Consider the following 56,403-nt stretch of genomic DNA (forward strand, 5'->3'; position numbering starts at 1 on the left):
TAAAAACAATGCCAGTCAGTCTTAACTGACTGGCATTAGTGGCGACACGGCCCTTTTTTGTTATCCTCTGCGCCCCCCGTTTTGATGGAGGCCAAGGTGAATCGCTTTGCCCTTGCCCGCCGGGAAGCCCTGCTCTGCCTCGGACTGGCCCTGCTCTATTTCGTCGCCTGGTACGCCAGCGCCTACGCCGTGCCCGAAGCCATCGAGCTGTGGGGCATCCCGCTCTGGTTTCTGCTCAGCTGCATCCTGATGCCCCTGCTGTTTATCGCCCTGTGCGCGCTCATGGTCGATCGCCTCTTCGTCGAGGTGGAGCTCAACGACGGGGAGTCCGGTCATGAACCCTGAGTTGCTGCTGCCCCTGCTGGTCTATCTGCTGCTGGTGCTGGCGGTGGGCTTCTGGGCCAGTCGCCACCGCAGCGGTGGCAACTTCATGAGCGAGTACTTCATCGGCAACCGCAGCATGGGGGGCCTGGTGCTCGCCATGACCCTGGTGGCCACCTATACCTCGGCCTCGTCGTTTATCGGGGGGCCGGGTGCCGCCTACAAGGTGGGGCTCGGCTGGGTGCTGCTGGCGATGATCCAGCTGCCCACCGTCTGGCTCACCCTGGGGGTGCTTGGCAAGAAGTTCGCCATCATCGCCCGCCGGGTCAATGCGGTGACCATCAACGACATGCTGTGGGCCCGCTACCACTCCCGCGCCGTGGTGATCGTCGGCTCGCTCACCATCGTCCTCGCCTTTATCGCCACCATGGTGGTGCAGTTTATCGGCGGGGCGCGCCTGCTGGAGACCGCCACCGGCCTCTCCTACCAGCAGGGACTGCTGCTGTTTGCCGGCTGTGTGCTGCTCTATACGGTGATCGGCGGCTTTCGGGCCGTGGTGATGACCGACGCCCTGCAGGGGCTCATCATGGTGATCGGCACCGCCGCCCTGCTCGGGGGCATCCTGGTGGCGGGGGACGGCCTACCCAATCTGGTGCACCGACTGAAGGAGATCGATCCCAAGCTGGTGAGCCCCTCCGGGGCAGGCGATCTGCTGACCCAGCCCTTCATGCTGAGCTTCTGGGTGCTGGTCTGCCTCGGGGTGATCGGCCTGCCCCACTCGGCCCTGCGCTGCTTTGGCTATCGGGACAGCAAGGCGCTGCACCGGGGCATCCTCATCGGCACCCTGGTGAGCGCGTTTCTGATGTTCGGCATGCACCTGGCCGGCGCCCTGGGGCGCGCCATCCTGCCGGGCATGGAGAGCCCCGACAAGATCATGCCCTCGCTGATGATGGAGGTGCTGCCCCCCTGGCTCGCCGGGGTCTTCCTCGCCGCCCCCATGGCGGCCATCATGTCGACCATCGACTCCCAGCTGATTCAGGCCTCGGCCACCCTGGTCAAGGATCTCTGGGTCAACTATATGCGCCCGAGCGAGGAGCGGATGAGGGTCCAGGTGCCGCGCCTCTCCCTGCTGTGCACCCTGATCCTCGGCGCCCTGGTGCTGGTGGCCGCGCTCGAGCCCCCCGAGATGATCATCTGGCTCAACCTGCTCGCCTTCGGCGGCCTGCAGGCGGTCTTCCTCTGGCCCCTGGTGCTCGGCCTCTACTGGTCACGCGCCAACGGCGCCGGGGCGCTTGCCAGCATGCTGACCGGCGCCACCGGCTATGGTCTGCTCACCCAGTTGGCCATCAAGCCCTGGGGGCTGCACCCCATAGTGCCGAGCCTGCTGCTGGCCCTGGCCGCCTTCCTGGTAGCCACCTGGCTGACCCCGCCGCCGCGGGCGGAGGTGCGGGCGCTGTTCGAGGCATCCTGACACCCGAGCCGAAAACGCTATCCCCAAATGGGGATGATTAGGGTAAACTGTGCGCCGTATCACATTTCAGATCCTCGGCATGCACCTGACTCGTCCCCTGACCAAGACCCTGCAGCGACTCGGCTACGCCCTGATGCTGCCGGTCTCTCTGCTGCCCCTGGCGGCCCTGCTGATCCGCCTCGGTGATCTGCAGCTCCCCGCCTTGAGCCTCACCGGCCAGGCCCTCTTTAGCCAGATGCCCCTCATCTACGCCATCGCCATCGCCTTTGGTCTGAGCGAGCGGGGCCACGGAGGACAGGCGCTGACCGGAGCCGTAGGCTATCTGCTGCTCTCCAGCGCCATGGACAGCCTGCTCCCCCATCTGCACGCGGACATGATGTGTGGCCTGCTGGCGGGCCTGACGGTGGCCCTCTGCTGGCCCTGGGCCATGACGGTGCGGCTCCCCAGGGCCCTGCACCCTCTGCAGGGAGAGCCCCTGGCCATGCTGCTCTCGGCCCTCGCCTGCCTGCTGCTGGTGCTGCCGCTGGCCGGTCTCTGGCCGGCCTTCGAGCAGGGGGTGGTGCTGCTCGCCCAGCGCCTGCTCGACACACCGCTCGGGGCCTTCTGCTACGGGGTGCTCAACCGGTTGCTGATCCCCTTCGGCCTGCATCAGGTGCTGGGTAGCCTGGTCGGGATCGGCACCGGCGATCTGGATGCCCTGGCCCAGGCCCTGCCTCCCCACTCCGAGTTTGTGGCCGGCCTCTATCCCATCATCATGTTTGGCCTGCCGGGGGCGACCCTGGCCATCTGGCTACACCGGCTGCGCCAGCGCAAGGAGGCCCAGGGCGGCATGCTGCTGACCCTGGCCCTCACCTCGGCCCTGCTCGGCATCACTGAGCCCATCGAGTTTCTGTTTGCCTTCACGGCACCGCGCCTGTTTCTGGCCCACGCCCTGCTCACCGGCCTCTCCCTGGCCCTGTGCAAGATGATCGGCATCGAGGTGGGCAGTTACTTCTCGGCCGGACTGCTCGATCTGCTGCTGTGCGCCCCGAGCGGGGTAAACGCCTTCTGGCTCATCCCCATCGGCATCCTCTTCTTCGTGATCTACGCCCTCACCTTCTGGCTGCTGCTGGACGGCGAGAAGCTCAGTCGCCTCACTCCCCTGGGCCACGCCACCGCGGCCTGCGCCCCCTCGGGGGATCCCCAGATGCTGGCGATCCAGTATCTCAAGGCCCTGGGCGGGCTCGATAACCTGCAAGCCATCAGCGTCTGCCTGACCCGTCTCAGCCTGAGGGTCGAGAGCATGGGGCGGGTGGATCAGAGCCGGCTCCCCCAGCTCGGCTGCCTCTCCTGGATGATCATCAACGACCATCAGCTGGTGCTGGTGCTGGGCCCCAATGCCGGGCCCGTCGAGTCCCAGATCCGCATGCTGGCCGAACGACAATCGGTTCCCCTCGGCAACCACCCGGTTCACCCCGCTCAGGAGTAGGCGGGGGCAAAGGGGAGTCGCTGCTGCACCCACTCCATCAGGACGATCAGGGCGGGAGCCAGATACTCCCGGCTCGGGTAGACGAAGTAGAAGGGGTTATCGGGGATCGCCAGATCGGGCAACACCCGGCACAACCGCTCTTCACCCAAGGCGTCGCCACAGAGATGGAGGGGTAGCAGGGCGATGCCGGCCCCCCCCAACGCCATCTGGTGCAAGGCCAGCAGGCTGTTGCTCTGGGTGCGGGAGGGTGGCGTGAAGGGGCGCTCCCCCAGAGGCCACAGGGGCAGGGAGTGGTGCACCAGGCACTCGTGCTGACTGAGCTCGGCCAGGGTATGGGGCTCCCCTCGCCGCGCCAGATAGGCGGGTGAGGCCACCAGGTGGCGGGGTACCGCCCCCACCTTGCGACAGATGAGGCTCGAATCCTTGAGGGGCGCCGCCCGCATCGCCAGATCGAATCCCTCCCCTATCAGATCCCGCTGCTCGTCGGAGAGCACCAGCTCGATGCTGACCCCGGGATAGGCCTGCTGAAACCCGGCCAGCCAACCACCGAGCAAGAGGATACCGGTCGCCTCCGGCGCCGTGATCCGCAGCCGTCCGCTCGCCGTCTCCTGCAACAGACTCATCTCTCTGGCGGCCTGACTCGCCCGCTCCCGTATTGCCCGGCAGTGCTGATAGTAGGCCTCCCCCTGGGGAGTGAGGTGCAGACGCCGGGTGGTACGCTGCAGCAGCCGCACCCCGAGATGCGCCTCCAGGCGGGCCAGCTTCTGGCTCACCGAAGACTTGGGCATGCCGAGCAGCTCGGCGGCGGCGGTAAAACTCCCCTGCTCCACCAATACGGCAAACAGACCCATGAGGTCGAGTGGCTGATTGTTCATTTATACGAACACTCTTTCTTAATTACCCATCTTAATCTGGATAATAGCAGGCGCTAGAGTGGCGACCAATCCTGATACATGCCACGGAGCCAACACATGAAAGCCATTGCCCTGACCCACTATCTGCCAAGCGATCATCCGGAGTGCTTCCTCGAGGTCGATCTGCAAGCCCCCGAGCCCGGCCCCCGTGATCTGCTGGTGCGGGTCAATGCCGTCTCGGTCAACCCGGTCGACGTCAAGGTGCGCGCCCCCAAGGCCAAGGTCGAGCCGGCCCCGCGAGTGCTGGGCTGGGATGCGGTGGGTGAGGTGATCGCCATCGGCAGCGACGTGACCGGCTTCAAGCCCGGCGATCGGGTCTGGTACGCCGGCGACATCAGCCGCCCCGGCAGCAATGCCGCACTGCAGACCGTGGATGAGCGCCTCGTCGCCCTCGCCCCCCGCAGCCTCAGCGATGTAGAGGCGGCCGCCCTGCCCCTGACCACCATCACCGCCTGGGAGACCCTGTTCGAGCGTCTGGGCCTCAGTGGCGAGAGCCGGGGCCGCCTGCTCATCATCGGCGGCGCCGGTGGGGTCGCCTCTATCACCATCCAGCTGGCGCGCCGCCTGCTGCCTAACGTGGAGGTGATCGCCACCGCCTCGCGCCCTGAAAGCCACGACTGGGTCTCTGGCCTGGGCGCACACAAGGTGGTCAACCATCACAACCTCACCGCCGCACTGGCCGACGAGGGGATCGACCGGGTCGACTATATCTTCTGCACCAACGCGACCGAGCAACACTGGCAGAGCATGGCGGATCTCATCGCGCCTCTGGGCCAGATCTGCACCATCGCCGAGTCGGATGAGCCCTGGGATCTCTCCCTGCTCAAGGCCAAGAGCGTCACCTTCAGCCAGGAGTTCATGTTCACCCGATCCCTGTTCAAGACCGCAGATATGCAGCGCCAGGGGGATCTGCTCGCCGACGTGGCCCGCATGGTGGACGAGGGCTCGGTGCGCACCACCCTGACACGCGCCCTGGACCGACTCACCCCGGCCACCCTGGCCGAGGCCCATCGCATCGTGGAGGGGGGCAAGATGATAGGTAAATTGGCCATCGACAGCCGTAACCTGCACAACTAGGACGCAAAGGCGCCCCATCTTGGGGCGCCAGCAAACACACCCTCACACGCATATAAAAAAAACGGACTGGCCGACCGGCCAGTCCAATACCTGAAATGAACACACACATCCTGCGGGCAGGACCCTGAAGGGTTAGCAGCTCCCGTGCCAATATCGCCATACTCACCTGCCACCGGAAAAAATGGCCGCCCGAGGGCAGCCAAACCATGACGGAAGGCGAATCGAGTCGCCAAGAGCAAGGGGGAGTGCCCCCACAGCCCAGAACCACATCAAAATACGTGCCATGACATCGTGACGGCGTCGCCATACACTTGAGTTTTTCTGTCAGGGGCGCAGAATGCTTAGCCCAACCGAGCGACTTCTGCCTTGATACCATGACACCAGCCTATGTCGGGCGCTTTGCCCCCTCCCCCTCCGGCCCTCTTCACTTCGGCTCCCTGGTCGCGGCCCTTGGCAGCTATCTGCAGGCGCGGGCCCGGGGGGGACGCTGGCTGGTGCGCATCGAGGACATAGACCCGCCACGGGAGATGGCGGGCGCGAGCGATCTGATCCTGCGCACCCTGGAGCGCTACGGCCTGACCTGGGATGGGGAGGTGATGTTTCAGAGCCGGCGTCATGGGCGTTACGACGAGATCATCGAGCGCCTCTACCAGAGCGGCGATCTCTACTGGTGTCGCTGCACCCGGCGCGAGATAGCCGCGGCCGGTGGCCTCTATCCCGGCAGCTGCCGGGAGCTGGGGCTCCATCCGGCGGGTTGCGCCGCCCGGCTGCGCCAACGCCACCCGGTTTATCACTTCGACGATGCCCTGCAGGGACGCATCGCAGTGGCGCCGGCCCTGGCCGAAGAGGATTTCATCGTGCGCCGGCGCGACGGCCTCTATGCCTACAACCTGGCCGTGGTGGTCGATGACATGGACAGCGGCATCACCGAGGTGGTGCGCGGGGCCGACTTGCTCGAGCCCACGGTGCGCCAGATAGCCCTCTACCAGCGCCTGGGGGCGACCGTCCCCGCCTGGGTTCATCTGCCGCTGGCGGTGCAGCCCGATGGCAGCAAGCTCTCCAAGCAGAACCATGCCCGCGCCCTGCCGGAGGACCCCGCCGCCCCCCTGCTGGCGGCCCTGGCCTTTCTCGGTCATCCGGCCCCCGGCGATCTGCACGGCGCCCCCCCGGAGCCACTGCTCGAATGGGCCATTGCCCACTGGCAACCGGCACGGGTGCCGCATCAGATCAGCCTGCCCTCGCCGGTAGCGGGCTAGATGGTTTTTCATTTGGTCGGGCCTGAGCTATCATAGGCCGCTATTTTTTGGCCTCCCGTCAAACAGAGTTATCGAGGTGTACCATTTTTTCCCAGATCGCAAACTTTTGCCGCAAGGTGCTAGGCAAGGAAGAGGACGGCATGCAGATGGAATCCGAACAGCACGCCCCCGTCATCCATGAACGCCGCATCCTCTCCCGCGACGAGCATTCCATCTCGCGCAAGGAGATCAGCGAGAATGCGCTCAAGGTGCTCTACCGCCTGAACAAGGCCGGCTACGAGGCCTATCTGGTGGGGGGTGGTGTCCGTGACCTGCTGCTCGGGAAGACCCCCAAGGACTTCGACATCGCCACCGAGGCAACCCCGGAGCAGATCAAGGCCCTGTTCGGCAACTGCCGGCTCATCGGCCGTCGCTTCCGCCTGGCGCATATCGTCTTCGGTCGCGACGTGATCGAGGTGGCCACCTTCCGCGGTCACCACCATCAGGTCAACAACAGCCGCCACATCTCGGCCCAGAGCGAAGAGGGGATGCTGCTGCGCGACAACGTCTACGGCACCATCGAAGAGGATGCCGAGCGCCGCGACTTCACCGTTAACGCCCTCTACTACAGCGCCAGAGACTTCACCCTGCACGACTTCGCCGGTGGTCTGGAGGATCTGCAGGCCCGTCGCCTCGAGCTCATCGGTGACCCCGAGACCCGCTACCGGGAAGACCCGGTACGGATGCTGCGCGCCGTGCGCTTCGCCGCCAAGCTCGACATGCAGATTAGCCCGCGCACCGCGGCCCCGATCCGCGAGCTGGCCCCCCTGCTGCAAGATATTCCGGCGGCCCGCCTGTTCGAGGAGACCCTCAAGCTGTTCCTGGCCGGTCACGCCCTGGAGACCTATCGCCAGCTGCGCGACTACAACCTGTTCCAGCAGCTCTTCCCGCAGCTGACCCCGCTGCTGACCCCGAACGGGGACTCGGTCTGCGAGCGCTTCATCGAGTTGGCGCTGATCGATACCGACAAGCGGGTGCAGGATGACAAGCGCGTCACCCCCGCCTTCCTCTATGCCGCCCTGTTGTGGGGTGCGGTCGAGAGTCGTGCCCGGGTACTGGAGAACGAGAGCGGCCTGCCCTGGCACGACGCCTTCATGATGGCGGTCAACGAGGTGCTGGATAGCCAGACCCGGGTCATCGCCGTGCCACGCCGCTTCACCACCGACATCCGCGACATCTGGGCCCTGCAGACCCGTCTGACCCGCCGTCAGGGACGCCACCCGGAGCGTGCCATGGAGCATCCCAAGTTCCGCGCCGCCTACGACTTCCTGCTGCTGCGCAACCGGGTCGAGCGGGGCATCGGCGAGCTGGCCAGCTGGTGGGAGCGCTATGTGGAGTCGGCCCCCGAGTCCCGTCAACAGCTGCAGCGAGATGCCAGCCGTGACGAGCCGCGCGGTGAGAAGAAGCGCAACAACCGTCGGCGCCGTCCGCGCCGCCGCAAGCCGGCCGCCGAGTAATGACCCTCGCCTTCGTCGCCATCGGCTCCAACCTGGACGCCCCCCTCGAGCAGGCGCAGCGCGCCGTCGATGCCCTGCGCGGGGTGCCACAGAGCCGACTGGTGCTGGCGTCATCTTTCTATGCCAGCCGCCCCATGGGGCCCCGGGATCAACCCGACTACGTCAACGCCGTGGTCGGTCTGGAGACTGACCTCGCCCCCCTGGCGCTGCTGGATGCATTGCAACGTATCGAACTGGAACAGGGACGTGTTCGCAAGGAAGAGCGCTGGGGACCTCGCACCCTGGATCTCGATCTGCTGCTCTATGGTGACGCCACCCTGGAGCACGAGCGTCTCACCGTGCCCCACTACGGCATGAAGGTGCGGGAGTTTGTGCTACTCCCCCTGCACGAGATCGCCCCTCACCTGCACCTGCCCTGTGGCTCGCCCCTGTCCGACCTGGTTGCCCAGTGCCCGCGTAACGGCCTGATGGCCGTGGCGCCGGCCCCTGCCGTGTAGGAGCCTTTAATGAGCAAGATCACCACCGCCTCCCTGCTGAAGATGAAGCAGGAGGGGCAGAAGTTCACCGCCATCACCGCCTATGACGCCACCTTCGCCAGACTGTTCGACGACGAAGGTGCCCATGTGCTGCTCATCGGCGACTCCCTCGGCATGGTGCTGCAGGGGGGGAGCGACACCCTCGCCGTCACCATGGACGAGATGGCCTACCACACCCGCTGCGTGGCCAAGGGGGCTGACCAGGCCCTGGTCATCGCCGACATGCCGTTCATGAGCTATGCCACCCCCGAGCAGACCTACCAGAACGCCGCCCGCCTGATGGCCGCCGGTGCGCGCATGGTCAAGATGGAGGGGGGGGAGTGGCTGTGTGACGCCATTCGCCACCTGACCCGTAACGGGGTGCCGGTGTGCGGCCATTTGGGGCTGACCCCCCAGTCGGTGCACGTCTTCGGCGGCTTCAAGGTGCAGGGGCGCGACGAGTTCCAGGCCCAGGAGATCTACCGTCAGGCCCTGGCCCTGCAGGAGGCCGGCATCCAGCTGCTGGTGCTCGAGTGCGTGCCGGTGGCGCTGGCCGAGCGCATCACCAAGGCCCTGCGCATCCCGGTGATCGGCATCGGTGCCGGCCCGGTCACCGATGGCCAGATCCTGGTGATGCACGACGCCTTCGGCGTCACCTCCGGCTATGTGCCCAAATTTACCAAGAACTTCCTGGCCGAGACCGGCGACCTGCGGGGCGCGGTTCGCCTCTATATCAAGGAAGTGGCCGAGGGAACCTTCCCCGGGCCGGAGCACTGCTTCAACTGATGTCAGGGGGCCACAGGCCCCCTTAGCTTAGGAGTTCATCTCATGCTGGTTGTCTCACAGATCGCCGATCTTCGTTCCACCCTGAGCGCCTGGCGCCGCGCCGGCGAGCGCATCGCCTTCGTGCCCACCATGGGCAACCTGCACCAGGGGCACCTGACCCTGGTGGCCGAGGCCCGCGCCCGCGCCGAGCGCGTGGTGGTGAGCATCTTCGTCAACCCGATGCAGTTCGACCGGGCCGAGGATCTGGCCAACTACCCGCGTACCCTGGAGCAGGACTGCGACGCCCTGCGCGCCGCCGACGCCGATCTGGTGTTCACCCCGACCCCGGAAGTCATGTATCCCAAGGGGCTGGCCAACCAGACCTTCGTCGAGGTACCGGGTCTGTCTGCCCTGCTGGAAGGCGCCCTGCGCCCGGGCCATTTCCGCGGGGTCAGCACGGTCGTCACCAAGCTCTTCAATCTGGTACAGCCCGATGTGGCCTGCTTCGGTCAGAAAGACTTCCAGCAGCTGGCGCTCATTCGCCAGATGGTCGAGGACATGGCCATGCCCATCGAGATCGTCGGCGTGCCCACGGTGCGGGCCGACGATGGCCTGGCCCTGTCGTCACGCAACGGCTACCTCACTGCCGCCGAACGCGCCATCGCCCCCACCCTGGCCCGGGTGATGCACACCCTGGCCGATCGCCTGGCCGGCGGCGAGCGCGACCTCGAGGCCCTGGTTCGCGACGGGGCCCGCGCCCTGGACGAGGCCGGCTTCAAGACCGATGCCATCGACATCGTCGACGCCCACACCCTGCTCCCGCTGAACGAGCAGAGCCGGGAGGCGGTGATCCTGATGGCCGCCTTCCTCGGCAAGGCGCGTCTCATCGACAATCGGAGCCTTGCCCTCTGACTCCCCCGGGCCCGGCACTCGCCGGGCCTCACTCATGCCCCCTTGATTAACATCACAAAAGTGCACTTTATTGACACTTTTGCCATTGCTCACACCTGTTACTTTGATATCGGTCAATAAGCCTCGGTCTCACATGAGGAAAATCACTCATCCATAAATTAGTGATTTTTCAGCATAAAAAACCAAGGAAACCGAATGTCATCTCAGGAAACCACCAAAGAGAGGCGCAGCATAGGGAGCTACCTCGCCCTGGCCTTTGCCGTCGTCTTCTTCTCGGGCCTGCTGCAGTCCAAGCAGTGGTTCGGCGTCTTCGACTTCACCACCCTCAACGGCTCCTTTGGTACCGTCGTCCAGTCGGTCAGCCAGGGCAGCGAGGGGGTCACCACCGCCATGAGCGATCTGCGTGGCAAGGGGGGCAGCGGTGCCCGTGACGGCTTTCTGTTTGCCCTCACCCTGATCCCCACCGTCATGTTTGCCCTCGGCATGATCAATGTGCTCGAGCACTACGGTGCCCTGCGCGCCGCCCGCCAACTGCTGAGCCCGCTGCTCAAGCCCCTGATGGGGATCCCGGGCAGCTCGGGGCTCGCCCTCATCGCCTCTTTGCAGAGCACGGATGCAGGGGCCGCCATGACCCGCCAGCTCAAGGATGAAGGACACCTGACCCAGCGCGAGACCGATGTCTTCACCATGTTCCAGTTCTCCGCCGGGGCCACCATAGTGAACTTCTTCTCCTCCGGAGCCGTCCTCTTCACCCTGACCCTGGCCGACGGCTCTCTGGCCGTGGGCTCCTCCATCGGTCTCGCGGTGGCGGTGATGTTCATCTTCAAGATTGTCGGGGCCAACCTGTTTCGCCTCTACCTCAACCTGACCGATGGCCGGGAAGAGACCTCGCAACCCCAGAAGGAGGCCGCATAAATGAGCCAGAGCCAGATCAAGAAGCCCATGGTGACCGACATCTTCGTCGAGGGGGCCCGCAAAGGATGGACCATCGCCACCACCTCCACCGTACCCAACGTGCTGATGGCCTTCGTCATCATCAAGGTGCTGCAACTCACCGGCGCCCTGGATGCCATGGGCACGATCTTCTCTCCGGTGATGGGGTTGTTCGGCCTGCCCGGTGAGGCCGCTGCCGTACTGATCGGCGCCTGGATGTCCATGGGCGGTGCGGTCGGAGTGGTCATCTCCCTGTTCGATCAGGGGATCCTGACCGGTGGACAGATCGCCATCCTGGCCCCGGCCATCTACCTGATGGGCTCCCAGATCCAGTATCTGGGCCGCATCCTGGGCCCTATCGGCACCGAAGGTCGCCACATCCCGGTGATGATCGCCATCTCTGTCATCAACGCCTTCGGCGCCATGGCGCTGATGAACCTGCTCGTCTGAGGCCCCTATGCACTTCTCATTGAATGACTACCTGGCCGCTCTGCGCCCCCTGGTCAATGTCGATTGCGGCACCCTGAATCGGGAGGGGAACCGCACCGTGGTCGAGCTGATGAAGGGCCACTTCGCCCCCCTGACCGGCTGGCAACTGACCGAAGTGGATTGCGGCGCGGCCGGCGTCGGCCTCGAGATCCGCAACCGACCGGCCGGCGAGCCCATCGATGTGCTGATGATCGGCCATCTCGATACCGTCTTCCCGGTCGGCACCGCCGCCACACGCCCCCTGCGAGTGGAGGGGAGCCGTGCCTTCGGCCCCGGTGTCTCCGACATGAAGTCGGGGCTGCTCAACATCCTCTGGGCAGTACGGGGGCTCGACCCGGCCCTGCTCGCGCGCCTCTCCCTGTGCATCTGCATGAACCCGGACGAGGAGATAGGCTCGCTCCACTCCGAGGACTGGCTCAAGTCGGTCGCCAAAGATGCCCGCCATGTGCTGGTGGCCGAGGCGGCCCGGGCCGATGGCTCACTCGTGAAGGCCCGCAAGGGGATGGCCCGCTATCGCATCGAGGCCCATGGCAAGGCGGCCCACGCGGGTAACGATCCCCGCGCCGGGCGCAGCGCCATCCGCGAGCTGGCCCACTGGACCCTGGCCCTGGACGCGCTCAATGACATCGAGAACGGCACCACCCTCAACCTGGGCGTCATCCAGGGAGGGGCCGTCGCCAACATAGTCCCCGATCAGGCCTGCGCCTGGGTGGATGTGCGCTTCTGGAGCAACCAGGCGTTTCAGACCCTGGAGGATAGCCTGCACACCATGGCCGAGCGCCCCTTCGGTGACGGGATCCGGATCACCCTGACCCGGGAGGCCTACAAGCCCTCCATGACCCCCTCCCCCGAGACCGAGCGACTGATGGCGCTGGTGGAGCGCTGCGGCGAGCAGATCGGACTCCCCATCACCTGGCAGGCGGTGGGCGGAGGCTCGGATGCCAACCTGACCGCGGTCATGGGGATCCCGACCCTGGACGGGCTGGGCCCCGTCGGTGCCGGCTTTCACAGCGATGAGGAGTATCTGGATCTGGACTCCGTCGAGCCACGGATCCGCCTGTTGCAGAGGGTGCTCGCCGAGCTGGCGCCTTGATAACGAAGAGACCCGCCACATGGCGGGTCTCTTGTCTCAGTCGGAGGCGAGGGGATAACCGGCCCCCTTCCACGCGAAGATGCCGCCCGGCACCCGGTAGACCTGGCGATATCCCTGCTGCACCGCCCAGGCGGCGGCGTTATGGCTGCGACCGCACTGCACGAAGCCGCAGTAGATCACCAGGGGGCGCTCCTTGTCCTCACCCAGCAGGGCCAGCAGCTGCGCCTCGCTCCCCTCCCCTTCCACGATGTCGCTCCAGACCGGCGAGCCCTTGGCCTCCTTGACGAAGACGAAGTTCTTGGCCCCCGGGATGTGCCCCTTCTTGTAGGAAGCCTCGAGCGGCATGGTATCGAGGATGACCATCTCCTCCCCCTTGTCCATACGCCCCTTGAGCTCGGCCACCGTCATCAGCCGGTAGTGGCCCTGCGCCGTCTCGTTGGCCAGTTGCACGGCGCTCTGCTCCAGCTTGACCTCCTGCTCGAACTGATTGTCACCGCAACCGCCCAGCATCAGGGAGGCTGCCACCAGCGAGGCGAGCAGGGAGAGGGAACGGGTTTTCATCATGACACTTCCTTGGTTGGGAGAGAGAGGGAAGGCGCGGGCACCAGCAGCGCGGCCACCATGGCCAGCATCAGCAGATCCCGCCCTATGGCCTGGGGCAACGAACCCAGATCGGCCTTGCCCAGGCACCCGCAAGCGATGTCGAGATCGATGGCCACCCCGTAACCGAGCACGGCGATAAACAGCAGCAGCAGCGCCATCATCAACCAGAGACCCCGGCGCCACCCCATCAGCACGGCCCCTCCCGCCACCAGCTCCAGCAGGATGAGTCCCCAGGCCACCAGGGGTTGCAGCGGTGGCCACACCAGACCGAAGGCATCGATCTGTTGCACGAAGAGAGCGGGAGAGAGGCTCTTGATGCCACCCGAGAGGAGAAAAAAGCCCCCCAGAAGCAGACGAGCCAGCAGGCGCCAGACCATAAAACACCTCTTATTAGGTAGTCGCCTAGTCTAGCAATTTATCGTCGTTTGACAATCCTTCCCGCAGGGGGAATCTAGGCGCGCAGGGTATGGGCCAGAGAGACACGCGGCGCCTCGACCCGATCCCGGCGATGGGCCAGCAGATCGTCGGCCAGTTCGAGAGCTCGCTCCAGCAGCGAGGCAAGCCCCTCTACCGTGAGGTGATCGAGCCACTCACGACACCAGAGCAGGGTGCTCCCTTCGGAGCGTCCCAACTGAAACACGGGATAGTTGTCGAGATCCCAGAGCAGGGGTGCGTTGGGCATGCCGTGGTCGGGCAGCAACACATAGAGCACCAGTTGCCCCTCATCCTCGGCCAGGGTTACCACCCGTTCATCGTCGATGGCAAAAGAGGTAACGCTCTGATCAATAGCCGGAGCGGGGAGGCCCAATTGTTCGCACAGGCCGGCGATAAGGGTGTGGTACATAAGCGGTTCCGTCGCAGAGAGGATGACGGAGCACACGCTATGCCTCCGGCGTCGGGACGGGTATCAAAATCGGCCAGATTTTTTTAGACAAGCGACACACCGCAGCAAAAGTGTGATGGTGGCGACAAATTGAGCGGGTTCGCTCAAATCCTTAAATGGCACGACCACGGCTGATAAAAAGGGGGCTGAATGGGGCGTAATCTGCAGCCATAACAAAACAAAAAGGCACAGCATATGAAGGTAAGCACACAGAGCAATGTCCCCAGCACCCCGCTCATCGAGAATCAGGTCACGACGCCGGCACAGCCGCGGCTGCGCCTGCTCGACGCCGGTAATCGGGAGTTTGACCGCCAGATCCGCCGGGGTCTGGGTCATCGTCAGAGCCAGGAGCTCAAGAGCCTGCGCAAGGCGATCAATCACTACCAGGCCAACCAGACCCCCTCCCTGGCTTGCCTGGAGAAGGTCGAGAAGGCCCTCGACTTCTGGCTCGCCTCCGGCAAGAACCGCTCCCGCCAGCAAGACCCCGTGGTCGCGCGCCTGCGCAGCGACATCGCCTCCCGTCGTCAGCACCTGGCCCAGGGCGGCAAGGAGAGCGACTTTCAGCTCTCCTGGCTCTGCAACGACCAGGGCCGCGTCAATCAACCCATCGCCAGCAACATGCAGATCAAGGAGTGGATGAGCCGGCTGGAAGGGCTGCGCAAGGAGGGGGCGCACGATCTGTTCCAACACGAGCTGCAATCAGCCCTCGACCAGGTGTTTGGCCTGAGTGAAGGGATGACGGCCCTGCGCCTGGGGCGAGCCCCCAACCGGGAAGAGGTGATAGAGAGTCATGAGTGGCACCTCTTTACCGCGACCCTGCGCAGTCGCTTCCCCGACCTGGTCGAGCTCAAGCCCCAGCCGACCGCCGAGGAGCACGCCCGGGACACCCTGCTGACCCACAGCCAACTCATCGAGCTGCAACACCTCAAGGAGGTGCTCGACGTCAGCCTCAAGGATAAGGTCGACAAGCAGGGAGAGATTGGCCTGCTGCGTACCGAGCTGCTGACCGCGCTGGTGGACGGGCTCGATGAGCCTTTCCTTCAACGGGAGAGCGACGAGCAGGCCCTGTGGCAAAAACCGGGCGCCTCTCCCCTCTATCAGACCGGGATCCGGCGCGAGCTCAAGCACCCTCTGGAAACCACCAGCCGCGAGAGGAACAACGGCGACCCGCTGGCCCGCAAGGAGTTCAAGGAGCTGGGATTGATCAACGCCAGCGCCCTGGTCGAAGCCTTCGCCAAGATCGAGATCGGCAAGTGGGAGGGAAAGAAAGAGGGCGCCTTTGGAGAGCTGGCCGCCAAGGTCACCCTGAGCCAGGAGAACAAGGCCACCCTCAAGGCAGAAGCCGTGGTCGGCAAGGCGGAGGGTTCCCTGCAGTTTAATCCGCCCCCCAAGCCGATACAGGAGACCCACGGTGAGCGCTACAAGCCGGGCCCCCATGATTTCACCCTGCTGCGGGTCGGCGCCAGTGCCGAACTGGTGAGCAAGCTGGGTCTGAGCGCCGAAGGGAGCTGGACCATCGGTCAGCTGCTCAGGGCCAAGGTGGCGGGCAAGGCGGAGGCCGGCGTCACCGTCAAGGCCGAGGCGGGGGCCGCCCTCATTGCCACTCCCCAGGGACCGCTCGCCAGCGTGACCGCCAACGCCTCAGCCTTCGCCGGTCTCAAGGCCGAGGGAAGCGCCGAGCTCAATCTGCTCAAGAGCCAGTATGCCGATGCCTATGCCCTCTCGGCCAAGGTGAAGGCGTCGGCCAACCTGGGGGTGGGCGCCAGCGCCGGCGCCACGGCGGCCATCGGCCCGCAGGGAGCCAAATTCCACACCACGGCGGGAGTGACCCTGGGCATCGGCACGGAGGCAAGCTGGGAGGGGGGAGTCAATGCCATGGCTACCCGGGCCTATGCCCTCGAGCTGGCCGCCCGCGCCGCTCGCAACTTCGACCAGAGCAGGGCCGACAGCCTGGATGCCAGGGCGATGCAGGCCGGTACCGAAAACCGCCTCTACGAGCTATCCGAGCGCCTCAACAGCCGGATCCAGACCCTGGAGGGGCAACTTGAGGCACTGCAACTGGCGCCGGAGCAGAACCGGATCCGCAAGCAGGAGAGCCTGATCGAACCCGAGCTGGAGAGAGGGCGCCAGGCGATGGCTCAAGCCATCGATGATGCCATCGGACCGGATCGCCGGGATGCCCAGGGGGAGATAGAGCCCGTCCAACGCGCCCGGGAGCGCAATGACAAGCTGGACCTGACCGCTCGCCTGCTCAAGGATCACAAGATCCAGGCGTAACCAGACCGCCAAGAAGGACGCCAACAGAGAACAGCTATTGACGCCGACGGGGCGGTGAACGATGCCCCCCGTCGGCCCTCAATGGCGCCGATCTCACGTCCGCAGAGGAGTGTCCAAACGATTCGAGTGTTTCGCCGAGGGGAAGCCTTCTTCCGTCCGCGGCTATGCCGGAGCGGTAAACCCGTCAATGAACAAAGGCGCCGAGGCGCCTTTTTCATGGACGGCTGCATCAGTGACGCAGGCCGATTCCGCGCGAGACCAGCCACCAGGCCAGGGTATAGAGGGCCAGGATAAAGCCCCCTATGATGAGGTAGGCGGTGGTCAGGGGCACGTCCGAGATGCCGAGAAAGCCGTAACGGAAGGCGTTGACCATGTAGATGATGGGGTTCACCTGGGAGACCCCCTGCCAAAACGCCGGCAACAGGGAGATGGAGTAGAAGACCCCGCCCAGATAGGTCAGTGGCGTCAAGACGAAGGTGGGGATGATGCTGATGTCATCGAAACTCTTGGCGAACACCGCATTGATAAGCCCCCCCAGGGAGAAGACGATGGAGGTGAGCAATACGGTGACACAGACGCTGAAGAGGTGATGGATCTGCAGCGGCACGAAGAAGAGCGACACCAGGGTCACGATAAACCCGACGCAGAGCCCACGTGCCACCCCGCCACCGACGAAGCCGGCGATGATGATGTAGTTGGGCACCGGGGCCACCAGCAGCTCCTCCACGTTGCGTTGAAACTTGGCGCTGTAGAAGGAAGAAGCGACATTGGAGTAGGAGTTGGTGATGACCGACATCATGATGAGGCCGGGCACGATAAACTCCATATAGCTAAAGCCCCCCATCTCGCCGATGCGCGACCCTATGAGGTTGCCGAAGATGACGAAATAGAGGCTCATGGTGATGGCCGGCGGCACCAGAGTCTGCACCCAGATGCGGGTAAAACGGGTGATCTCCTTGGCCAGTATGCTCTGAAAGGCGATCCAGTAGGCCTGCGAACTCATGCTTTTCTCCCCTCTTCCACCAGATGGACAAACAGCTCCTCGAGCCGGTTGGCCTTGTTACGCATGCTCTGCACCCCTATCCCCAGCTCGCTCAGGGCGGCGAAGAGGCCGTTGAGGGTCTGGCTCTTGTCGAGCTCTACCTCCAGGGTACGGGCATCGACACAGCGGCAGTGGTAACCGGGCAACTCGAGGCTGGCCGGGCACTCAGCGGTCAGATCGAGCAGGAAGGTCTCGCGCCCCAGCTTGCCAAGCAGGCTCTTCATGCTGGTGTTCTCGATGAGGCGCCCCTTGTCGATGATGCCGATGTTGCGGCACAGCATCTCGGCCTCTTCCAGATAGTGGGTGGTGAGTATGATGGTCACCCCCTGGCGGTTGAGGTCGCGCAAGAATTGCCACATGGAGCGACGGATCTCGATGTCGACACCGGCGGTCGGCTCATCGAGGATGAGCAGTTTCGGCTCGTGCATCAGGGCACGGGCTATCATCAGGCGCCGTTTCATGCCCCCGGAGAGAGTACGCGCCTGCATATCCCGCTTCTCCCACAGGTCGAGCTGGCGCAGGTACTTCTCGGCACGGATCTTCGCCTCATGACGGGGCACACCGTAGAAGCCCGCCTGGTTGGTGACTATCTGTCCCACCTTCTCAAACTGGCTGAAGTTGAACTCCTGGGGCACCAGACCGAGCTGGGCCTTGGCCTTCTCGAGATCCCGGTCGATGTCATGGCCAAACACCTTCACCTGACCGGCGCTCTTGTTCACGAGCGAGCTGATGATGCCGATGGTGGTCGACTTGCCGGCACCATTGGGGCCGAGCAGGGCGAAGAAGTCCCCCTCCTCGACGCAGAGATCGATCCCCTTGAGCGCCTCGACGCCACCGGGGTAGGTTTTTCTCAGTGCTGTGATTTCCAGTGCTTTCATCATGTCCTCTGCTCACGCATGGCAATCTTGTCGTTGCTTCATACAAAAGAGGCGGCACTGGGCCACCTCTGCTGCAGGGCGTCAGGCGCCTTGGTCTCGCTTACTCCTGGGGGACCACCTTGCCGATGTAGGGCAGGTTGCGATAACGCTGGGCATAATCGATGCCGCAGCCGACCACAAACTCATCGGGGATGGCGAAGCCGACCCATTCGACCGGCACCTGTACCTCACGACGGGAGGGCTTGTCGAGCAGGGTGCTGATGGTCAGCGACTTGGGCTCGCGCAGGGAGAGGATCTCGCGCACCTTGCTCAGGGTATAACCGGTGTCGATGATGTCCTCGACGATCAGCACATCCTTGCCCTTGATGTCGTCATCCAGGTCTTTGAGGATGCGTACATCCCGGCTGCTGTGCATGCTGGAGCCATAGCTGGAGGCGGTCATAAAGTCGAGACTCACCGGCAGTTCGATATGGCGGCAGAGATCGGCCAAAAAGACGCAGGAGCCGCGCAGCAGACCCACCAGCACCAGCTCGTCGGTATCCTGATAGTGTTCGGTGATGGCCTTGCCCAGCTCGACGATACGGGCCTGGACTTCGCTCTCGGGGATCATCACCTCAACGGTATGTTTCATGTTTCACTCCAACCGTGTCATGTCCCTGACATGACGCTTCACGACTCGAAAGTGGGCAATTGTAACATCTGTCGCCAGTCTCGTCAGGCACATCACTCTTTAACCGGATTAATTTAGTTGGTAAAGTGCTCAGTGATCACAGGCTGAGTCGGCAACGACAGATTCACACAACCATAAGTCCAATAAAAGAAACGACAATATGATGGAACCACGCGCAGAAATCAGACGGCGCACCCGGCTTTCGCCGGAGGCTCGCCGTTCCCAACTCATGGAATGTGCCATTGAAGTGTTCTCCCGCCGCGGGATCGGTCGGGCCGGACACGCCGAGATAGCCGAAGAGGCCAAGGTGTCAGTGGCAACCGTCTTTAACTACTTCAATACCCGCGAAGAGCTGGTTGACGAGGTACTCGGCGAGGTCGAGGCCTTCATTCGTCAACTCATGACCGAAGCCTATGGCGACCACCACCCCATCTGCGACAGCATACGTCGCCATGTGGAGCTGTTTGTCAACGTGGCTTACGAGCGTCCCGACCACGCCAACATCTGGCTGGAGTGGAGCTCCTCCGTCCGCGACGAGGTGTGGCCGCGCTATGTCAAGCTGCTGGACGAGATCCTCGAACACATTACTCCCCGTCTGCAGAAGGCCCTCGATCGCGGTGAGATCGAGAGTGAGCTCAGTGCGCTGGCCCTGGCCCGCATCCTGACCAGCTTTGGCTACCTGATGATGCAGATGGTCAACGCCCCCGAGCGCCCCCTGCGCAGTGAGGTCGTTGAAACCGTTTACCAATATGTCACTGCCCCCCTGAAACAGGGAGCAGCCCAGGCCCTTGCCCTGGCCTGAATAAAGCGGTGAATCGCAGGTGATCGGAGTGAAGGCGACCCATGGTCGCCTTCACTCTTTCTGGCCAGACTCACTCCTGCTGAGTCGGCAGTTGATGGGCAATCCCGGCATGGCAGTCAATGCAGGACTCGCCACGCTCCGCCATCCCCTGGTGGCGCCTGGCTGCCGATCGGGATTGATTGGCCAGATCCATGCGAGCGGGATCGTGGCAATAGCGGCAGTTGCGCGAGTCGCTCTCCCGAAACTCTGCCGTCGAGATGGCCGCCAACCTGGCCCTGTGCTCCCGCTCGAAGTTGTCCGGGGTGATCTCTCCCCTGAGCCGGAGATAGATGTCCTTGGTAGCACGGATCTTGAGCCACAACTTGGGTAACAGCTCACGCGGCACATGACAGTCACTACAGGTGGCGGCCACCACCCCCTTGGTATTGTGGAAGTGGGGCGAGGCCTGATACTCCGCCACTATGCTATCCATCCCCTGGTGGCAGCGATAACAAAACCCGTTGCTGTTGGTGTAACCCAACACACCGTGAAACCCCGCCAGGGCCGCCCCCCCCAGAACAAACGCCAGCACACCGCCGAGCGGGATGCCCAGGCACCAACGGGCAGCGGGCGTGGCCCACAGACGACGCCACAGGGTCGGTTTGTCGCTCACCACCACCTCCTCATTGCAAGCTGGCGTAGTATTCGGCCAGCGCCTCCAGATCGGCCTCGCTCATGGCGGCGAGCGCCTTGTTCATGCTCTTGTCCACATCGCGCTTGCCCTGTCGGAACTCGTGGAGGGAGTAGAGCATGTACCCCTTCATCTGCCCCCCCAACAGGGAAGACTCATCGGCCGGATTACGCCCTCCTCCCGTGTGGCACTTCTCACATTTGGCCTGATGCAGAGCCTTGCCCACCGCCGCCCTGGCACTATCGAAGGGCTGCTTGGCCGGCATGAAGGGGAGCGCGGCATAATAATCTGCCAGGGCGTCGATCTGTGCCTCGGAGAGGCCCTTCATCACCTCGGTCATATCGCCGCTCTTGCCCGTCTCTCCCGACACATGATTGACCCGCTTGGCCGGCCGCCCCTCCAGATAGGTGCGCATCTGATCGCCGAGGTTAACGGCGGGCAGCCCGGCAATGGTCGGGATTTCCTGGGAGAGGCTCACCCCTTTGGGGCCATGACAGGCATCGCATCCCTTGGCCACATCCTCCACCGAGGCCTGCGCCACGCCCCCGCCTATCGCACCGAGCAATAACACCATTCCAATTGCCTCTTTCATCTGTCGTCACTCCCCAAGAACCGTTTACCCGCTCACAAAATCAGCTTTATTGACATCATTGTGAGCATAGCCGAGCGCAAATCACCTACCTTTCTAATGGGTAAGGTCGTGAGATGGCGCACAGTTAACCGCCATTAAAGAAGCAAGAAAAAAACACTTTTGAGCAGTTTCATAAGGAATGGAGCCGGACTGATACCGGACCTGCATCAAAGGAAAATAATATGAGACTCTGGAATGCAGTGATGGCCACCCTGTTGGTCATGGGAGTGGTGGCGTGCGGTGGTGGCGGTGATAGCGACAAGAATACGCCTCCCCCCACAGGCAAGCCCGGTGTCACTATCTCTTCCCCTCGTTACGATGCCCAAAGCCGCAGCCTGACGGTTGAATTCACCGTCATGGACAGCCAGGGACGCCCCATCACAGGGCTCACCCCCTCCTTCACCCTGGCCCAGCTTATCGAGGAGGAGCAGGGACGCGCCGGCACCATCAGTCGCTGGCAGAGCCTGCTGAACCGGAGCCGCAACCGCCCGGCCGACAGCGCCTCCAGCATCCCCTCGGTGATCCAGCCCACCACCAACCCGGCCGCCAACGGGACTCTGACCGACCACGGTGACGGTCGCTACAGCTACCTCATCAAGCAGGTCCCCTACGGCACCGACACCGATCCGGTCAATGGTCAGCCCCTGCAGTTTGTCACCAGTCGTACCACCCGACTCGGGATCCAGCTCGCCGCCACCGACAGTTCCGATATCAGCAATCCCACCTACGACTGGGTGCCTGACGGTGGCCCCCTGAGCAACCGCACCATGGTTGAGACCAAGACCTGCAACAACTGCCACGACAAGCTGGCCCTGCACGGCGGCGGCCGGGTCGAAGTCTCCTTCTGCGTCACCTGCCACAATCAGGGCAACACCGGCTATGGCCGCAGCTTCGTCAACAAGGTTGAGCAAAACGAGCTGAGCCTCGATTTTCGGGTCATGCTGCACAAGATCCACCGGGGCAAGGATCTCCCCCAGGTCGAGGCCACCGACGGCGGCCAGTACATGGTCTATGGTTTTCGAGACCGCAAGCACCTCTATGCCGCCAATGATGGCGGCACCCTCTCCGGGGTGCATTTCCCGCAAGATCTGCGCAACTGCTCCACCTGTCATGACGACAGCAACAGCAAAACCCCCGAAGCCAACCACTGGTTCAGCGTCCCCAGCACCCAGACATGTGGCTCCTGTCATGAGGATCACAGCGCCAACCACTTCAGCTCCACCGAGTTTTACTGCGCCAACTGTCACGGCCCCAACCCGATCTTGCGCCAGGCCTCGGTGAAGGTGATGCACGAGGGACGACTGGCCTCACTGCAAGCGGGTAGGGATACCCTGCAGATGACCATGGAGAGCGCTCGCTACCAGGCACCGAATGTGCTGGTCGAGGTACGCCTGCGCCGGGATGGGGTGGGCGTCAACAGCCTGGGCGAATTGTTGCCCTATCTGAACACAGGCAAGGCCTATGTGCTGGTCAACTGGGACAATGGCCAGGGAGATGCCATCAGCTACTCCGAGAACCGTATCGACATGGCCAGTGGCTGTGTCGCCCAGGGCGATGGCCTCTTCCTGTGTCAAAAGAGCATGACCCAGGTGCCGGCAGACAATGCCGTGCTGGTGGTGGCCAATGCCGAGATGGCCCTGTGCGCCGATCGCAAGGCGCTGGAAAATGGCAAGCCGGCCAGCCTGGCCCAGTGCAGCTCCCTGGTGGATCGCTCAGGCAATCCGGAAGATGCCGACCTGCACACCATCGCCGCCAACGTGGCCCATGGGGCCTTCGATCTCGGGGGCAGCCCGGTCTCGTATCAGGAGCCGGTCGGAGTCAACCGTGCCAATTGCAACAGCTGTCACAAGGATCTGACGGTGCACGAGCGCAATCATAACGCCAAAGATTTCGTGCAGTGTACCAGCTGCCACAACGCCACCCGGGCCGCCTTCTATGCCGGCTTCCCGGCCGACCTCAAGTACCACGTCCACTCCTTCCACGCCATGGGCTCGCACAGGGATGGGGAGTCCCGCTTCCCCGGTGTCATCAACAACTGTGAGAACTGCCACACCCAGGCCCAATACAACCTGCCCAACCAGCAAAACCCCAGACCCTCGCTGGCGACGACCACGGCAGACAACAAGAACCCCAAATACTTCAGTCCCACCCTGGTGGTCTGTGCCAGCTGTCACCTCAAGTCCCCCCTCGGCCTGGTCAATCCGACCACTCCGGCCAGTGGCGATGAGTGGGCGTCGCACATGCGCAGCAACGGTGCCGTATTTGGTGCCGACAGCGCGGTCGCAGCCAGCGGCACCGAGCAGTGTGCCAGCTGCCATGCGGTCGGCCAGGAGCAGGGGGTCGACAAGGTTCACAAGGTATACGACTACCGCGCTAACTAAAGGCCGTGGCGGGGAACCCCGCCCGGTACATTGAGGGAGTCACGAGATGAGAAGGACGACGAGATGGAGCTTGGCCCTCTGTCTGCTGCTCGGAGCGATGGCGGCGGTGCAGGCGGCCGACCCCAGGGAAGAGGTTGAGGCGGTGCTCGACAAGAAGTTCGACGAGGGACACTACTCGACCAAGGGAGCCGATACCTGCCTGCGCTGCCACGATGCCGACTCGGACAAGCCAGCCACCGGTATCTTTCACACGGTACACGGCAATCCGGCCAATGCCCGTGGACCCATGGGGGATCGTCAGTGCGAGGCGTGTCACGGACCGGTCGGCAATCACGCCCGCAATCCTCGCAAGGGTGAGCGCAGAGAGCCGATGATCACCTTCGGGCCCGACTCTCCCATTCCGGCCGAGAAGCAAAACAGCGTCTGCCTCTCCTGCCACACCGACACCCGGCGCATGGGATGGCACGCCAGCAGCCACGCCAGTGAGGATCTCACCTGCACCAGTTGCCACCGGGTACACCAGACCAGGGATCCCATGAGCGAGAGCACCAGCCAGACCGCCATCTGCACCGGGTGTCACGCCAAGGAGAAGGCCGATCTGCACAAGCGGTCCAGCCATCCCCTGCAAAACGGGGCCATGGCGTGTGCCAGTTGTCATAACCCGCACCAATCCATCAACCCGGCCGATCTCAAACAGCCCTCACTCAACGAGACCTGCTATGAGTGCCACGCCGAGAAGCGTGGCCCCTTCCTCTGGGAGCACCAGCCGGTCAACGAGGATTGCGCCCTCTGCCACGAGCCTCATGGGGCCATCCAGAGCGCCCTGCTCAAGAAACGGCTGCCACAACTCTGCCAGGAGTGCCACAGCGAGCCCCACGCCAACGTGGCGATCCCGGAGGGGGATCTCAAGGTGCGGGGCGGCAGTTGCCTCAACTGCCATGGACAAGTCCACGGCACCAATCACCCCAACGGCCAGAGCCTGAGACGCTGAGGAGGAGCCATGCGCCACTACACTCTCTGCCTGCCCCTGCTGACGGCCTTCGCCAGTCAGGCTGCCGATGACTACGACCTGCAACGGGCCCGGGCCACCGATACCGAACGCTGGCGCTGCAACGCATGCGAGCCCTATCAGGGCTGGCACGGCGACGTCGGGCTCGGCGTCGGCTACATGAATGATGACGGCGCCAGCCGCTTTCGCAACTGGGTTCCTACCAACTATGACCAGGGGATACTCGGCACCCTCAACACCGACCTCGACTATCGGGGAGAGGGGAGTGAATACGGCCATATAGAGGCGACCGATCTTGGGCTGAAGCGCTTTTCCGTCGCCACCGAAGCGGGCCGCTACGACGGGCTGAGGGGGCGCTTCGAGTATCGCGAGAGCCCCTACTACTGGAACCGGGGGGTGAGCGTCTATCAGGGAGAGGAAGGGGTTCTCTCGGCCGGCCCCCTCACCCCGTTTGACAAGGAGACGCTGCGAAAACAGGTCTCCCTCGGCCTGAAATTCACCCCCAAGAGCCCCTGGCAACCCCACGCCAGCCTGCGTCATGAGACCCGGCGCAGTACCCTCACCGGCTATACCAGCACCCTGCCCGGGATGGGCCCCATGCCAGGCTGGCTGCCCATCCCCCAGGATCAGAAGACGACCCTGATGGATGCGGGGGTGAGTTATCTCGCCGAGGGGTGGCTGGTCGATCTCAGTTACTACGGCACCCTCTACACCAACGAACACCAGGCCCTCTACTACGGCAGCCAGGCCAACCCCTATCTCAATGATCGCGCCTATGAGCCCGACAACGACTACCACCGCGTCACCCTCTCCGGCAGGCGCAGTTGGGATCGCCAGAGCCTCACCGGACGGGTCATGATGAGTCAGGCCACCTCCAGCGGCGGACTCAACCCCTTCGCCAACACACCGGTGACGCAGGATAACTTCAACGGGCGGGTAGAGACCTGGCAGGCCGATGCGCGCTGGCTCAACCGGCTATCGCGCTCGCTCACCCTCAAGGCCAGCGCCGAGCACCATGACAGGCAGGACAAGTCGGATCGCCAGGTGGTGATCGGCAAGCTGCGCCCCCCGACCGATCGCAGCCACACCAAGGGGGATCTGGGCGCCACCTACCGTCTCTCCCGCGCCATCAAGCTGGAAGGGGGTTACCTCTACCGGGGGGACCGGCGGGAAGAGGCCGATCGGCGCGAAACGGATCTGCACACCCTCTATGTGCGTGGCCGCTACCAACCCGTCGGCCCCTGGAGTGCCGGCACCAGGCTGAGCCTCAGCCGCCGCACCGGCTCCGAGTGGCTGGGGGATAGCGGCGGCACTCCGACCCTGCGCCAATATTATCTGGCCGACAGAGACAGGGCCGAGCTCAGGGGGGATCTCACCTGGCAGGTGAACGATCCCCTGACCCTCACGGCAGAGGCCTGGTGGGCCGAGGACAGTTACCCCGAACCCGATATCGGGCGCAGTCAGGACAGGGACTACGGGGTCGACCTCTCAGCCAGCTGGTCGCTGCCCGAGCAGCTCGATCTCAACCTCTTCCTCAATCAGCAGTGGATAGGATCGGATCAGCAACACGCCTACGCCTATGCCCCCGACTGGGCCCCCTACCAGACCCGGGTGCGCGATGAGATCTCCACCTTAGGGCTCGGACTCACCAAGAGGAAGGCGCTGGAGCGGGATCTCACCCTGGGGCTCGACTACAGCTACAGCTATGGACGGGGGCGCAATGAGGCCAGCGCCGGCTACGACTATCCGGACCTCACCAGCACCCTGCACCGGCTCAGCGGCTATGCCCTCTACCAGCTGGACGAGCGCCAGGCCCTGAGAGTGGATCTGCGCTATGAGCGGGTGAGCGACGAGGACTACCTCTATCTGGGGGAAGAGGCCAATCTGGGCGAATGGAACCAGCACTACGGGGGGTATTTCGGCGGGGTCTCCTGGCTCTATCACTTCTGAACACAAACGAAGGGGACCAAACGGTCCCCTTCTCTTGTGGCGTCACTCATCCCGGGAGGGGGCGTAACCCCAGCGCTGGCACAGGGTGTGCGCAACCCCCAGGTGATCGAGGATGCGTGCCACCATGAAGTCCACCAGATCGTCGATGCTGCGCGGCTCATGATAAAAACCCGGCGCGGCCGGCATGATGGTCACCCCGAGGCGCGCCAGACTCAGCATGTTTTCCAGGTGAATGGCCGAAAAGGGCGTCTCGCGCGGCACCAAAATAAGCTGGCCGCGCTCCTTGATGACCACATCCGCCGCCCGCTCGATAAGATTCTCCGACGCCCCGTGGGCGATGGCCGAGACGGTGCCCATGGAGCAGGGGCAGACCACCATCTGTTTCGGCGCCGCCGAGCCGGAGGCCACCGGGGAGAACCACTCCTCCTTGCCGCAGGCGACAATCTGCCCCGCACGGGCACCGAAGTCGGCGCACAGTTGGGCCGAAAGGGCCTGGGGCGAAGCGGGCCAGTCGAGCCCCTGCTCGGTCTTGAGCACCACCCGGGCGGCGCTGCTGGCCAGCAGGTAGACCCTATAGTCGGCCTGCACCAGACACTCGAGCAGGCGCAGGGCATAGGGGGCGCCTGAGGCCCCGGTCAGGGCGAGGGTGATCGCGTTCATGCCAGACCGTGATACTCCTTGAGACGGGTGAGCAGCTTGTCATGAATGCCACCAAAGCCGCCGTTACTCATGATGAGAATATGGTCCCCGTCGCGGCACTCGGCCACCAGACGGTTGACCAGGGTTTCCAGCTCGTTAAACACCTTGCCCGGTTTGGCCATGTGGCTGGTCACCTCCCCCAGATCCCAGCCGATGTTGGGAGGCTGGAAGAAGAACACCTCGTCGGCATCCCCAAAGCAGCCGGCCAGCTCCTCCTTGTGCACCCCGAGCTTCATGGTGTTGGAGCGCGGCTCCAGCACCGCCAGGATGCGCTCGTCGCCGACCCGGGCGCGCAGGCCGCCGAGGGTGGTGGCGATCGCGGTGGGATGATGGGCAAAGTCGTCATAGACCCGGATGCCGGCCACCTCGCCCTTGAGCTCCATGCGCCGCTTGGGGGAGTGGAACTCACACAGACCGTTGATCGCATGCTCCACCATGACCCCGGCGTGACGGGCTGCGGCGATGGCCATCAGACCGTTGTTGACGTTGTGCTCGCCGATGCAGGACCAGTGCACCTCGCCCTGCTTCTGTCCGTCCAGCCACACCTCGAAGGCGGAGCCGTCGGCCTTGAGCTTGACCGCGCGCCAGGTGGCGTCGTCGCCCACCAGCTCGAGCTCGCTCCAGCAGCCCATCTTGTGCACGGCGGCCAGGTTCTCGTCGGCCTTGGGATAGAAGACCCGTCCGGTGCCCGGCACGATGCGCAGCAGGTGGTGGAACTGACGCTGGATGGCGGCGAGATCCGGGAAGATGTCGGCGTGGTCAAACTCCAGGTTGTTCATGATGAGGGTGCGCGGACGGTAGTGAACGAACTTGGAGCGCTTGTCGAAGAAGGCGCAGTCGTACTCGTCGGCCTCAATCACGAAGAAGGGGGCGGCGCCGAGCCGTGCCGACACCGGGAAGTTGCCCGGCACGCCACCGATGAGAAAGCCGGGCTCCAGCTTGGCGTATTCGAGCACCCAGGCCAGCATGCTGGCGGTAGTGGTCTTGCCATGGGTGCCGGCGACGGCCAGCACCCAGCGATCTTTGAGCACATGCTCGAGCAGCCACTGGGGGCCGGAGACGTAGGGCAGGTTGCGGTTGAGCACATATTCCACACAGGGGTTGCCGCGGCTCATGGCGTTGCCGACCACCACCAGATCCGGCGCCGGGTCGAGCTGGGCGGGGTCATAACCTTCGATGAGTTCGATCCCCTGCTGCTCCAGCTGGGTGCTCATGGGGGGGTAGACGTTGGCGTCCGACCCGGTGACCCGGTATCCAAGCTGCTTGGCCAGCACGGCCAGGCCACCCATGAAGGTGCCGCAGATCCCGAGGATGTGAATGTGCATACCGCTTCCTTTTCGTGTCAGGTAGGGCGCCATTCTAGCAATCAGCACCCCGTTTTGGCACGGGAAGGATGGCGTGAGGCGCCTGATATGGTCATTTGAAGCGAGCTCGCTATAATGTGCGTCTGCACTTTATTTCCGCCTCAACCGTTTTAAGGAAACGTCATGAGCCTGAACCTGGTACCGGCTGGCAAGAGCCTGCCCGAAGACATCTATGTCGTCATCGAAATCCCGCAAAACGCCGACCCGATCAAGTACGAAGTCGACAAAGAGAGCGGCGCCATCTTCGTTGACCGCTTCATGGCTACCCCCATGTTCTACCCGTGCAACTACGGCTACGTAAACGGCACCCTCTCCCTGGACGGTGACCCGGTTGACGTGCTGGTGCCGACCCCCTACCCCCTGCTGGCCGGCTCCGTCATTCGCTGCCGCCCGGTTGGCGTGCTGAAGATGACCGACGAATCCGGTCAGGATGCCAAGGTCGTTGCCGTTCCCCACTCCAAGCTGACCAAGCAGTACGACCACATCCAGGATGTGAACGATCTGCCTGAGCTGCTCAAGGCCCAGATCCAGCACTTCTTCGAGCGCTACAAAGAGCTGGAAGCCGGCAAGTGGGTCAAGGTTGACGGTTGGGGCGACAAGGCCGAAGCCGAGGCCGAGATCCTCTCCTCCGTCGAGCGTTACACCAAGTAATCGCTCCCCGGACAATCACAAGGCGCCTGCAGGCGCCTTGTTGCATTGAGGCGTCAGTGCGCCGGGGGGGCGGCGGGCCGGGGCGATGACGAGCCAGGCTCACCGCGGATATAGAGCTCCTTGCCCTCCTGCTTATACTCCCGATACCACTCCCCGCCGCAGCGATAGCTGCCGTCAGCCTTGCTCACCAACTCACAGTTGACCGGCAACACCTCGAGCCACTTGAGGGCCTCCTGATGGCGCAGCCACTCCTGCCACTCGTGCTCCCGGGCCAGTTGATCGCGCAGGGCAAAGGCGTCGACCTTCTCACTCCCCTTGGTCACGGTCACGCTGCCCGCCATGGCCGGCGCCACCACGGCCAACAGCAAGACCCCATATCCCCAGGTTCCCATCTTTCCTCCCGAGCCTCATCTTTTGCGAAAAAAAAGAACAGCCATTTCATCGGCTTGCATATTTTACCGACAGATTGTGTCCCATGGCCGTGCGGATTCACCTAGTAGTTAACTTATTCCCCTTGTGCATGACGTCAAGGGGTCACTACGGAGTGAACAGCCATGAAGTGGTTCCCTGTCCTGTTGACCATGACCCTTGCCCCCCTCGCCCCGGCCGAGCCCCTGACCCTGCAGTGGCAGTGGCACTCCCAGGATGGGAATCGTCATCACATCACCTTCTCCGCCGACGAGGGTGCCCTCGATGCCAGTCGCCGGGAGATGGTCACCCTGGATCGGGCCCTCAACTTTCCCCTCGAGACCCTGTTTGCCCAGATGGGAGAGAAGCTGCAGGGGACCCTGGCCGAGATCAACCGCCTCAGCCCTGAGGGTGCCGTCAAGTTTGACAATCTGGAGCAGGCCTTCGCCCTGCGCGATCAGAGCCCCCAATCGGTCATGTTCTGGCAGGCCTACCACCAATATCAGGAAGATGCCTTCTATGCCCTGCGCATCACCCCCTGCATCCACCCCACCGATCGCCGCCTGCCCTGCGTGCGCCCCAACTACTCCCAACTCTTCTATCAGCTCAAGCATGCGTTGCAGCCCCTGGCCAGGCAGTTTGCGCAATCTGACACCGCCAAGACAGTGGCCCTGTTGCAGGAGTGGCTAGACTCCATCCCCAGCCCCAACGAACAGGTGGATCACTTCGCCCCGCCCCTGCAGGCGCTGCAGCAAAACCGTGCCGACAGCGACGAGAAGGCGCTGTTGATGGCGGCTCTGCTGGCCGAGCTGCTCCCCGACTATGCCCTCTCCATCATCTATCCCGACATCAGCGTCGGCAGCGTCTCCCCCGCCTGGCTTGCCATCACGGCCGACAGCGGCCTTCAGGGGGAGACGGTACAGATCAACAGCCAGCCTCACGTGCTGCTTACCGGCTCACCCGTGCTGGTGCAACAGATGATGCTGTCGAAGATCCCCCTGGTGAGCGAGCCCCTCTACTAACCAAGAGATCCTACCACTCTCGGGGAGCTGGCATTTACCGCTCCCCGTGGCATGCTGCGCCCCTTGCGTCTCACCGGCACCACTTAACACTTTTTAAACAGGTCGGATCAGATTAGGATACATTCGGCCCATTTCCTCGGTGCCAAAACTGTTATAACATAACAAAAGGAGTGTCATCAGGATGAAATACCTGGCTCTTACCCTGGCGCTGCTGTCGCCCCTGGCCATGGCTCACAACATCAAGGAGTCTGCCCCCGTTCCGGTCGTCAAGATCAACGACAAGGGCGAGCTGATGCTGAGCGGCAAGGATATCGCCTACCAGCCCTGGCAAAGTGGCGTGCTCACCGGCAAGGTCTATCTGATCCAGCACATTGCGGGTCGCTCCAGCGCCAAGGAGCTCAACGCCCCCATGATCGAGGCGATCAAGGCGGCCAAGTTGCCCCACGATCAGTACCAGACGGTCACCATCATCAACAGCAATGATGCCATCTGGGGTACCTCTGGCTTCGTCAAGAGCAGCGCCGAGGACTCCAAGAAGGAGTTCCCCTGGTCCAGCATGGTGCTCGACGCCAAGGGGATGGCCCGTAACGCCTGGGCACTCGCCCCGGAGAGCTCGGCCATCATTCTGATTGGCAAAGATGGCAAGGTGCTGTTCGTCAAGGATGGTCAGCTGGCCAAGAACGATATCGACCAGGTCATGGGACTGATCAAGACCCATATCTAACCAAGAGGAGCAGGGGCGATCCCCGTCACGATGTTCAAGTTGCGCGCCCTGCTCTGGATCTGGCTGTCGGGTTGGTTGTGGATGCAACCCGCCCTGGCGGTGCACCAGCTTGACAGCCTGGCCCCCGATCACCCCCATCTGTGCCAACTCTGTGCCGTTCATCTGGACGGCAAGTGGCTGCCCGGTGCGGCGGTGGCTGCGCCGATTCCGCAGCTCCCCACCTCATACGCACTCCCCGACCGGATTGCCTCTCCCACCCTGGCTGCGCCAGGCGCCTACTCGATCCGGGCCCCTCCTCGTTAAATCGCCGACAAGCGTGCCGTTAATGGCACTTATCAATTTGATTTAACAGGAGTAATTATGAAACGTCTCGCCCTGATGATGGCGGCTGTCGCCTTTTCTGCTGCCGCCCACCACGATGATCACGCCAACGCCGGCCATGGCGCCCACGAGCATGGCCACGGCCAGCTCAACCTGGTTCTGGACGGCGATCAGCTGATGCTGGAGCTGACCGCCCCCGCGGCAGATCTGATCGGCTTCGAACATGCCCCCAGAAACGACACCGAGAAGGCACGCATGGATCAGGCCCTGGCCCGGCTCAAGAGCGCCGAGGGGCTGTTTGTGCTCACCCCTGCCGCCGGCTGCACCCTGACCGGGCAGCAGGTTCAGGCCGGTCATGAGGAGCACGATCATGATGCCGACGACCACGACCATGACCATGACCATGACCATGATGCCGCCGATCACCACGAAGGCCATGCGGATATGGGCGCCACCTATACCTTTACCTGCCAGCAGCCGGCGGCCCTCAAGGGGATCGAGGCCAGTCTCTTTACCCTCTACCCGAGTCTGGAGAAGCTGACCGTGCAGGGGCTCATTCCCGGCGGCCAGGTGGCCGGTGAGCTGACCCCCGGCAACCGGACCCTGGGTTGGTAAGCCATGAGCCGTACCGTGGTAACCATTCGTGATCTCGGCTTCGCCTGGCCCGGTCACGCCCCCGTACTCGAGATCCCCGAGCTCACCCTGCTCGAGGGGGAGCGCCTCTTTATCAAGGGGCCCTCGGGGTCGGGCAAGTCGACCCTGCTGGGGCTGCTCGCCGGCATCCAGACCGTCAACCACGGCACGCTCGAGGTGCTGGGCCAGTCACTGGCCCGGCTATCCTCCCGTGCCCGCGACGGATTTCGTGCCGCCGAACTTGGCTACATCTTCCAGCAGTTCAACCTGCTGCCCTATCTCGGCGTGGTGGAGAACGTCACCAGCGCCCTCACCTTCTCGCCCAGGAAGCGCGCGCGCCTGAGTGCCCCGCCTGAGGCCGAGGCCCGTCGCCTGCTGCGCGAACTGCAACTGCCCGACGAGCTGCACAGTCGCCCGGTGCACGCCTTGAGCATCGGCCAGCAGCAGCGGGTGGCGGCCGCACGGGCCCTGATCGGGGCACCGCCCCTGGTGATCGCCGACGAGCCCACCTCGGCCCTCGACAGCGACAACCGGGCCGCCTTTATCAAGCTCCTGTTCGAGGAGTGCGACAAGCAGGGCTCGACCCTGATCTTCGTCAGCCACGATCCGGGCCTCGAGCCCCTCTTCCCCCGGGTCGAGGATCTGCGCCAGCTAAACCGGAGGAGCCAATGCTAAGACTCGCCCTGCAGAGCTTGTGGGCCCGCCGCCTCACCGCCGGCCTGACCCTGCTCGCCGTCGCCATCAGCGTGACCCTGCTGCTCGGGGTAGAGCGGGTGCGCACCCAGGCCCGCGACAGCTTCGCCAGCACCGTCTCGGGGACCGATCTCATCGTCGGCGCCCGCTCCGGCCAGGTGAACCTGCTGCTCTACTCCGTGTTTCGCATCGGCAACCCCACCAACAACGTGGGATGGGATGCCTATCAGCGGATCAGCGCGCTGCGCGGTATCGCCTGGACCATCCCCCTCTCCCTCGGCGACTCCCACAAGGGATTTCGGGTGCTCGGCACCAACGGGGACTACTTCAAGTACCTGCGCTATGGCCGTCAGCAGCCCCTGACCCTGGCCTCGGGCCGCCCGTTTGAGCGCCCCTTCGAAGCGGTGCTGGGGGCCGAGGTAGCGCGCAAGCTCGGCTACCGCCTCGATCAATCCATCGTCATCGCCCACGGGGCGGGCAACACCTCCTTCACCCAACACGACAACCTGCCGTTCAGGGTGGTGGGGATCCTGGCCCCCACCGGCACCCCCATCGATCGCACCGTTCACGTGCCGCTCGCCGGCATCGAGGCCATCCACCTGGGGTGGGAGACGGGGCGTCACAGCAAGGCGGTCTCCGCCGAGCAAGCGCTGGCCCAGGATCTCACCCCCAAGACCATCACCGCCTTCATGGTGGGACTGAACCAGCGCATCCTCGCCTTCCAGCTGCAGCGCACCATCAACACCTGGCCGAGCGAACCCCTGATGGCGATCCTGCCTGGGGCCGCCTTGCAGGAGCTGTGGGGACTGATGAGCGTGGCCGAGACCGCCCTCTCGGTCATCGCCGGCTTCGTGGTGGTGGCGGGCCTCATTGGCATGCTCACCACCCTGCTGGCCGGGCTCAACGAGCGGCGCCGCGAGCTCGCCATCTTGCGCTCCCTGGGGGCCAGCCCGCGCCATCTGTTTGCCCTGCTCACCCTCGAATCCCTGGCCATCACCAGCCTCGGCATCCTGGCGGGGCTGGGGCTGCTCTACGGGGCCCAGGCCCTGGCGGCGCCGCTGCTCTCGAGCCACTATGGCCTGCAGTTCCCCCTTGCCCTGCCCACCTTGCGCGAGTGGCAACTGCTGGGACTGGTGTGGCTGGCCGGCCTCGTCATGGGACTGTTACCCGCCTGGCGCGCCTACCGTTACTCCTTGAGTGACGGCATGAGCATCCGTTTTTAATCTGATGAGAGAAGCCTTGATGAAACGTATCGCCCTGGGGCTGCTGGCCCTGCTCTGGATGGGATCGGCCGGCGCCACCCAGTACAAGACCATCGACTGGGATGCCCTGATCCCTCCTGCGGAGCGCAACGCCCCTCCCCCCGTGGTCAACCACGAGGGGAACCCCATGTCAGCCCCCCAACCGGTCGGGGGAGTGGTCAAGGAGCTCGATCAGAAGCCGGTGCGCCTGCCCGGCTTCGTGGTACCACTGGAGGGGGATGCCAAGACCATCACCGCCTTCTTGCTGGTACCCTACTTTGGCGCCTGCATCCATGTGCCATCGCCGCCCACCAACCAGGTGATCTATGTGCGTTTCCCCAAGGGGGCGCCGGTGGACGACCTGTGGGACGCCATCTGGGTCAAGGGCACCATGAAGGTGGTCAGCTCGAGCCACGAGATGGCCAACGCCTCCTACGCCATGGAGGCGGTCGAGGTCGCCCCCTACGAGGAGTAAGCGAGGGAAGCCGAAACCACCGCGCATGCGGTGGTTTTTTCATGGCCCATCAGGGAGTAACATCTCCCCATCGCCTCACAGGGAATGTGCCCCATGTCCGAACTCCCCCCACCCAAGCGTGACAGCAGCAACATATTGAGCAGCCAGGAGCAGACCCTGCGCCTGGCCCGCAGCCGCCATATCGACGGCATGCTGACCAAAAACAGCGACAGCACCTTCGAGCAGCGCGCCACCTTTCGCCTCGCCGCCGAGCAGGCGACCCGCCAGCGCAACCTCGAGACCATCATGGTGATGGCCCAGCGTCACTGCGGCGAAATAGTGGCCGGCGGCGAGCCGGATCCGGACTGGGTGACCCGCTTCCTGCAACTGGCCGAGGAGATAGGCTCTGTGCCCATGCAGCAGCTGTGGGGACGCATCTTCGCCCTCGAGATAGCGGCCCCGGGCAGCTTCTCCATCCGCGCCCTGACGACCCTCAAGGAGATGACCCAGCGCGACGCCATGCTGTTTCAACGCCTGTGCGCCCTCTCCTGCAACTATGTGGGCAGCGAGGAGCGGCGCCTGCTTACCGGCCTCTACCAGGGGGCCCGCCTGCTGACCCGGGCCAAAAGCAGCCATATGGGCCTTGGTAAATACCGCCTCCCCTACAACGCCCTGCTGCAGCTGTTCGAGCTGGGGCTGCTGCACAAGGGGGAGCTGGAGTCGGGCGATCTGCCCGCCGAGGGGCTGGAGCTGGCCTTCAGCCATCAGCGCTGGCGCCTGCAGGGCAAACAGAGTCACACCAAACTGATCTACTACCGCCTCACCCCGGTCGGCAACGAGCTGGCTCGCCTGCTCGAAGAGCCGAGCCTCGAGGAGTACCTCAAGGATCTCCAGACACTGCTGGCCCAGGGGCTCGTCATCGAGGTGACGGTGACCGCCCCCCCACCCCAGGAGGAGAAGGGGGGATAATCCCCCTCCTCTCTCCCCTCTTTCCGAGAGGTGCTCGGCCAAGCTCCTTGCCTATACCTGGCACTTTGATGCGGCTACGCCGCATGGGACGCAAGGCGTTCCTCCTCGAAGGGGTTTCGCCCGCCCTGTGGGCTTGGGCGAGTGACTTCTTGCTGGCCCAAGAAGTCACCAAGAAGGCCTTCCCCCACCAATCCGACCGCTACGCGGTTTCCCTCGGGTTGGTCGCCAGGTCGGGCGGAGCGCCGCAGATGGGGCATCCATGCCCCGCTGCGGCTGCGCCATCATCCCTGATGGCGCTCCTGACCTTGCTCCCACCCCTCGGCGAATTGAAGGGGGAGCCAATACCCTGCCCCTCTGGCGAACTTGCTGATACTGATGGCATCCGTAGGTTCGAATAGGGGGGGAAATCGGGAGGGGGGAAATCGGGACACCCACCGCTCTGAGCGCCGCATGGTGGTCAACAGAACCAAAATGGTGACTGTCCAATTTTCGGGCAATTTTCGGGCAATTTTCGAGGCCATGCAGTGGCATTTCGAGGCGGCGCTCCCGTTTTTGTCGCACGCGCTGAAGGCATAACTGGTATTACCTGTCGGGATGACTACAATGCAGCTCCTCATTTTGTCTGGCCCATGACATGTCTACCCCCGATCCCGTTTTTACTCCCTCGTTCGAGGCCCGCTTTCTGCATCCCCGTTACTGGTTGAGCTGGCTGGCGCTGGCCGTGCTGATGCTGCTGGCTTTCGTGCCGGTGCGACTGCGGGACCGGCTCGCCGCCTCGCTGGCGCCCCTGGTGTTTCGCATCTCGAAGAAACAGCTCTATATCGCCCGCACCAATCTGGCCATCTGCTTCCCGCACAAGAGCCCGGCCGAGCGCGACGCCATCGCGCTCACCTCGATCCGGGTCGGCCTCAAGAGTCTGCTGGGATTTGGCGAGTTCACGATGCGCAGCCCCCGTTACCTGATGAGCCGGATCCAGGTGAGCGGTTGGGAGCATCTCGAAGCAGAGCAGGCCGCCGGGCGAGCGGTGATCCTGGTGGTGCCGCACACCTGGCCGGTGGATGCGGCGGGGTATGGCCTCACCCAACGCGGAGTGCCCATGTGCACCATGATGAAACGGGCACGCAACCCTGTGTTTGACTGGCACCTCAACCGGGCGCGCGCCAAGAATGGCTGCCGGGTGTACGAGCGCAGTGCCGGCATCAAGGCGGTGATCCGAACCATCAAGAGCGGCCGCAGCTTCTTCTACCTGCCGGATCAGGACCATGGCCGCGAGAAGAGCCTCTTTGCCCCCTTCTTCGGCCATTCGAAGGCGACCCTGCCCGCCCTGCCCCGTCTGGTGGAGACAAGTGGCGCCAAGGCGGTGCCGCTGCTAGCCTGCTATGACGAGGCCAATCACTGCTATCGGCTGGAGATCGAAGCGCCGTTCGATAACTACCCCAGCGGCGATGTGATGGCGGACACCTGCCGGATGAACGACATGGTGCAGCAGCAACTGACCCGCCATCCCGGTCAGTACATGTGGTTTCTCAAGATCTTCGATACCCGTGAGGATCAGGAGGGGCCGGATGGCCTCTACGAAGCCGGGATCCAGCGGATCAGAAGGGGGCTCTCCCCGCACCCCGACGGGATCTAGTCTCACGCTTCAGCGCGAGGAGCTCGGGCGAGCTCCTTGCCTACGGCCTGACCTTTGATGCGGCTGCGCCGCATGGGACGCGAGGAGTTCCTCCTCGAAGCGGTTTCGCCCGCCCACTTGGAGGAGCTCAGTCTAGCTCCTTGCCTACGACGGGGATCTTGAACACGAGGGCCTTGCCCTCGAAGGGGTTTCGCCTGCCCTGCGGGCTTTGGCGAGTGACTTTTCTTTGCGTGGCCAAAGAAAAGTCACCAAAAGAAAGGCCAACCCCGCCGATTCGCTCTCCTTCGTCGAGTTCCCTCGCCTCAACCATCAGGCCGACGGTACGCGCCGACGGTCCATCCTTGGACCGCCGCCTCTCGCTCGACATCCCTGTCTCGCGACCTGGCCTGATGGCCTCACCTCGGCGAATCAGAGGGGGAACCAATACCGTGCCCGGCTGTGACTGAGGGAGGAAATCGGGACACTCACCGTTCCTCCATACCCTGCCCCCCTGAAGCGGTTGTTGATGCACTTGGTATTGAAGATCTTGCCCCTCTGGCGCTCCTGACCTTGCGCCCTCCCCTCAGCGGATTGAAGGGGGCCAATACCCTGCGCTGCGGCTGTTGCTGATCGCTGAAACAGCGAACCGATAAGCCCCTTCGCTATCACGGCACTACTCCAGCACTCATCAAGCCGATTAATTTATTGATCTTGCTCAGGAAACCATCATCTCCCTCTTCCCTCCCCCGCTTTGCTCGTTAACATAGCCGTTTGGCAACCGTCTCACCGGAGTCACCCATGAGCCAGGCCTGCACCACATCGCAGGTTAACAGCAGCAGACTGGAGGCTGAAATTCAGGGGCGGTAGCCTTGCCGGATGGTATGGATAAGCAAGTGGAGCGATCACTCAACATGGTGACGGTTTCATTTTTATTTCTGACCTGTTCACGCAGGCGTGCTTTGGTGACACTTTCCAAGAGTGACTGCGCACTGTTTTTTCATACAGTAGTAACAGTGGCGCAAAAAGAGGAAGTCAAGCGAATACGCTCGGACACCTGATGTAATCTGTAATGTTATGATTTCATAATGATTTTTACTTGGCGGCGATTGAAATGTTACGGAGTTAGATGGAATTCTCTGCTAACGGATTAGTACCGCCTTCCATCTAATCACTGTTACATTTCTACGAGGTTGCATTGAAGAATTTGCGTGATTACCAGCCAGAAATATTTGGCGTTATCGTAGCCTTGGCGGTACTAAATATTTGGTATCTGTGTTCTGTTGCTATTGATGAGTCTGTTGTACCTAAAAGCTATGACTATTTAATAAGGCTCTTGACAGTGGCCGCCGGTGGTTTTATTGGTGCATTTTCTGCCTTTTGGCTGAAAACCTATGAAGAAGGGAAAAAGGACAAAAAGAAAGAGAAGAGTGCTTTGAATTCTGCGCTTTTTGTTCTAATCAGACAGATTAATGCAATACAATGTATTAAAAGAGACCTGGACAAATACAAGACCCCCTTTGAACGCGGACTTTCTCTTCCAGCAATGAAGCCACCTGATTATTCAAGTGTTAAGCAAGACATAGATAGCCTTCAGCTCTTGATTGATAATGACAATGCTCAAATTCTCATGGAGCTAACCATTGAGCAGGAGAGATTTGAGCAAGCTATTAACTCGATCAATATCCGTAACGAATTTTATGTAAACGAAGTGCAGCCAGCTCTTAGCTTTCATGCATTAAACGGCAGGCCACTACCATTGGCCGAGTTTGAAGAAAAATTAGGTGAGCGTTTATTTCAGGGGGCTATGAATGGGGCCGCTGTATTGTATGAGCTCGTATACGCTAGCTATGTATCGCTACACGAGAGGTATACTGAATTACGAGTTCTAGCCAAAAAGCTATTTCCAGGTGAAAAGTTTGTAGCCTGGGTCAAAATGTAACAAACGCGTCAATTAGGACGCTCGCAAGCTCACGCCTATTACGCGGACGTTAGCAACCATGAAACCAAAATCGATAATCGCCAAAAACTACGTGTGGTGCGATGAGTTTGAGAGCTCATCATTTACGGGGCTGCTCCACGAAAAGCAGTACTGGTCCATGAGCGAGTACTGGGAGCTAGAGTGGGCACTACATCAACTAGTAGGAATCAAATCGCCTGAGCTTCAGTGGCGAATATTTCGAATTTTTAGCTACACACTTCTTTCTATTGGCTGTCATCTCGACAAAAAAGATCTCTATAAAATTAAAAAACTTAAGCGCCGTCAACTATACAAACTCAGAGAGCGGTTTATATTGGTTTTCGAAGGCTTTTTCAAAGGGGAAATGCCAAGCCAAAGCTGCTTTGAAACCGAAAACCCACTAATCCAAAGTGTGTAGTTGCTAACAATGCGCTCAACTGCCGCTCACTTCGTTCGCTGGACGTCCAAAAGCTGCGCTTTTGTCCGCCCGTTAGCTTAATCGTTAAGCGCTAGAAGACTATGAAGCACGAACTTTGGTCCAACGAAGAAGAATTAGATACGTTTTGCCTAGCGGGCCGCGAGGGCGATGAAGCTCGAGCGTTAATGGAGCCTGATTCAAAACTCATATGGGTATGTGAGGCCGATTCACATTTCGAGGCTATGACTAAGTATTATCAATTTAGAGGTTGGGGCGAGTACACATCAGATTACCCCGAAGTTGATAAGAAACCATATAGTGAATAGAGCAATTAAAAATACGCTTAACAAGCGGCAGCAGTCGGACTCGGCAAAAGCTGTCACCAATTTTGCTGGCGCAAAATTAGCGCCTGTTTTACCTCGCCGCTGTGCCGGGCGTTATGTTTATCGGAGGAAAAATGCCTGAGTATGCGTTACTAAATAATGTTATCGACTATATGGAAGAGCACGGTCGCACCTACAAATCCGTTAATCTCGATATAGATGAACAACTGGTACAAGAGATTAATGTGGCGAACAAAAGCACTTTTACTCTTGAGCAACTCGAAAAAGCAGCAGACAAGTGTTTAGCACATGAGTGGCTCAATCATGCGTATTTGGGAGGCGGCAACTACAAAGGATTGCAAATAACTCCTAAAGGAATTGGCGTTGCTCGTTCCAAAAAACGTTCAGATGAGCTAAAAGCAAACAGAACGTTTCTGAAAAAAACTTCTGATTACATTGAGGAGCACAAGGGGCTTTTTCTTGTTTTAGGTTTTCTTTTAGCCCTAGCAACACTTGGTCTGAAACTTACGGGGTATTATTAATGGAAGATGGCAACTTTACTGTAGAGCTTAAATGTTTGTTTTGTGATTGTCCTTTAGAGGGAGAGCCTGATCAGGAGTTTTCCTCTGGGGACTTAATAAAATGTCAAAATTGTAATGAATTAAATGATTACGATTCGTTGTTAGACGTTGCGGCTGAAGAGGGGCTAACAATAGTTCAAGCTCACCTAGACGATCATTTAAAAAAGACGTTCGGTAAGCTCTTCAAAAAATAAACATAACAAACTGTTTAAGAGTGATTCGCAACGCATGGCATTTTTACTATACGTTGGTTTTAGTGTTTAAGGTGGTATGCGGCGGCTTCGGTATTGCGTTGCTCACACCTTAACAGGGCGTTAGACACTCATCTTTACAAACGGAGAAAGGCTATGATCAAACGACTCTTGTCAGTGGGTGTTGTCGTTCTTTTGGCTGGCTGTGCAACCTTCCAAGGCGGCATGCCAGATCTACCATTCAATACTGAAGAAGAGCTTGGCATTGTCAAGGCAAACTTGAAAGATGCCGCCTCGGTTAACACATATTACAATTCACCATCTTTGGAAACGAGAAATAAGTTTATCGCTTCTCGGCTTGTGATAACAAATATCGAATATCTTAAGTACATCAAGAATCTGTCGGCTGAAGAATCGCAGATTCATTCAGCAACAGATATATTGGTTTTATCGCTCGACGTTGCTGCAACCGCCTTTAGTCCAGTAACAACGAAAACAATCCTGAGCTCTCTGTCATCAGTTACTGGCGGCACTAGAATGGCCATAGATAAGAACGCATATGCAGATAAGGCTATGTCAGCCTTGGTCTCCGCCATGAACGCACAGCGGAAAGAGGTGCTCAAACGAATTGTAGTGGGTTCCGCAATGAGCTTAAATGGCTACACATTCGAACAGGCTTTGTCGGACATAAATGATTACTATTTGGCAGGCACAATAAATGGCGCGTTGTCTTCAATACAACGAGACGCGGCAGTCAAAGAGGCCGCCGCAGACAGCGCAATAACAGTTGCAATGGGCAAGCGAGACTCTAACTTTGTGGACGCTAACATCCAAGCACGAGTTGATAAGATGCTAGGCGCGGTAAGCAAGCTTACCGACCAACAATTATTCGATCTGGTAAGCAGCCCGCCAGTTACTAATGCGGAAATAGCGAAGGTTGTCGCTGCACGAGACCCAGGGAACCTGCGTGCCAATAATAGAGATGCGGCCATTAAGATAATCAAAATGATGATTGTTCTGTCGAATAGGGATGAAAAGAGCCTTTTCGCATGGGAGGCCTCAGTTAAATCCGTAGCCAATTGATTAGACCGGAGATATATTATGCCTGCCACAGTAACCACTAAAGAGATATTTCCTTCGGCAACGAGTGAGACCAGCCTTGATGAAGAGGTTAGATTGAGAATCAAAGCGGGAGCCATTCGTAGTTGGTATGAAAAAGGCGCTGACGAGTACGTCTTATATACAGAGTGGAATGTTATTGGAGAACAGTAATTTGTAAGTATTTGTCTAACATGACGCTCAAAAGGGACGCCCGGACAACTGGCTTCGATAAGTGGTCAGGTAATTCAACTGGTCTGCCGTCGGTCACCCGCAGCAGGTCCGGGCGCCCCTTAGCTCTACGTTAGGTTTTATTCCGAATAATTGAGTGAGTTGGAAGTAATTTTATGGTTCATATTGATCTCATCCTAAAAGGATATGATGAAGCATTTCTGCGTCTGGGAACTCAGCGCAATGACGCTAAAATTAATGGTGATTCTGAATCTTTATATATACCTTTGGTTGAAACTTTAGGTTGGGCGGATGTTATAGAAGAGTATTTTGATGAACGCTTTGGCAAAGATTGGATGCTGAAGTTGCCAAATTCAAAAACTGATTATGAACAGATAATTTTAGGTTTTCGTTATGTAAGAAATGTTGTGCATCACAGGTGGGCAGTTGCGGTGGAACTAGACTCACAACCTACATTTCTTCAAGATTGGCGTTGGAAGTTAACACTGGAAAGCACAAGATCACAACCTAAGAACAAAGCAGCCTACGAAAGTAAATTGGCTGGTCGAGCGTTACGTCATACCTTTAAAGATCTCCATAAAATTTATGGTTTAGCAAGAAAGCACTTATTAGAGTAAGAACTATTAACGGTACAGTTGATAGTACAAACCGAACAAAGCGTTCAAGAGGGATTCGTGCCGCGTGGCATTTTTGGTATGCGGTAAGTTTTGGCGGTGAAAGTGGTCTGCGGAAACTTGGTTTAGGCGGCACTAACCCCTTAACGCGGCGTTAAGTGCAATGAGCGAACGTGCCATGTGCAATTGTAAGGAATTACCATCATATATTACTGATCCTACCTACTGGGATAGGCATTTCCGATATCAAGGTGCTGATGATAATTCAGAGTGTTTTCAGGAAATCGAATCTGAAAATTGACAGCCTGAAATGGATTTTGATAATCCTATTGTCCAATGTATGGTGTGTGGGCAATGTTGGTACTTTGAATACGCCCCCGAAGAAGGCGCATTCCCATTATTTGGTATAAAGCGATCTGGCATCAAAGATTTACCTGACGAAACATTAATCGGAGAAGCAAAAGAAAAGCTGTCACTTCTAGCTCATGGTGGAATATCTACCGAAAAGTGCCGCATAAAGGGGTGTGAGAATTATAAACTCAAGGGGCGGGAGTTATGTGTAAAGCACATATCATTCCCGTAAAGCACTTAACAAGGCCAGGCGATCTGACCTCCGGCAACTGTCACGTTTTTTGGCGTTGCCAAAAAATGCGCCATTTACCTCCGGCCGTTGCAGGCGGCGTTATGCGTTAACTGAGAATCATGTATGCAAAAAATTATATTCATCCTGTCAACCCTACTATGGAGCAGCTTCTCAATGTCACAAAACTTTACCGCCAATGGCTTGGTTAGCTTCATATATGAAAACGTAACCATTGATGCTCCCAAAGGCTGGGCAGAAGTTAAAGCTACATTCACAATCACACATGAAGCCGGCCTAACAAACTCTAAAAGCTCATATCGTGCAACCATGAATAATTCCGGTGAGGAATTTAAGTTTGAACCAACCAACATTTTTGGCCCGCACAACGCAGCGCGAGAACTACTCAAATTAGAGGCGCAGCGTGACCACCAGTACGAAACAGTAATAATCAAAATGAAACCAAATGGCACCGCCACATATGAATTCAAGTGAGCCGCATAACAACTGGTTCAAGCCATTCACTTCGCTCACTCGGGACCAGATCACCAAATTGGGACACCCACCACTTCGAGCGCCGCGTAGCGAGCCCACTTAGCCGCAGTCGGGCACGGTATTGCCCCCCCCTGCAAGTCGCCGAGGTGAGTTTAACGGGTCAGTAGCGCCGTCAGGGAGGACGGCGCAGCCGCAGCGGGGCATGGGCCAAATCGGATGAGGGCGAGCACTGCTCGACCCCGATTTGGCGCGAGAACAAGGATGTTCGAAGCGGGCTTTGGCCAAAGCCATGGATGGCGTAGACCAAAGTGCCGTGTGCGGCGGTACGGCCGACCCGATCGACGAGCCGAGGGCATCTGCGCAGCGGACGACTTGCCGGGGTTGGCCTTTCTTTTGGTGACTTTTCTTTGGCCACGCAAAGAAAAGTCACTCGCCACAGCCCGCAGGGCGGGCGAAACCCCGCATAGCGGCAATCCCGCAGGGATGGTGATTCTTGTCGTAGGTCAGGAGCTCGGCCGAGCCCCCCACCAGTCGCCTCCTAGTCGATCAATCCCCTCTGCCTCAGGGCCCCCAGCAGGGCCTCCACCAGCGCCGGTACCGGCGCGCCATCGTTGTGCAGGTGCACCTCGGGGTTTAGCGGCGCCTCGTAGGCAGAATCGATGCCGGTGAAATGACGGATCTCCCCGGCGCGCGCCTTCTTGTAGAGCCCCTTGGGGTCGCGCTCTTCGCACACGCTAAGGGGCGCATCCACAAACACCTCGACAAACTCCCCCTCCCCCAAGAGATGACGCACCAAGTCGCGCTCCTCCCGGTAGGGGGAGATAAAGGCGGTCAGCACAATCAGGCCCGCGTCCACCATGAGTTTTGCCACCTCGCCGACCCGGCGGATGTTCTCGCGCCGCGCCCCCTCGTCAAAGCCGAGATCGCCGCACAGGCCGTGGCGCACATTGTCCCCGTCGAGCAGGTAGGTGTGCTTGCCAAGCCCCGCCAGCGCCTCTTCCAGGGCGCCGGCCAGGGTCGATTTGCCCGCCCCCGAGAGGCCGGTGAACCAGATGACCAGGGGGCGCTGCCCCTTGGCATCGCTTCTGTGCTGCTTGGTCACCGCGTGGGGGTGCCAGACGATATTGTTCATTGATCCTCCGTCGGGCCGGGCCCGAAGCGTGTGGGTGCCCCGCCCTCAGAAGGGGAAGAGCAGGGGCACCATGATGATGACGCCAATGCTGTAGGCCAGTGACACCGGCAGGGCCAGCTTGAGGTAATCCTGCATCCGGTAGTTGCCCGCCGAATAGACCATCAGGTTGGTCTGATAGCCATAGGGCAGGATAAAGCTCGAACTCGCCCCGAACAGCACCGCCAGGATGAAGGGCATGGTCGAGACATCCATGCTGAGCGCCAGCTGATAGCCCATGGGGAAGGCCAGGGCGGCGGCGGCGTTGTTGCTCATCAGCTCGGTCAGCACCAGGGTGAAGAGATAAATGCCGATAAAGGCGATGAGGGGGCTGGCGCCATTAAACTCCCCCATCAGCCACCGGGCGATGACGTTGGCAAGCCCGGTCTTCTCCAGCTGATCCGACAGGGCCAGGGCCCCGCCCACCACCAGCCAGATCTCGAGCGGGAAGCGGCGGCGGATCTCGTCGAGGGTCAGGATGCGGGTCGCCAGCAGCAGCACCAGCATGATGAGCAGCCCCTTGAACAGCGGCAGCAGCTCGAACACAGAGGCGGCCAGTACGGCGGCAAAGCCCCCCACCACGGCGGCGCTGCGGCGGGTATCGAGCCGGGTCGACGCCTCTATGCCACTGACCACCACAAACTCCCGCGACAGGGACTTGTTGCCGGCAAAGCGCGGACCGGGGGCGAGCAGCAGGGTATCCCCCGCGTGCAGCTCAATCTGCCCCAGGCCACCGGTGAGCTGGCTCTCGCCACGGCGCACCGCCAGCACCACCGCGTCGAAGTGGGTGCGAAACTCGGCGTCGCGGATGGTCTGGCCCACCAGGCGCGAGCTGTGGCTGACGATCACCTCGACCAGATGCTGGCCGTTGAGGCGATGCTCGCCGTAGAGCTCGAGGCCGCGCATCTCCTGCAACACCCCCACGCTCTCCACGTCGCCGCAAAACAGCAGCATGTCCCCCTCGTGCAGCTCCTGCTCCGGCTGCACCGGGCAGATCACCTGATCCCCCCGGATGATCTCGGCCAGATAGAGGCTTTTGAGGCTACGCAGGCCGTTCTCCTTGACGCTGCGCCCGGCCAGGGGGGAGCCGGCGCTCACCTTGGCCTCGAGAAAATAGCCCTGGCTACGGTCAAACTCGCCCTCTTGCTCCGGCAGGCGGCGGGCGAACAGCATCACGGCTATCCAGCCGGTCAGCAATGTCCCCGCCCCCACCATGAAGAAGTCGAACATGCCAAGGGGCCTGGCCCCCATCTTCTCGAGGAAGCTGTTGACGATGAGGTTGGTGGAGGTGCCAATGAGGGTCAGCACGCCGCCGAAGGTGGCCGCGAAGCACATGGGCAGCAGCAGCCTGCTGGCGCTGTGCTCGGGGTTGCGCTTGACCGCCCCGAGCATGGAGGCGACCACGGCGGTGTTGTTGACAAAGGCCGACAGGAAGGCGGTGGAGAACCACACCTTGGTCAGCACCTGGGTAAAGGAGCCGCGGCCCACGGCCCCGGCAAACCAGCTCATCAGCCGGCTCTTCTCCACCGCGAGCGACACCAGCAAGAGCAGCACCAGGGTGAGCAGGGAGCCGTTGGTATAGCCCGCCACCACCCCCTGAATGTCGGCCAACCCCACCAGATAGGTGACGAGGACGGCGCCGGAGAAGAGCAGGGCCGGCCGCAGCCGGCCCTGGATCAGCAGCACGATCAGGGCAACCAGCAGACCCAGCACCAGGGATTGTTGCCACGTCATGGATCACTCCTTACTGATGTCGAGCGCCTGCCAGTGAGGAAAGTGCTTGCGAATGAGGGCATTGAGCTCGAGCTCAAACTCGCTGGCACTCCCCTTGGCCGCCACCTCGTCCAGCCCCTGCACTATCATGCCGGCACCGACCGTGACGTTGGTCAGGCGATCGATGAGGATAAAGCTGCCGGTGTCGCGGATCTCGCGATAGGGGTCAAACCCGACCGGCTCGGTGAGGCTCACCTCGCACAGGCCGATCTCGTTGAGCTTGAGCTCATCGGCGCCATGCTCTTCGAGGTTGTTGATGTCGATACGGTGGCGAATGGTCGCCACCTCGCCGCGGGTCTTGCGGGTGGCCAGCTTGATGTCGTAGCTGCGCCCGCTCTTGAGCTCGCTCTCCCCCATCCAGACGATGTGGGCCAGCAGACGGCGCGACACCGCGCTCTGCTGCTCGGCGGCCACCAGCAGATCGCCACGGCTGATGTCTATCTCGTCGGCCAGGGTGAGGGTGATGGCCTGACCCGGCAGGGCATGGTCGAGATCCCCGTCGAAGGTGACGATGCGCGTCACCCTGCTCTCTTTGCCAGAGGGCAGCACCGCCAGGCGATCGCCGACCCGCAGGATGCCAGAGGCCAGGGTGCCGGCGAAGCCGCGAAAATCCAGGTTGGGGCGGTTCACATACTGCACCGGCAGGCGCACCGGATGGCGGGCCAGGTCTTGCTCTACCTCGGCGCTCTCGAGCAAGGCAAGCAGCGGCTCCCCCTGATACCAGGGCATGTTGGCGCTCTGGTTAACCACGTTGTCCCCATCCAGGGCCGAGACCGGCACCAGCTGGATGCTCTCCACGTCGAGCTGGCTGGCGAAGGCGCGGTAGTCGCGGCTGATCTCGTCGAAGCGCTGCTGGCTGAAATCGACCAGATCCATCTTGTTGACCGCCACCAGGAACTGCTTAATGCCAAGGAGGCTGGCGATAAAGCTGTGGCGACGGGTCTGATCCAGCACCCCCCTGCGGGCGTCGATGAGGATGATCGCCAGATCGCAGGTCGAGGCGCCGGTGGCCATGTTGCGGGTGTACTGCTCGTGGCCCGGGGTGTCGGCGATGATAAATTTACGCTTGGCGGTGGAGAAGTAGCGGTAGGCCACGTCGATGGTGATCCCCTGCTCGCGCTCGGCCTGCAGGCCGTCGACCAAGAGCGCCAGATCCAGCTTCTCGCCTGTGGTACCGAGTTTTTGGCTGTCGGACTCGAGCGCCTTTAACTGATCTTCATAGATCTGCTGGGAGTCGTGCAGCAGGCGGCCGATGAGGGTGCTCTTGCCATCGTCCACGCTGCCGCAGGTGAGAAAACGCAGCAGGCTCTTGTGCTCCTGGGCCTTGAGGTAGGCCTCGATCCCCTCGCTCTCGAGGGCGCTCTTGACGTAAGAATTCATGGCAACTCCTTAGAAATATCCCTGACGCTTCTTCTGCTCCATCGAACCCGACTGGTCGTGGTCGATGAGGCGTCCCTGCCGCTCGCTCGAGGTGGTCAGCAGCATCTCCTCGATGATCTCGGTCAGCGAGGCGGCGCTCGACTCGATGGCCCCGGTCAGGGGGTAGCAGCCAAGGGTGCGAAAACGCACCAGCTCCTCGCGCACCACGTCATCGGCACTGAGCGGCATGCGCTCGTCATCCACCATGATCTTGATGCCGCCACGCTCCACCACCGGACGCATGGCCGCGAAGTAGAGGGGAACGATGTCGATGTTCTCGAGGTAGATGTATTGCCAGATGTCGAGCTCGGTCCAGTTGGAGAGGGGGAAGACGCGGATGCTCTCGCCCTTGTTCACCTGGCCGTTGTAGGTGCGCCACAGCTCGGGTCTCTGGTTCTTGGGATCCCAGCGGTGGTGCTTGTCGCGAAACGAGTAGACCCGCTCCTTGGCACGGGACTTCTCCTCGTCCCGGCGCGCCCCACCGAAGGCGGCGTCGAAGCCGTATTTATTCAGTGCCTGTTTGAGCCCCTCGGTCTTCATGATGTCGGTGTGCTTGGCGCTGCCGTGATCGAAGGGGTTGATGCCCATGGCGAGCCCCTCGGGGTTCTTGTGGACGATGAGATCCAGCCCGAACTTCTCGGCGGTCTGGTCGCGAAAGCGGATCATCTCTTTAAATTTCCAGTCGGTGTCCACGTGCAGCAGCGGGAAGGGGAGCTTGCCCGGGTAGAAGGCCTTGCGGGCCAGGTGCAGCATGACCGATGAATCCTTGCCGATGGAGTAGAGCATGACGGGGTTGTCAAACTCGGCGGCCACCTCGCGGATGATGTGGATGCTCTCCGCTTCCAGCTGCTTTAAATGGGTCAATCTTTCGCGGTCCATGTCGATTCCTCGGTCATTAAAAACGGGGTCCCCCCGGACTCAGGCCAGCTTCACCAGCCCGAGGGTTGCCGGCTCGGCGCGCTCGCCAAACCAGGCCAGTTGTTCGTGCAGTTGCACCACCTGTCCCACCACGATCAGCGACGGGCTCTGTGCGCCGGCGGCCAGGGTGGCCAGCTCGTCGAGCCGGCCCACCAGGGTGCGCTGACGGGCCGTGGTGCCGCGCTCTATGATGGCGATGGGGGTGTCTGCGGCGCGGCCGTGTGCCATCAGTTGCTGGGCGATGTGCTCGCTTTTCATCAGCCCCATGTAGATGACCAGGGTCTGGTTGCCGGCGGCCAGGGCCGGCCAGTCGGGCTGGCTCCCCTCGGCCTGGCAGTGACCCGTGATGAAGGTGGCGCTCTGGGCAAAGTCGCGATGGGTGAGCGGAATGCCGGCGTAGGCGGTGGCCCCGGCGGCGGCCGTGATGCCCGGCACCACGGAGAAGGGGACGCCCGCCTCGGCCAGCACCTGCAGCTCCTCGCCGCCACGGCCAAACATGAAGGGATCCCCCCCCTTGAGGCGCACCACCCGATGGCCCGCCTTGGCGTATTCCACCAGCAGGCGGTTGGTCTCCTCCTGGGGCACGCTGTGGGCACCGGCCTTCTTGCCGACCGACACCAGGGTGGCGTCCCGGCGCACCAGATTGAGGATCTCGGGGGAGACCAGCTGGTCATAGAGCACCACCTCGGCCTGCTGGATCTGTTGCAGCCCCTTGAGGGTCAGAAGACCTGCATCGCCGGGGCCGGCACCGACCAGCACCACCTCGCCCGCCGCGCGGCCGGACTGGGTGAGTGCGTCATCCAGCCAGGCCTCGGCCTGGTCCCACTCCCCCTTCTCGATGAGGCCACCGAGGGTGTTGGAGGCATAGGCCCGCTCCCAGAAGCGGCGACGGGCCACCAGGGTGGTGAGGGCCTGCTTGGCGCGCTCGCGGATGCGGCCGGAGAGCTCGGCGAGACCGCCCAGGTGAGCCGGCAGCAGGCTCTCGAGCCGCTCGCGAAGCAGGCGCACCAGCACGGGGGCCTTGCCACCGCTCGAGACCGCCACCATGACGGGGCTGCGGTCGATGATGGAGGGGAAGATAAAGCTGGAGCGCTTGGGGTCGTCGACCACGTTGACGAACAGGCCGCGCTGGTTGGCGCTCTGATAGACCAGGGCATTGACCGCCAGGTTATCGGTGGCGGCCACCGCCAGCAGCTGGCCGTCGAGATGATCGGGGCGAAACGCCTCGGCCAGGTGGGTGAAGCGCCCGGCGAATTCGGCAAACCCGGCGTCGAGCGCGGGGGCGACCAGGGTGAGGCGGCTGCCGGCGGCCAGCAGCAGTCGCGCCTTGCGAAGGGCGACCTCGCCCCCTCCGACCAGCAACACCGCACGGCCATCCAGCTTGGCAAACATCGGCAAATAATCCATTTCACACCTCTCCTACCTGTTGAGGGCACTCTAGTGGGTTGAGTGAGCGCCATAAAATAATAAAGAACGTTTATTTATAGCTTTTGGGAATATCAATTCCCCATGGGGCGGGGAAGAGAGCGCGGCCCCGGGACGGGGCCGCGGCGGGATCAGGGGCGAGAGAGGGGCAACCAGACGCTGCCCCCCCGCACCGCCACCGGCCAGGGGCGCACCCCCAACCCGGCATCGTCGAGACTGCGGCCATCGCGCAGGGAGTAGCGCTGCTTGTAGAGGGGGGCGATCACCATGGGCTCCCCCTGACTGTCTCCCACCAGCCCGAGGGCCAGCACCGGCACGCCGGCCACGGGATCGACCCCGTCCAGGGCGTAGACGGCCCCTTCGCAGCGAAACAGGGCCACCACCTCCCCCTGCCAGATGAGGCTGCGTCCCAGCCCCTCCTCCAGGGCCGCCAGCTCGCACGCGGGCTGCCAGCCACCTTCATCCATGGTCATAGGACCTCCTTGACGGCGATATCGGGCACCCACTGGCCCCGGCTCTCGCGCCGGGGAGGGGTCGCCTCACTGGGTTGATTGAGATGCGCCTCGAACAGGCGCAGCTTGTCGGGATCACTCAGGGTGGCGCGCCACTCGCACTCCCAGCTACCGACCACGGCATCCATGGCAGACTCGAGCTCGGGGGCGATGCCCAGTCGATCGTCGATGATGACCGACTTGAGGTAGTCGAGCCCCCCCTCCATCCCCTCGAGCCAGACCGAGGTGCGCTGCAGGCGATCCCCGGTGCGCACGTAGAACATCAGCAGCCGGTCGATGTAGCGGATCAGGGTCTCGTCATCGAGGTCGGTGGCGAAGAGATCCCCGTGGCGCGGCTTCATCCCCCCGTTGCCACAGACATAGAGGTTCCATCCCCGCTCGGTGGCGATCACCCCGATGTCCTTGCTCTGGGCCTCGGCGCACTCCCGGGTGCAGCCCGAGACCGCGAACTTGAGCTTGTGGGGGGCCCGCAGCCCCTTGTAGCGGTGCTCCAGGCGCTGGGTCATGGCCAGCGAGTCCTGCACCCCGTAGCGGCACCAGGTCGACCCCACGCATGACTTCACGGTGCGCACCGACTTGCCATAGGCCTGGCCCGTCTCGAAGCCGGCCGCCACCAGTTCGCCCCAGATGGCGGGCAGCTGATCCCGGCGCGCCCCCAGCATGTCGATGCGCTGGCCACCGGTTATCTTGGTGAAGAGGCCATAGCGCTCGGCGATCTCCCCCAGGGTGATGAGGCCACGGGCGGTGATCTCGCCGCCGGCGATGCGCGGCACCACCGAATAGGTGCCATCCCGCTGCACGTTGGCAAGGAAGCGATCGTTGGTGTCTTGCAAGGCCCGGTGTGGCCTCGCCAGCACGTGCTCATTCCACAGGGACGAGAGGATGGAGGCGATCGCCGGCTTGCACACCTCACAGCCAAGCCCTTGCCCATGGCGGGCGAGCAGGCTCTCGAAGTCGCGGATCGCCTCGACCCGGACCAGGTGGCAGAGCGCCTGGCGGCTGAAGGGGAAGTGCTCGCACAGGTGGTCGTTGGTCTCGACCCCGAGCTCGGCCAGGGTCTCGTCGATCACCTTCTTGAGCAGGTTGGTGCAACCGCCGCAGCCGGTGCCGGCCCGGGTTACCCCCTTGATCTGGCCAAGCTCCCTGTGCCCCTCGCGCACCGCCGCCACCACGGCCCCCTTGCTCACGTTGTGGCAGGAGCAGAGGGTCGCACTGTCGCTTAAGGTGAGCGGCGCCGCCGCCTCTCCGGTGAGCAGGCCGAGCAGGGGTGAGGGCAGCGCCGCCCCCTGCTGGTAGTAGCCGAGCAGGCGATCGTAGTCGCTGCCGTCCCCCACCAAAATGGCCCCGAGCAACCGGGTTCCCCCCTCGTCCACCACCAGCTTCTTGTAGACGCCGGTGCTGCGGTCGAGCAGTTGCAGGCTCTGGGCCCCGGGGGTGCTTCCCAGGCCATCACCGATGGCCCCCACCTCCACCCCCATCAGCTTGAGACGGGTGGACATGTCGGCCCCGCCAAAGCGGCTGGTACCACCACACAGGGTCGCCACCGCGGCACGGGCCATCTGGTAGCCGGGGGCCACCAGCCCGAAGATACGCCCCTGCCACAGGGCGCACTCGCCGATGGCGAGGATGGCAGGATCCGAACTCTGGCAGCCCTCGTCGATGATGATGCCGCCGCGCTCCCCCACCGCGAGCCCCCCCTCCCGGGCCAGGGCATCGGCCGGGCGGATCCCGGCGGAGAAGAGCAGCACATCACACTCCAGATGACTGCCGTCGGCAAACGCCAGACGGTGGCGTCCCTGCTCGCCGTCGACGATCTCCCGGGTGCCCTTGCCCAGGTGCACCTCGACCCCCAGGGCCCCAATCTTGTCGGCCAACAGCTCGCCACCGAGATCGTCGAGCTGCACCGGCATCAGGCGCGGGGCAAACTCCACCACATGGGTCTTGAGGCCGAGCAGGCGCAGGGCGTTGGCCGCCTCGAGCCCGAGCAGCCCCCCGCCGATCACGGCACCGCTGCGGGCGTGGGCACAGGCCTCGCGAATGGCGGCCAGATCCTCCAGGGTGCGATAGACGAAGCAGTGGCTGCGCTCGCGCCCCGGGATCGGCGGGACGAAGGGCACAGAGCCCGTGGCCAGCACCAGTCGGTCGTAGTCGACCCGCTCCCCGCCGGCCAGCACCACGGCCCTGGCCTCCCTGTCCAGGGCCTGCACGCTGGCTCCGAGGCGCAGATCGATGTCGTGGCCCGCATACCAGGCGGGATCGGCCAGCCGTAACCCCTCGGGGGAGCGGCCGCCGAACACCTCGGAGAGGTGCACCCTGTCATAGGCGGGATCGCACTCCGCCCCCAGCACGGTCAGATCGAAGCGCGCCAGGCCCCCTTCGGCCACCAGCTGCTCCACGAAGTGGTGGCCCACCATGCCGTTGCCCACCACAACCAGTCGCTCTTTTTCCATCCCTACTCCTCCTTGTCAGGCGCGGCGCTTGCCGCTCTGGGCCCGGCTCTCCTCCCCCTTGAGGGGAGTCACCTTGCGCTGTTTCTCATACAGGAAGCGCAGCACCTGCTGGCGCAGCCTGTGGTAGTGGTGATCGTCGGCCAGGGCCACCCGCTCCCGCGGCCGTGCCAGGGGCACCGGCAGCACCTCGCCGATGGTGGCGCTCGGCCCATTGGTGAGCATGACGATGCGATCCGAGAGCAGCACCGCCTCGTCCACGTCGTGGGTCACCATGATGACGGTGGTGCCAAGCTGGGCCTGGATCCCCATCAGGGCATCCTGCAGATGGGCCCGGGTCAGGGCATCGAGGGCCCCGAACGGTTCGTCCATCAGCAGCACCTTGGGGCTCAGGGAGAGGGCCCGGGCGATGCCGACCCGCTGCTTCATCCCCCCGGAGATCTCGTGGGGCATCTTGTGAGCCGCATGCTCCATCTGCACCAGGGTGAGAAACTCCATCACCCGCTCGCTCACCCGGGCGCGCCCCCTGGTCACCTGGCGCACCGCCAGGGCCACGTTCTCGAACACGGTGAGCCAGGGGAGCAGGGCATGGTGCTGAAACACCATGGCCCGCTCTGGCCCGGGTCCGGCCACCTCGCGCCCCGCCAGGATGACCCCCCCACGGGTCGGCTCGCACAGGCCGGCCACCAGGTTGAGCAGGGTGCTCTTGCCGCAGCCAGAGTGGCCGATGAGGGAGATAAACTCCCCCTGCTCGATGCGCAGGTTGACCTGGGTCAGGGCCTCGAAGAAGCCCCGCTCGGTGGCAAAACCCACCCCCAGATCGCTCAGTTGTAAGAAGCTGTTCATGGTTGTCTCCTCAGCGCAGGGCCGCACGCTTGTCCCAGGACCAGCGCTGCTGCAGGGTCAGCATCAGGCGATCGAGGGCACAGCCGATGAGGCCTATGGTGAGCACGGCCACCATGATGCGGGCCAGGGAGCTGGCGCCGCCGTTTTGAAACTCGTCCCAGACGAACTTGCCGAGCCCGGGGTTCTGGGCCAGCATCTCGGCCGCGATCAGCACCATCCAGGCCACCCCGAGGGATAGGCGCAGGCCGGTGAAGATCATGGGCAGGGCCCCGGGCAACACGAGGCGGCGCACATGGGTCCACCAGGAGAGACGCAGCACCCGGCTGACGTTGTGCAGGTCAGGATCCAGAGAGCCCACCCCCACCGCCGTGTTGATCAGGGTCGGCCAGAGGGAGCAGAGGGCCACGGTAGCCGCCGAGATGAGAAACGACTTGGAGAAGGCCGGATCCTTGCTCACATAGAGGGCGCTCACCACCAGGGTGATGAGGGGCAGCCAGGCCAGCGGCGAGATGGGCTTGAGCAACTGCACCAAGGGGTTGACCGCCTGATAGAGGCGCGGACTCATGCCGAGCACGATGCCAAGAGGCACCGCCATCAGGGTGGCGAGGCCAAAACCGAGCAACACGGTGAGCAGGCTGGTCGCCACCTGGCTGACGAAGGTGGGACGCCCCGTATAGGGCACCTGGCTCACCCGGGCCGCCGGATCCGCCGCCAGCCGCTCGGCGTTGCGCCGGGCCTGACGCTCGAGGAAGGCCTGCTCGCGCTCGCGCTCGGCCAGGAACTCCTGCCCCAGCTGGCCCGCCTGAGTGAGGGTGGCCACAGGCCCAGGCAGGGTCCCGAGAGAGGTGTGCACCCGGCTCGCCCCCCACTGCCAGATCAGCAGGAAGAGGGTGATGCCGAGCAAGGGCCAGAGCAGCCCCTTGAAGAGGTGATGGTTCATGTGGCGCTCCTTGCTTACTGCACCCGCTCATCGCCCTTGAGGCCGATGGCAAACTGGTTGAGGTAGTCGTTGGGACGACGAGCGTCGAAGGTATGGCCGTCGATAAAGCCCGACTCGGCGGGGCGATAGCCGCTCTCGCTGGCAAAATCCACAAACTCCCCGGCCTTGAACTTGCCCTCGGCCACCAGGGCCTCGGCGGCCTGGCGATAGACCTCGGGGCGGTAGACGGCCCGGGCCACGGCGTCATACCAGGCGTCGCTCTGGCCGGTCGGGATCTGCCCCCAGCGACGCATCTGGGTCAGCATCCAGACCGCATCCGAGTAGTAGGGGTAGCTGGCGTGACGGCGAAAGAAGAGGGTGAAGTCGGGGGCCGGGCGCACATCCTCCTTGCCGTAGCGGAAGGAACCGGTCATGGCGGCGGCGATCACCGGCTGGTCGGCCCCCACGTAGTCGGGACGGGCCAGCAGCGTCACCGCCTCGGGGCGGTTGCGATTCTCCCCCTCGTCGAGCCAGCGGGCGGCCCGCAGCAGCGCCTTGACCAGCCGCACATGGGTGTTGGGGTAGCGCTCGGCGAAGGCGCGGGTCACCCCCAGTACTTTCTCGGGGTTGGAGTCCCAGATCTCTGCATCCGTGATGACCGGCACCCCCAGCCCCTTGGCCAGGGCCTGTTGATTCCACGGCTCACCCACGCAGTACCCCGCGATGGTGCCGGCCTCCAGGGTGGCCGGCATCTGGGGCGGCGGGGTCACCGAGAGCAGCACCTGGGCATCGAGCTGACCCGTGTTGTCCCCCCGCGCCGGGGCGTAGTAACCCGGATGCAGCCCCCCCGCCGCCAGCCAGTAGCGCAGCTCGTAGTTGTGGGTGGAGACGGGAAACACCATGCCCATGTTGAAGGGCTTGCCCTGGCTGCGGTACTGCTCCACCACCGGCTTGAGGGAGGCGGCGCTCACCGGCCCCGTGTGACCGGCCAACGCCGGCTGCATCTGCTGCCACACCGCGTTGGCCACCGTGATGGCGTTGCCGTTGCGATCGAGCGACAGGGCCGTGACCAGCTCGGCCCGGGTGCCAATCCCCACATGGGCCGCCAGGGGCTGACCGGCCAGCATCTGGGCGCCATCGAGCTCGCCACCGATGACCCGGTCGAGCAGCACCTTCCAGTTGGCCTGGGGCTCCAGGGTCACGTAGAGCCCCTCCTCCTCGAAGTAGCCC

54 protein-coding genes (1 of these 54 only partly in view) are annotated in these 56,403 nt (G+C 62.4%); 32 read left to right on the forward strand and 22 right to left on the reverse strand.

Going from position 1 to position 56,403, the window contains the following annotated elements; translation table 11 throughout:
• Positions 1–96: 96 nt before the first annotated feature.
• From BN1133_RS18430 to BN1133_RS18440, 3 genes are all read left to right on the forward strand, one after another.
• Positions 97–345: a DUF997 family protein gene (locus tag BN1133_RS18430; protein WP_050667905.1), complete on the forward strand. Its 249-nt coding sequence runs from the start codon at positions 97–99 to the stop codon at positions 343–345.
• Positions 335–1,792, forward strand: coding sequence for a sodium/pantothenate symporter (panF, locus tag BN1133_RS18435; RefSeq protein WP_050667906.1), 1,458 nt, complete (start codon positions 335–337; stop codon positions 1,790–1,792). Before BN1133_RS18430 ends, panF begins: the two co-directional genes overlap by 11 nt.
• A 79-nt stretch (positions 1,793–1,871) precedes the next feature.
• Entirely contained in the window at positions 1,872–3,260 is a 1,389-nt protein-coding gene (locus BN1133_RS18440; RefSeq protein ID WP_050667970.1) for a PTS transporter subunit EIIC, read from the forward strand.
• Here the strand turns inward: BN1133_RS18440 and BN1133_RS18445 are convergent.
• Entirely contained in the window at positions 3,251–4,135 is an 885-nt protein-coding gene (locus tag BN1133_RS18445) for a LysR family transcriptional regulator (RefSeq protein WP_050667907.1), read from the reverse strand. The two genes, BN1133_RS18440 and BN1133_RS18445, sit on opposite strands and share 10 nt — an antisense overlap.
• A gap of 96 nt (positions 4,136–4,231) precedes the next feature.
• Between BN1133_RS18445 and BN1133_RS18450 the strand changes: the two genes are divergently transcribed.
• The 9 genes from BN1133_RS18450 to BN1133_RS18490 all read left to right on the forward strand — a co-directional run bounded on the left by BN1133_RS18450 (position 4,232) and on the right by BN1133_RS18490 (position 12,710).
• Complete coding sequence (locus tag BN1133_RS18450; RefSeq protein WP_050667908.1) at positions 4,232–5,251, forward strand: zinc-binding alcohol dehydrogenase family protein; 1,020 nt, start codon at positions 4,232–4,234, stop codon at positions 5,249–5,251.
• 374 nt (positions 5,252–5,625) lie between these two features.
• Positions 5,626–6,507 (forward strand): tRNA glutamyl-Q(34) synthetase GluQRS, encoded by an 882-nt coding sequence (gene gluQRS / locus BN1133_RS18455; RefSeq protein WP_050667909.1) that lies wholly within the window; start codon positions 5,626–5,628, stop codon positions 6,505–6,507.
• A gap of 47 nt (positions 6,508–6,554) precedes the next feature.
• Positions 6,555–8,003, forward strand: coding sequence for a polynucleotide adenylyltransferase PcnB (gene pcnB, locus BN1133_RS18460; protein ID WP_050667910.1), 1,449 nt, complete (start codon positions 6,555–6,557; stop codon positions 8,001–8,003).
• Positions 8,003–8,500, forward strand: coding sequence for a 2-amino-4-hydroxy-6-hydroxymethyldihydropteridine diphosphokinase (gene folK / locus BN1133_RS18465; RefSeq protein WP_050667911.1), 498 nt, complete (start codon positions 8,003–8,005; stop codon positions 8,498–8,500). The genes pcnB and folK overlap by 1 nt, the downstream gene beginning before the upstream one ends.
• A gap of 9 nt (positions 8,501–8,509) precedes the next feature.
• Complete coding sequence (panB, locus tag BN1133_RS18470) at positions 8,510–9,304, forward strand: 3-methyl-2-oxobutanoate hydroxymethyltransferase (protein WP_050667912.1); 795 nt, start codon at positions 8,510–8,512, stop codon at positions 9,302–9,304.
• 42 nt (positions 9,305–9,346) lie between these two features.
• On the forward strand, positions 9,347–10,195 hold the full coding sequence (gene panC / locus BN1133_RS18475) for a pantoate--beta-alanine ligase (protein ID WP_050667913.1): 849 nt from the start codon (positions 9,347–9,349) through the stop codon (positions 10,193–10,195).
• Positions 10,196–10,390: 195 nt separating this feature from the next.
• Positions 10,391–11,110, forward strand: coding sequence for a nucleoside recognition domain-containing protein (locus BN1133_RS18480; protein WP_050667914.1), 720 nt, complete (start codon positions 10,391–10,393; stop codon positions 11,108–11,110).
• A complete protein-coding gene (locus tag BN1133_RS18485; protein WP_050667915.1) occupies positions 11,111–11,578 on the forward strand; it encodes a YjiG family protein in 468 nt (155 codons plus the stop codon).
• A 7-nt stretch (positions 11,579–11,585) separates the two neighbouring features.
• Positions 11,586–12,710: a M20 family metallopeptidase gene (locus tag BN1133_RS18490; RefSeq protein ID WP_050667916.1), complete on the forward strand. Its 1,125-nt coding sequence runs from the start codon at positions 11,586–11,588 to the stop codon at positions 12,708–12,710.
• A gap of 36 nt (positions 12,711–12,746) precedes the next feature.
• Here the strand turns inward: BN1133_RS18490 and BN1133_RS18495 are convergent, their stop codons facing one another.
• From BN1133_RS18495 to BN1133_RS18505, 3 genes are all read right to left on the reverse strand, one after another.
• On the reverse strand, positions 12,747–13,271 hold the full coding sequence (locus BN1133_RS18495) for a rhodanese-like domain-containing protein (protein ID WP_136614671.1): 525 nt from the start codon (positions 13,269–13,271) through the stop codon (positions 12,747–12,749).
• Positions 13,271–13,690, reverse strand: coding sequence for a MauE/DoxX family redox-associated membrane protein (locus BN1133_RS18500; protein WP_050667918.1), 420 nt, complete (start codon positions 13,688–13,690; stop codon positions 13,271–13,273). Before BN1133_RS18500 ends, BN1133_RS18495 begins: the two co-directional genes overlap by 1 nt.
• A 74-nt stretch (positions 13,691–13,764) precedes the next feature.
• Positions 13,765–14,157 carry a CesT family type III secretion system chaperone gene (locus tag BN1133_RS18505; RefSeq protein WP_050667919.1) on the reverse strand — a complete coding sequence of 131 codons (393 nt, stop codon included), beginning with the start codon at positions 14,155–14,157 and terminating at the stop codon, positions 13,765–13,767.
• A gap of 234 nt (positions 14,158–14,391) precedes the next feature.
• Between BN1133_RS18505 and BN1133_RS18510 the strand changes: the two genes are divergently transcribed.
• Entirely contained in the window at positions 14,392–16,473 is a 2,082-nt protein-coding gene (locus BN1133_RS18510; RefSeq protein ID WP_050667920.1) for a hypothetical protein, read from the forward strand.
• Between the two features lie 229 nt (positions 16,474–16,702).
• Here BN1133_RS18510 and BN1133_RS18515 read toward each other — a convergent pair whose 3' ends face one another.
• The 3 genes from BN1133_RS18515 to hpt all read right to left on the reverse strand — a co-directional run bounded on the left by BN1133_RS18515 (position 16,703) and on the right by hpt (position 19,024).
• Positions 16,703–17,476, reverse strand: coding sequence for an ABC transporter permease (locus tag BN1133_RS18515; RefSeq protein ID WP_050667921.1), 774 nt, complete (start codon positions 17,474–17,476; stop codon positions 16,703–16,705).
• Complete coding sequence (locus tag BN1133_RS18520) at positions 17,473–18,393, reverse strand: ABC transporter ATP-binding protein (RefSeq protein WP_050667971.1); 921 nt, start codon at positions 18,391–18,393, stop codon at positions 17,473–17,475. The genes BN1133_RS18515 and BN1133_RS18520 overlap by 4 nt, the downstream gene beginning before the upstream one ends.
• Positions 18,394–18,493: 100 nt before the next feature.
• Positions 18,494–19,024: a hypoxanthine phosphoribosyltransferase gene (hpt, locus tag BN1133_RS18525; RefSeq protein ID WP_050667922.1), complete on the reverse strand. Its 531-nt coding sequence runs from the start codon at positions 19,022–19,024 to the stop codon at positions 18,494–18,496.
• 202 nt (positions 19,025–19,226) lie between these two features.
• Between hpt and BN1133_RS18530 the strand changes: the two genes are divergently transcribed.
• Positions 19,227–19,865 (forward strand): TetR/AcrR family transcriptional regulator, encoded by a 639-nt coding sequence (locus BN1133_RS18530; protein WP_050667972.1) that lies wholly within the window; start codon positions 19,227–19,229, stop codon positions 19,863–19,865.
• Positions 19,866–19,935: 70 nt separating this feature from the next.
• Here BN1133_RS18530 and BN1133_RS18535 read toward each other — a convergent pair whose 3' ends face one another.
• Both BN1133_RS18535 and pdsA read right to left on the reverse strand, forming a co-directional pair.
• Positions 19,936–20,517, reverse strand: a complete 582-nt coding sequence (locus BN1133_RS18535; RefSeq protein WP_082178065.1) for a NapC/NirT family cytochrome c — start codon at positions 20,515–20,517, stop codon at positions 19,936–19,938.
• A gap of 10 nt (positions 20,518–20,527) precedes the next feature.
• A complete protein-coding gene (gene pdsA / locus BN1133_RS18540) occupies positions 20,528–21,127 on the reverse strand; it encodes a periplasmic diheme shuttle PdsA (protein WP_050667923.1) in 600 nt (199 codons plus the stop codon).
• 221 nt (positions 21,128–21,348) lie between these two features.
• Here pdsA and BN1133_RS18545 point away from each other — a divergent pair, with 221 nt between their 5' ends.
• From BN1133_RS18545 to BN1133_RS18555, 3 genes are read left to right on the forward strand one after another with little or no spacing between them, the layout of a single operon-like run.
• Positions 21,349–23,547 carry an OmcA/MtrC family decaheme c-type cytochrome gene (locus BN1133_RS18545; RefSeq protein ID WP_050667924.1) on the forward strand — a complete coding sequence of 733 codons (2,199 nt, stop codon included), beginning with the start codon at positions 21,349–21,351 and terminating at the stop codon, positions 23,545–23,547.
• Between the two features lie 46 nt (positions 23,548–23,593).
• The gene (locus tag BN1133_RS18550; RefSeq protein WP_050667925.1) at positions 23,594–24,538 is read left to right on the forward strand and encodes a DmsE family decaheme c-type cytochrome; all 945 of its coding nucleotides are present in this window, start codon (positions 23,594–23,596) and stop codon (positions 24,536–24,538) included.
• 9 nt (positions 24,539–24,547) lie between these two features.
• Positions 24,548–26,506: an MtrB/PioB family decaheme-associated outer membrane protein gene (locus BN1133_RS18555; protein WP_050667926.1), complete on the forward strand. Its 1,959-nt coding sequence runs from the start codon at positions 24,548–24,550 to the stop codon at positions 26,504–26,506.
• Positions 26,507–26,548: 42 nt separating this feature from the next.
• Here the strand turns inward: BN1133_RS18555 and BN1133_RS18560 are convergent, their stop codons facing one another.
• Both BN1133_RS18560 and mpl read right to left on the reverse strand, forming a co-directional pair.
• The gene (locus BN1133_RS18560) at positions 26,549–27,166 is read right to left on the reverse strand and encodes a flavin prenyltransferase UbiX (protein ID WP_050667927.1); all 618 of its coding nucleotides are present in this window, start codon (positions 27,164–27,166) and stop codon (positions 26,549–26,551) included.
• On the reverse strand, positions 27,163–28,530 hold the full coding sequence (gene mpl, locus BN1133_RS18565; RefSeq protein WP_050667928.1) for a UDP-N-acetylmuramate:L-alanyl-gamma-D-glutamyl-meso-diaminopimelate ligase: 1,368 nt from the start codon (positions 28,528–28,530) through the stop codon (positions 27,163–27,165). The genes BN1133_RS18560 and mpl overlap by 4 nt, the downstream gene beginning before the upstream one ends.
• 162 nt (positions 28,531–28,692) lie before the next feature.
• Here mpl and ppa point away from each other — a divergent pair, with 162 nt between their 5' ends.
• Positions 28,693–29,220, forward strand: coding sequence for an inorganic diphosphatase (gene ppa / locus BN1133_RS18570; protein ID WP_050667929.1), 528 nt, complete (start codon positions 28,693–28,695; stop codon positions 29,218–29,220).
• A 53-nt stretch (positions 29,221–29,273) separates the two neighbouring features.
• Here the strand turns inward: ppa and BN1133_RS18575 are convergent, their stop codons facing one another.
• The gene (locus BN1133_RS18575; RefSeq protein ID WP_050667930.1) at positions 29,274–29,612 is read right to left on the reverse strand and encodes a hypothetical protein; all 339 of its coding nucleotides are present in this window, start codon (positions 29,610–29,612) and stop codon (positions 29,274–29,276) included.
• Between the two features lie 162 nt (positions 29,613–29,774).
• On the opposite strand from BN1133_RS18575, the gene BN1133_RS18580 reads away from it, so the two are divergent.
• The 14 genes from BN1133_RS18580 (at position 29,775) to BN1133_RS20210 (ending at position 43,746) form a co-directional block, all read left to right on the forward strand.
• Positions 29,775–30,650 (forward strand): hypothetical protein, encoded by an 876-nt coding sequence (locus BN1133_RS18580; RefSeq protein WP_050667931.1) that lies wholly within the window; start codon positions 29,775–29,777, stop codon positions 30,648–30,650.
• A gap of 181 nt (positions 30,651–30,831) precedes the next feature.
• Positions 30,832–31,374 carry a YtfJ family protein gene (locus BN1133_RS18585; protein WP_050667932.1) on the forward strand — a complete coding sequence of 181 codons (543 nt, stop codon included), beginning with the start codon at positions 30,832–30,834 and terminating at the stop codon, positions 31,372–31,374.
• A gap of 30 nt (positions 31,375–31,404) precedes the next feature.
• Positions 31,405–31,677, forward strand: coding sequence for a hypothetical protein (locus tag BN1133_RS18590; RefSeq protein ID WP_050667933.1), 273 nt, complete (start codon positions 31,405–31,407; stop codon positions 31,675–31,677).
• Between the two features lie 57 nt (positions 31,678–31,734).
• Positions 31,735–32,310, forward strand: coding sequence for a DUF2796 domain-containing protein (locus BN1133_RS18595; protein ID WP_050667934.1), 576 nt, complete (start codon positions 31,735–31,737; stop codon positions 32,308–32,310).
• 3 nt (positions 32,311–32,313) lie between these two features.
• On the forward strand, positions 32,314–33,003 hold the full coding sequence (locus tag BN1133_RS18600; RefSeq protein ID WP_050667935.1) for an ABC transporter ATP-binding protein: 690 nt from the start codon (positions 32,314–32,316) through the stop codon (positions 33,001–33,003).
• The gene (locus BN1133_RS18605) at positions 32,997–34,244 is read left to right on the forward strand and encodes an ABC transporter permease (protein WP_050667936.1); all 1,248 of its coding nucleotides are present in this window, start codon (positions 32,997–32,999) and stop codon (positions 34,242–34,244) included. Before BN1133_RS18600 ends, BN1133_RS18605 begins: the two co-directional genes overlap by 7 nt.
• Positions 34,245–34,263: 19 nt before the next feature.
• Positions 34,264–34,737 (forward strand): DUF3299 domain-containing protein, encoded by a 474-nt coding sequence (locus tag BN1133_RS18610; RefSeq protein WP_082178059.1) that lies wholly within the window; start codon positions 34,264–34,266, stop codon positions 34,735–34,737.
• 93 nt (positions 34,738–34,830) lie between these two features.
• Positions 34,831–35,685: a TIGR03899 family protein gene (locus BN1133_RS18615; RefSeq protein ID WP_050667937.1), complete on the forward strand. Its 855-nt coding sequence runs from the start codon at positions 34,831–34,833 to the stop codon at positions 35,683–35,685.
• A 634-nt stretch (positions 35,686–36,319) separates the two neighbouring features.
• Complete coding sequence (gene lpxM / locus BN1133_RS18625; RefSeq protein WP_050667939.1) at positions 36,320–37,318, forward strand: lauroyl-Kdo(2)-lipid IV(A) myristoyltransferase; 999 nt, start codon at positions 36,320–36,322, stop codon at positions 37,316–37,318.
• A gap of 1,174 nt (positions 37,319–38,492) precedes the next feature.
• Complete coding sequence (locus tag BN1133_RS18640; protein WP_050667942.1) at positions 38,493–39,236, forward strand: hypothetical protein; 744 nt, start codon at positions 38,493–38,495, stop codon at positions 39,234–39,236.
• An 893-nt stretch (positions 39,237–40,129) separates the two neighbouring features.
• Positions 40,130–40,537 (forward strand): hypothetical protein, encoded by a 408-nt coding sequence (locus tag BN1133_RS18645; protein ID WP_029790602.1) that lies wholly within the window; start codon positions 40,130–40,132, stop codon positions 40,535–40,537.
• Between the two features lie 386 nt (positions 40,538–40,923).
• Positions 40,924–41,850, forward strand: coding sequence for a hypothetical protein (locus tag BN1133_RS18650; RefSeq protein ID WP_050667943.1), 927 nt, complete (start codon positions 40,924–40,926; stop codon positions 41,848–41,850).
• Positions 41,851–42,212: 362 nt separating this feature from the next.
• Positions 42,213–42,674, forward strand: a complete 462-nt coding sequence (locus BN1133_RS20205) for a hypothetical protein (RefSeq protein ID WP_153006732.1) — start codon at positions 42,213–42,215, stop codon at positions 42,672–42,674.
• A gap of 754 nt (positions 42,675–43,428) precedes the next feature.
• The gene (locus BN1133_RS20210) at positions 43,429–43,746 is read left to right on the forward strand and encodes a hypothetical protein (protein ID WP_153006731.1); all 318 of its coding nucleotides are present in this window, start codon (positions 43,429–43,431) and stop codon (positions 43,744–43,746) included.
• Between the two features lie 538 nt (positions 43,747–44,284).
• Here the strand turns inward: BN1133_RS20210 and cysC are convergent.
• From cysC to BN1133_RS18700, 10 genes are all read right to left on the reverse strand, one after another.
• Positions 44,285–44,878 (reverse strand): adenylyl-sulfate kinase, encoded by a 594-nt coding sequence (gene cysC, locus BN1133_RS18655; RefSeq protein ID WP_050667944.1) that lies wholly within the window; start codon positions 44,876–44,878, stop codon positions 44,285–44,287.
• 45 nt (positions 44,879–44,923) lie between these two features.
• On the reverse strand, positions 44,924–46,648 hold the full coding sequence (locus BN1133_RS18660) for an SLC13 family permease (protein ID WP_050667945.1): 1,725 nt from the start codon (positions 46,646–46,648) through the stop codon (positions 44,924–44,926).
• A gap of 3 nt (positions 46,649–46,651) precedes the next feature.
• Positions 46,652–48,067 carry a sulfate adenylyltransferase subunit CysN gene (gene cysN, locus BN1133_RS18665; RefSeq protein WP_050667946.1) on the reverse strand — a complete coding sequence of 472 codons (1,416 nt, stop codon included), beginning with the start codon at positions 48,065–48,067 and terminating at the stop codon, positions 46,652–46,654.
• Positions 48,068–48,076: 9 nt separating this feature from the next.
• On the reverse strand, positions 48,077–48,985 hold the full coding sequence (gene cysD, locus BN1133_RS18670) for a sulfate adenylyltransferase subunit CysD (RefSeq protein WP_050667947.1): 909 nt from the start codon (positions 48,983–48,985) through the stop codon (positions 48,077–48,079).
• Positions 48,986–49,024: 39 nt separating this feature from the next.
• Positions 49,025–50,431, reverse strand: a complete 1,407-nt coding sequence (gene cysG / locus BN1133_RS18675) for a siroheme synthase CysG (protein WP_050667948.1) — start codon at positions 50,429–50,431, stop codon at positions 49,025–49,027.
• 149 nt (positions 50,432–50,580) lie between these two features.
• Positions 50,581–50,922, reverse strand: coding sequence for a nitrite reductase small subunit NirD (nirD, locus tag BN1133_RS18680; RefSeq protein WP_050667949.1), 342 nt, complete (start codon positions 50,920–50,922; stop codon positions 50,581–50,583).
• A complete protein-coding gene (gene nirB / locus BN1133_RS18685) occupies positions 50,919–53,411 on the reverse strand; it encodes a nitrite reductase large subunit NirB (RefSeq protein WP_050667950.1) in 2,493 nt (830 codons plus the stop codon). Before nirB ends, nirD begins: the two co-directional genes overlap by 4 nt.
• Positions 53,412–53,426: 15 nt before the next feature.
• Complete coding sequence (locus tag BN1133_RS18690; protein ID WP_050667951.1) at positions 53,427–54,254, reverse strand: ABC transporter ATP-binding protein; 828 nt, start codon at positions 54,252–54,254, stop codon at positions 53,427–53,429.
• A 10-nt stretch (positions 54,255–54,264) separates the two neighbouring features.
• Positions 54,265–55,194: an ABC transporter permease gene (locus BN1133_RS18695; protein WP_050667952.1), complete on the reverse strand. Its 930-nt coding sequence runs from the start codon at positions 55,192–55,194 to the stop codon at positions 54,265–54,267.
• Between the two features lie 14 nt (positions 55,195–55,208).
• Positions 55,209–56,403 carry the 3' portion of a CmpA/NrtA family ABC transporter substrate-binding protein gene (locus BN1133_RS18700; RefSeq protein ID WP_050667953.1) on the reverse strand. 146 nt of this gene lie beyond the right edge of the window, so only the last 1,195 of its 1,341 coding nucleotides appear in the window; its start codon lies beyond the right edge, outside the window; the stop codon is at positions 55,209–55,211.

It is taken from the genome of Aeromonas schubertii, assembly GCF_000820105.1.
Taxonomy (GTDB): domain Bacteria; phylum Pseudomonadota; class Gammaproteobacteria; order Enterobacterales; family Aeromonadaceae; genus Aeromonas; species Aeromonas schubertii.

What these genes read in the sequence shown, in the direction of transcription:
- panF (WP_050667906.1), top strand. Translation starts at nt 335, where the DNA reads ATGAACCCTGAGTTGCTGCTGCCCCTGCTGGTCTATCTGCTGCTGGTG.
- BN1133_RS18440 (WP_050667970.1), top strand. Translation starts at nt 1,872, where the DNA reads ATGCACCTGACTCGTCCCCTGACCAAGACCCTGCAGCGACTCGGCTAC.
- BN1133_RS18445 (WP_050667907.1), bottom strand. Translation starts at nt 4,135, where the DNA reads ATGAACAATCAGCCACTCGACCTCATGGGTCTGTTTGCCGTATTGGTG.
- BN1133_RS18450 (WP_050667908.1), top strand. Translation starts at nt 4,232, where the DNA reads ATGAAAGCCATTGCCCTGACCCACTATCTGCCAAGCGATCATCCGGAG.
- gluQRS (WP_050667909.1), top strand. Translation starts at nt 5,626, where the DNA reads ATGACACCAGCCTATGTCGGGCGCTTTGCCCCCTCCCCCTCCGGCCCT.
- folK (WP_050667911.1), top strand. Translation starts at nt 8,003, where the DNA reads ATGACCCTCGCCTTCGTCGCCATCGGCTCCAACCTGGACGCCCCCCTC.
- panB (WP_050667912.1), top strand. Translation starts at nt 8,510, where the DNA reads ATGAGCAAGATCACCACCGCCTCCCTGCTGAAGATGAAGCAGGAGGGG.
- panC (WP_050667913.1), top strand. Translation starts at nt 9,347, where the DNA reads ATGCTGGTTGTCTCACAGATCGCCGATCTTCGTTCCACCCTGAGCGCC.
- BN1133_RS18480 (WP_050667914.1), top strand. Translation starts at nt 10,391, where the DNA reads ATGTCATCTCAGGAAACCACCAAAGAGAGGCGCAGCATAGGGAGCTAC.
- BN1133_RS18485 (WP_050667915.1), top strand. Translation starts at nt 11,111, where the DNA reads ATGAGCCAGAGCCAGATCAAGAAGCCCATGGTGACCGACATCTTCGTC.
- BN1133_RS18490 (WP_050667916.1), top strand. Translation starts at nt 11,586, where the DNA reads ATGCACTTCTCATTGAATGACTACCTGGCCGCTCTGCGCCCCCTGGTC.
- BN1133_RS18495 (WP_136614671.1), bottom strand. Translation starts at nt 13,271, where the DNA reads ATGAAAACCCGTTCCCTCTCCCTGCTCGCCTCGCTGGTGGCAGCCTCC.
- BN1133_RS18500 (WP_050667918.1), bottom strand. Translation starts at nt 13,690, where the DNA reads ATGGTCTGGCGCCTGCTGGCTCGTCTGCTTCTGGGGGGCTTTTTTCTC.
- BN1133_RS18505 (WP_050667919.1), bottom strand. Translation starts at nt 14,157, where the DNA reads ATGTACCACACCCTTATCGCCGGCCTGTGCGAACAATTGGGCCTCCCC.
- BN1133_RS18510 (WP_050667920.1), top strand. Translation starts at nt 14,392, where the DNA reads ATGAAGGTAAGCACACAGAGCAATGTCCCCAGCACCCCGCTCATCGAG.
- BN1133_RS18515 (WP_050667921.1), bottom strand. Translation starts at nt 17,476, where the DNA reads ATGAGTTCGCAGGCCTACTGGATCGCCTTTCAGAGCATACTGGCCAAG.
- BN1133_RS18520 (WP_050667971.1), bottom strand. Translation starts at nt 18,393, where the DNA reads ATGAAAGCACTGGAAATCACAGCACTGAGAAAAACCTACCCCGGTGGC.
- hpt (WP_050667922.1), bottom strand. Translation starts at nt 19,024, where the DNA reads ATGAAACATACCGTTGAGGTGATGATCCCCGAGAGCGAAGTCCAGGCC.
- BN1133_RS18530 (WP_050667972.1), top strand. Translation starts at nt 19,227, where the DNA reads ATGGAACCACGCGCAGAAATCAGACGGCGCACCCGGCTTTCGCCGGAG.
- pdsA (WP_050667923.1), bottom strand. Translation starts at nt 21,127, where the DNA reads ATGAAAGAGGCAATTGGAATGGTGTTATTGCTCGGTGCGATAGGCGGG.
- BN1133_RS18545 (WP_050667924.1), top strand. Translation starts at nt 21,349, where the DNA reads ATGAGACTCTGGAATGCAGTGATGGCCACCCTGTTGGTCATGGGAGTG.
- BN1133_RS18550 (WP_050667925.1), top strand. Translation starts at nt 23,594, where the DNA reads ATGAGAAGGACGACGAGATGGAGCTTGGCCCTCTGTCTGCTGCTCGGA.
- BN1133_RS18555 (WP_050667926.1), top strand. Translation starts at nt 24,548, where the DNA reads ATGCGCCACTACACTCTCTGCCTGCCCCTGCTGACGGCCTTCGCCAGT.
- BN1133_RS18560 (WP_050667927.1), bottom strand. Translation starts at nt 27,166, where the DNA reads ATGAACGCGATCACCCTCGCCCTGACCGGGGCCTCAGGCGCCCCCTAT.
- mpl (WP_050667928.1), bottom strand. Translation starts at nt 28,530, where the DNA reads ATGCACATTCACATCCTCGGGATCTGCGGCACCTTCATGGGTGGCCTG.
- ppa (WP_050667929.1), top strand. Translation starts at nt 28,693, where the DNA reads ATGAGCCTGAACCTGGTACCGGCTGGCAAGAGCCTGCCCGAAGACATC.
- BN1133_RS18575 (WP_050667930.1), bottom strand. Translation starts at nt 29,612, where the DNA reads ATGGGAACCTGGGGATATGGGGTCTTGCTGTTGGCCGTGGTGGCGCCG.
- BN1133_RS18580 (WP_050667931.1), top strand. Translation starts at nt 29,775, where the DNA reads ATGAAGTGGTTCCCTGTCCTGTTGACCATGACCCTTGCCCCCCTCGCC.
- BN1133_RS18585 (WP_050667932.1), top strand. Translation starts at nt 30,832, where the DNA reads ATGAAATACCTGGCTCTTACCCTGGCGCTGCTGTCGCCCCTGGCCATG.
- BN1133_RS18590 (WP_050667933.1), top strand. Translation starts at nt 31,405, where the DNA reads ATGTTCAAGTTGCGCGCCCTGCTCTGGATCTGGCTGTCGGGTTGGTTG.
- BN1133_RS18595 (WP_050667934.1), top strand. Translation starts at nt 31,735, where the DNA reads ATGAAACGTCTCGCCCTGATGATGGCGGCTGTCGCCTTTTCTGCTGCC.
- BN1133_RS18600 (WP_050667935.1), top strand. Translation starts at nt 32,314, where the DNA reads ATGAGCCGTACCGTGGTAACCATTCGTGATCTCGGCTTCGCCTGGCCC.
- BN1133_RS18605 (WP_050667936.1), top strand. Translation starts at nt 32,997, where the DNA reads ATGCTAAGACTCGCCCTGCAGAGCTTGTGGGCCCGCCGCCTCACCGCC.
- BN1133_RS18610 (WP_082178059.1), top strand. Translation starts at nt 34,264, where the DNA reads ATGAAACGTATCGCCCTGGGGCTGCTGGCCCTGCTCTGGATGGGATCG.
- BN1133_RS18615 (WP_050667937.1), top strand. Translation starts at nt 34,831, where the DNA reads ATGTCCGAACTCCCCCCACCCAAGCGTGACAGCAGCAACATATTGAGC.
- lpxM (WP_050667939.1), top strand. Translation starts at nt 36,320, where the DNA reads ATGTCTACCCCCGATCCCGTTTTTACTCCCTCGTTCGAGGCCCGCTTT.
- BN1133_RS18645 (WP_029790602.1), top strand. Translation starts at nt 40,130, where the DNA reads ATGCCTGAGTATGCGTTACTAAATAATGTTATCGACTATATGGAAGAG.
- BN1133_RS18650 (WP_050667943.1), top strand. Translation starts at nt 40,924, where the DNA reads ATGATCAAACGACTCTTGTCAGTGGGTGTTGTCGTTCTTTTGGCTGGC.
- BN1133_RS20205 (WP_153006732.1), top strand. Translation starts at nt 42,213, where the DNA reads ATGGTTCATATTGATCTCATCCTAAAAGGATATGATGAAGCATTTCTG.
- BN1133_RS20210 (WP_153006731.1), top strand. Translation starts at nt 43,429, where the DNA reads ATGTCACAAAACTTTACCGCCAATGGCTTGGTTAGCTTCATATATGAA.
- cysC (WP_050667944.1), bottom strand. Translation starts at nt 44,878, where the DNA reads ATGAACAATATCGTCTGGCACCCCCACGCGGTGACCAAGCAGCACAGA.
- BN1133_RS18660 (WP_050667945.1), bottom strand. Translation starts at nt 46,648, where the DNA reads ATGACGTGGCAACAATCCCTGGTGCTGGGTCTGCTGGTTGCCCTGATC.
- cysN (WP_050667946.1), bottom strand. Translation starts at nt 48,067, where the DNA reads ATGAATTCTTACGTCAAGAGCGCCCTCGAGAGCGAGGGGATCGAGGCC.
- cysD (WP_050667947.1), bottom strand. Translation starts at nt 48,985, where the DNA reads ATGGACCGCGAAAGATTGACCCATTTAAAGCAGCTGGAAGCGGAGAGC.
- cysG (WP_050667948.1), bottom strand. Translation starts at nt 50,431, where the DNA reads ATGGATTATTTGCCGATGTTTGCCAAGCTGGATGGCCGTGCGGTGTTG.
- nirD (WP_050667949.1), bottom strand. Translation starts at nt 50,922, where the DNA reads ATGACCATGGATGAAGGTGGCTGGCAGCCCGCGTGCGAGCTGGCGGCC.
- nirB (WP_050667950.1), bottom strand. Translation starts at nt 53,411, where the DNA reads ATGGAAAAAGAGCGACTGGTTGTGGTGGGCAACGGCATGGTGGGCCAC.
- BN1133_RS18690 (WP_050667951.1), bottom strand. Translation starts at nt 54,254, where the DNA reads ATGAACAGCTTCTTACAACTGAGCGATCTGGGGGTGGGTTTTGCCACC.
- BN1133_RS18695 (WP_050667952.1), bottom strand. Translation starts at nt 55,194, where the DNA reads ATGAACCATCACCTCTTCAAGGGGCTGCTCTGGCCCTTGCTCGGCATC.